Annotated in this window: 48 protein-coding genes and 1 tRNA gene (1 of these 49 running past the window's edge); 25 read left to right on the top strand and 24 right to left on the bottom strand. The window is 34.5% G+C overall.

Going from position 1 to position 57671, the window contains the following annotated elements:
* A protein-coding gene (dinB, locus tag PK35_RS03485; protein WP_044625312.1) for a DNA polymerase IV crosses the window boundary here: on the bottom strand, positions 1–673 show its 5' portion. It extends 545 nt beyond the left edge of the window; 673 of the gene's 1218 nt are visible here — the first part of the coding sequence; its start codon is at positions 671–673; its stop codon lies off the left edge, out of view.
* A 14-nt stretch (positions 674–687) separates the two neighbouring features.
* Positions 688–3726: a DNA polymerase III subunit alpha gene (locus PK35_RS03480; protein ID WP_044625311.1), complete on the bottom strand. Its 3039-nt coding sequence runs from the start codon at positions 3724–3726 to the stop codon at positions 688–690.
* Between the two features lie 80 nt (positions 3727–3806).
* On the opposite strand from PK35_RS03480, the gene PK35_RS03475 reads away from it, so the two are divergent.
* Positions 3807–4574, top strand: a complete 768-nt coding sequence (locus tag PK35_RS03475; protein ID WP_044625310.1) for an XRE family transcriptional regulator — start codon at positions 3807–3809, stop codon at positions 4572–4574.
* A 19-nt stretch (positions 4575–4593) separates the two neighbouring features.
* Here PK35_RS03475 and PK35_RS03470 read toward each other — a convergent pair whose 3' ends face one another.
* The 3 genes from PK35_RS03470 to PK35_RS03460 form a co-directional block, all read right to left on the bottom strand.
* A complete protein-coding gene (locus PK35_RS03470; protein WP_044625309.1) occupies positions 4594–4941 on the bottom strand; it encodes a hypothetical protein in 348 nt (115 codons plus the stop codon).
* Positions 4942–5275: 334 nt separating this feature from the next.
* On the bottom strand, positions 5276–8659 hold the full coding sequence (locus tag PK35_RS03465) for a helicase-related protein (RefSeq protein WP_044625308.1): 3384 nt from the start codon (positions 8657–8659) through the stop codon (positions 5276–5278).
* Positions 8659–11865 carry an Eco57I restriction-modification methylase domain-containing protein gene (locus PK35_RS03460; RefSeq protein WP_082048515.1) on the bottom strand — a complete coding sequence of 1069 codons (3207 nt, stop codon included), beginning with the start codon at positions 11863–11865 and terminating at the stop codon, positions 8659–8661. Before PK35_RS03460 ends, PK35_RS03465 begins: the two co-directional genes overlap by 1 nt.
* A 435-nt stretch (positions 11866–12300) precedes the next feature.
* On the opposite strand from PK35_RS03460, the gene PK35_RS03455 reads away from it, so the two are divergent.
* Positions 12301–12633, top strand: a complete 333-nt coding sequence (locus PK35_RS03455) for a single-stranded DNA-binding protein (RefSeq protein WP_044625306.1) — start codon at positions 12301–12303, stop codon at positions 12631–12633.
* Between the two features lie 182 nt (positions 12634–12815).
* Here PK35_RS03455 and PK35_RS03450 read toward each other — a convergent pair whose 3' ends face one another.
* The 3 genes from PK35_RS03450 to PK35_RS03435 form a co-directional block, all read right to left on the bottom strand.
* Positions 12816–13796: a LuxE/PaaK family acyltransferase gene (locus tag PK35_RS03450; protein WP_044625305.1), complete on the bottom strand. Its 981-nt coding sequence runs from the start codon at positions 13794–13796 to the stop codon at positions 12816–12818.
* Between the two features lie 85 nt (positions 13797–13881).
* Positions 13882–15516 carry a T9SS type A sorting domain-containing protein gene (locus PK35_RS17090; protein WP_052825865.1) on the bottom strand — a complete coding sequence of 545 codons (1635 nt, stop codon included), beginning with the start codon at positions 15514–15516 and terminating at the stop codon, positions 13882–13884.
* A 104-nt stretch (positions 15517–15620) separates the two neighbouring features.
* Positions 15621–15965 (bottom strand): T9SS type A sorting domain-containing protein, encoded by a 345-nt coding sequence (locus PK35_RS03435; protein ID WP_044625304.1) that lies wholly within the window; start codon positions 15963–15965, stop codon positions 15621–15623.
* Positions 15966–16161: 196 nt separating this feature from the next.
* Between PK35_RS03435 and PK35_RS03430 the strand changes: the two genes are divergently transcribed.
* Both PK35_RS03430 and PK35_RS03425 read left to right on the top strand, forming a co-directional pair.
* Positions 16162–16842 carry a response regulator transcription factor gene (locus PK35_RS03430; RefSeq protein WP_044625303.1) on the top strand — a complete coding sequence of 227 codons (681 nt, stop codon included), beginning with the start codon at positions 16162–16164 and terminating at the stop codon, positions 16840–16842.
* Positions 16842–17882, top strand: a complete 1041-nt coding sequence (locus PK35_RS03425) for a sensor histidine kinase (protein ID WP_044625302.1) — start codon at positions 16842–16844, stop codon at positions 17880–17882. Before PK35_RS03430 ends, PK35_RS03425 begins: the two co-directional genes overlap by 1 nt.
* On the opposite strand, the gene PK35_RS03420 is transcribed toward PK35_RS03425, so the two are convergent.
* Positions 17863–18915 carry a glycosyltransferase gene (locus PK35_RS03420; RefSeq protein ID WP_044625301.1) on the bottom strand — a complete coding sequence of 351 codons (1053 nt, stop codon included), beginning with the start codon at positions 18913–18915 and terminating at the stop codon, positions 17863–17865. The two genes, PK35_RS03425 and PK35_RS03420, sit on opposite strands and share 20 nt — an antisense overlap.
* A 208-nt stretch (positions 18916–19123) precedes the next feature.
* On the opposite strand from PK35_RS03420, the gene trmB reads away from it, so the two are divergent.
* Genes trmB through PK35_RS03405 form a run of 3 tightly spaced genes read left to right on the top strand, consistent with a single transcriptional unit; the run spans position 19124 to position 20762 of the window.
* Positions 19124–19798, top strand: a complete 675-nt coding sequence (trmB, locus tag PK35_RS03415; protein ID WP_044625300.1) for a tRNA (guanosine(46)-N7)-methyltransferase TrmB — start codon at positions 19124–19126, stop codon at positions 19796–19798.
* 3 nt (positions 19799–19801) lie between these two features.
* Positions 19802–20431 carry a LysE family translocator gene (locus PK35_RS03410; protein ID WP_044625299.1) on the top strand — a complete coding sequence of 210 codons (630 nt, stop codon included), beginning with the start codon at positions 19802–19804 and terminating at the stop codon, positions 20429–20431.
* A gap of 1 nt (position 20432) precedes the next feature.
* Positions 20433–20762 carry an MGMT family protein gene (locus PK35_RS03405; RefSeq protein ID WP_044625298.1) on the top strand — a complete coding sequence of 110 codons (330 nt, stop codon included), beginning with the start codon at positions 20433–20435 and terminating at the stop codon, positions 20760–20762.
* Between the two features lie 72 nt (positions 20763–20834).
* Here PK35_RS03405 and PK35_RS03400 read toward each other — a convergent pair whose 3' ends face one another.
* On the bottom strand, positions 20835–21668 hold the full coding sequence (locus PK35_RS03400; protein WP_044625297.1) for a hypothetical protein: 834 nt from the start codon (positions 21666–21668) through the stop codon (positions 20835–20837).
* 156 nt (positions 21669–21824) lie between these two features.
* Here PK35_RS03400 and PK35_RS03395 point away from each other — a divergent pair, with 156 nt between their 5' ends.
* The 5 genes from PK35_RS03395 to PK35_RS03375 all read left to right on the top strand — a co-directional run bounded on the left by PK35_RS03395 (position 21825) and on the right by PK35_RS03375 (position 24676).
* Positions 21825–22961 (top strand): Mrp/NBP35 family ATP-binding protein, encoded by a 1137-nt coding sequence (locus PK35_RS03395; protein WP_044625296.1) that lies wholly within the window; start codon positions 21825–21827, stop codon positions 22959–22961.
* 3 nt (positions 22962–22964) lie between these two features.
* Positions 22965–23207, top strand: coding sequence for a NifU family protein (locus tag PK35_RS03390; RefSeq protein WP_044625295.1), 243 nt, complete (start codon positions 22965–22967; stop codon positions 23205–23207).
* Positions 23208–23406: 199 nt separating this feature from the next.
* Entirely contained in the window at positions 23407–23736 is a 330-nt protein-coding gene (locus PK35_RS03385; RefSeq protein WP_044625294.1) for a 2Fe-2S iron-sulfur cluster-binding family protein, read from the top strand.
* Positions 23737–23780: 44 nt separating this feature from the next.
* On the top strand, positions 23781–24077 hold the full coding sequence (locus tag PK35_RS03380) for a hypothetical protein (RefSeq protein WP_052825863.1): 297 nt from the start codon (positions 23781–23783) through the stop codon (positions 24075–24077).
* A gap of 92 nt (positions 24078–24169) precedes the next feature.
* Positions 24170–24676 carry a ferritin gene (locus PK35_RS03375; protein ID WP_044625292.1) on the top strand — a complete coding sequence of 169 codons (507 nt, stop codon included), beginning with the start codon at positions 24170–24172 and terminating at the stop codon, positions 24674–24676.
* A gap of 54 nt (positions 24677–24730) precedes the next feature.
* Here PK35_RS03375 and PK35_RS03370 read toward each other — a convergent pair whose 3' ends face one another.
* The 6 genes from PK35_RS03370 to PK35_RS03345 form a co-directional block, all read right to left on the bottom strand.
* Positions 24731–25528 carry a DUF1853 family protein gene (locus PK35_RS03370; RefSeq protein WP_044625291.1) on the bottom strand — a complete coding sequence of 266 codons (798 nt, stop codon included), beginning with the start codon at positions 25526–25528 and terminating at the stop codon, positions 24731–24733.
* A gap of 28 nt (positions 25529–25556) precedes the next feature.
* Positions 25557–26456 (bottom strand): metallophosphoesterase family protein, encoded by a 900-nt coding sequence (locus tag PK35_RS03365; protein ID WP_044625290.1) that lies wholly within the window; start codon positions 26454–26456, stop codon positions 25557–25559.
* An 84-nt stretch (positions 26457–26540) separates the two neighbouring features.
* Complete coding sequence (locus PK35_RS03360; RefSeq protein ID WP_044625289.1) at positions 26541–29990, bottom strand: PPi-type phosphoenolpyruvate carboxykinase family protein; 3450 nt, start codon at positions 29988–29990, stop codon at positions 26541–26543.
* 149 nt (positions 29991–30139) lie between these two features.
* Positions 30140–30859 carry an SGNH/GDSL hydrolase family protein gene (locus PK35_RS03355; protein ID WP_316930161.1) on the bottom strand — a complete coding sequence of 240 codons (720 nt, stop codon included), beginning with the start codon at positions 30857–30859 and terminating at the stop codon, positions 30140–30142.
* A gap of 52 nt (positions 30860–30911) precedes the next feature.
* The gene (locus tag PK35_RS03350) at positions 30912–32090 is read right to left on the bottom strand and encodes an acyl-CoA dehydrogenase family protein (RefSeq protein WP_044625287.1); all 1179 of its coding nucleotides are present in this window, start codon (positions 32088–32090) and stop codon (positions 30912–30914) included.
* 198 nt (positions 32091–32288) lie between these two features.
* Positions 32289–33005: a tRNA1(Val) (adenine(37)-N6)-methyltransferase gene (locus PK35_RS03345; RefSeq protein WP_044625286.1), complete on the bottom strand. Its 717-nt coding sequence runs from the start codon at positions 33003–33005 to the stop codon at positions 32289–32291.
* A 126-nt stretch (positions 33006–33131) separates the two neighbouring features.
* Between PK35_RS03345 and PK35_RS03340 the strand changes: the two genes are divergently transcribed.
* From PK35_RS03340 to PK35_RS03330, 3 genes are all read left to right on the top strand, one after another.
* Complete coding sequence (locus PK35_RS03340) at positions 33132–33581, top strand: DUF2383 domain-containing protein (protein ID WP_044625285.1); 450 nt, start codon at positions 33132–33134, stop codon at positions 33579–33581.
* Between the two features lie 262 nt (positions 33582–33843).
* Positions 33844–34311 (top strand): DUF2383 domain-containing protein, encoded by a 468-nt coding sequence (locus PK35_RS03335; RefSeq protein ID WP_044625284.1) that lies wholly within the window; start codon positions 33844–33846, stop codon positions 34309–34311.
* Between the two features lie 168 nt (positions 34312–34479).
* On the top strand, positions 34480–34953 hold the full coding sequence (locus PK35_RS03330) for a DUF2383 domain-containing protein (protein WP_044625283.1): 474 nt from the start codon (positions 34480–34482) through the stop codon (positions 34951–34953).
* A 7-nt stretch (positions 34954–34960) separates the two neighbouring features.
* Here PK35_RS03330 and rimM read toward each other — a convergent pair whose 3' ends face one another.
* The 3 genes from rimM to PK35_RS03315 all read right to left on the bottom strand — a co-directional run bounded on the left by rimM (position 34961) and on the right by PK35_RS03315 (position 37297).
* Positions 34961–35485, bottom strand: a complete 525-nt coding sequence (gene rimM / locus PK35_RS03325; protein WP_044625282.1) for a ribosome maturation factor RimM — start codon at positions 35483–35485, stop codon at positions 34961–34963.
* Positions 35486–35630: 145 nt separating this feature from the next.
* The gene (locus tag PK35_RS03320; protein ID WP_044625281.1) at positions 35631–36143 is read right to left on the bottom strand and encodes a 30S ribosomal protein S16; all 513 of its coding nucleotides are present in this window, start codon (positions 36141–36143) and stop codon (positions 35631–35633) included.
* 86 nt (positions 36144–36229) lie between these two features.
* Complete coding sequence (locus PK35_RS03315) at positions 36230–37297, bottom strand: lactonase family protein (RefSeq protein WP_044625280.1); 1068 nt, start codon at positions 37295–37297, stop codon at positions 36230–36232.
* A 262-nt stretch (positions 37298–37559) separates the two neighbouring features.
* Here PK35_RS03315 and PK35_RS03310 point away from each other — a divergent pair, with 262 nt between their 5' ends.
* The 3 genes from PK35_RS03310 (at position 37560) to PK35_RS03300 (ending at position 43930) form a co-directional block, all read left to right on the top strand.
* Positions 37560–38009 carry a ferritin-like domain-containing protein gene (locus PK35_RS03310; protein ID WP_044625650.1) on the top strand — a complete coding sequence of 150 codons (450 nt, stop codon included), beginning with the start codon at positions 37560–37562 and terminating at the stop codon, positions 38007–38009.
* A gap of 176 nt (positions 38010–38185) precedes the next feature.
* On the top strand, positions 38186–42565 hold the full coding sequence (gene dnaE, locus PK35_RS03305) for a DNA polymerase III subunit alpha (protein WP_044625279.1): 4380 nt from the start codon (positions 38186–38188) through the stop codon (positions 42563–42565).
* 228 nt (positions 42566–42793) lie between these two features.
* Positions 42794–43930, top strand: a complete 1137-nt coding sequence (locus tag PK35_RS03300) for an acyltransferase family protein (protein ID WP_044625278.1) — start codon at positions 42794–42796, stop codon at positions 43928–43930.
* Positions 43931–44028: 98 nt separating this feature from the next.
* On the opposite strand, the gene PK35_RS03295 is transcribed toward PK35_RS03300, so the two are convergent.
* Positions 44029–44523, bottom strand: coding sequence for a hypothetical protein (locus PK35_RS03295; protein WP_044625277.1), 495 nt, complete (start codon positions 44521–44523; stop codon positions 44029–44031).
* A 134-nt stretch (positions 44524–44657) separates the two neighbouring features.
* Entirely contained in the window at positions 44658–45200 is a 543-nt protein-coding gene (locus tag PK35_RS03290) for a hypothetical protein (protein WP_044625276.1), read from the bottom strand.
* Positions 45201–45629: 429 nt separating this feature from the next.
* On the opposite strand from PK35_RS03290, the gene trxA reads away from it, so the two are divergent.
* The 4 genes from trxA (at position 45630) to PK35_RS03270 (ending at position 47667) form a co-directional block, all read left to right on the top strand.
* Complete coding sequence (gene trxA, locus PK35_RS03285; RefSeq protein ID WP_044625275.1) at positions 45630–45947, top strand: thioredoxin; 318 nt, start codon at positions 45630–45632, stop codon at positions 45945–45947.
* Between the two features lie 81 nt (positions 45948–46028).
* Complete coding sequence (locus PK35_RS03280; RefSeq protein WP_044625274.1) at positions 46029–46571, top strand: ClpP family protease; 543 nt, start codon at positions 46029–46031, stop codon at positions 46569–46571.
* A gap of 14 nt (positions 46572–46585) precedes the next feature.
* On the top strand, positions 46586–47515 hold the full coding sequence (locus PK35_RS03275; protein WP_044625273.1) for a DUF58 domain-containing protein: 930 nt from the start codon (positions 46586–46588) through the stop codon (positions 47513–47515).
* Between the two features lie 78 nt (positions 47516–47593).
* Positions 47594–47667: transfer RNA gene (locus PK35_RS03270), tRNA-Asp, on the top strand.
* A gap of 319 nt (positions 47668–47986) precedes the next feature.
* Here the strand turns inward: PK35_RS03270 and PK35_RS03265 are convergent.
* The 3 genes from PK35_RS03265 to PK35_RS03255 form a co-directional block, all read right to left on the bottom strand.
* Positions 47987–49186, bottom strand: coding sequence for an efflux RND transporter periplasmic adaptor subunit (locus tag PK35_RS03265; protein WP_044625272.1), 1200 nt, complete (start codon positions 49184–49186; stop codon positions 47987–47989).
* A gap of 2 nt (positions 49187–49188) precedes the next feature.
* A complete protein-coding gene (locus tag PK35_RS03260; RefSeq protein ID WP_044625271.1) occupies positions 49189–53526 on the bottom strand; it encodes a CusA/CzcA family heavy metal efflux RND transporter in 4338 nt (1445 codons plus the stop codon).
* Between the two features lie 101 nt (positions 53527–53627).
* Positions 53628–53939 (bottom strand): DUF6660 family protein, encoded by a 312-nt coding sequence (locus tag PK35_RS03255; protein WP_044625270.1) that lies wholly within the window; start codon positions 53937–53939, stop codon positions 53628–53630.
* A gap of 129 nt (positions 53940–54068) precedes the next feature.
* Between PK35_RS03255 and PK35_RS03250 the strand changes: the two genes are divergently transcribed.
* The 3 genes from PK35_RS03250 to PK35_RS03240 all read left to right on the top strand — a co-directional run.
* Entirely contained in the window at positions 54069–55223 is a 1155-nt protein-coding gene (locus PK35_RS03250; RefSeq protein ID WP_044625269.1) for a hypothetical protein, read from the top strand.
* A gap of 541 nt (positions 55224–55764) precedes the next feature.
* Entirely contained in the window at positions 55765–57168 is a 1404-nt protein-coding gene (gene uxaC / locus PK35_RS03245; protein WP_044625268.1) for a glucuronate isomerase, read from the top strand.
* Between the two features lie 24 nt (positions 57169–57192).
* Positions 57193–57671, top strand: a 479-nt coding sequence (locus PK35_RS03240) for a sugar kinase (protein ID WP_044625267.1), incomplete at its 3' end; no start/stop codon positions are given.

The following is a 57671-nucleotide window of genomic DNA, read 5'->3' as shown; positions in this document are numbered from 1 at the left end:
TCCAAATAACCAATCCGTTTTTACCAAGTACACGATGCATGAGTTCCATAGGCATATCTTGCACGGTTTTAATGCGTTTTACTCCCAAATCGCACAAGGCTTTATAGGTAACGTTGCCCACCATGGGTATTTTTTTTACCGAAAGTGGCGCTAAAAATGGTTTTTCGCTACCCGAAATAATACGGATTTCGTTGTTGGGTTTGGCTTCGCCTGTGGCTATTTTCGATACGGTTTTGTTAACAGACAAACCAAACGAAATAGGTAATCCGGTTTCTTTAATGATGCGTTGACGTAATTCTGAAGCCAATTTATGGCATCCAAAAAACTTATCCATTCCGGTTAAATCAATATAAAATTCATCAATTGATGTTTTTTCATATAGCGGTACGGTGTCTTTAATAACTTCGGTAACGTTTTGCGAAAATTTGGTGTAAATTCCCGAGTTGCCTCTTAAAATTATCGCTTCAGGGCACAATTGTTTTGCTAAGCGCATAGGCATTGCCGAATGGATGCCGAAGCGGCGCGCTTCGTAACTACACGATGCTACAACACCTCTATTGGAAGTGCCACCAATTAATACGGGTTTGTTATTTAAGCGACTGTCTAACAACCGCTCGCAGGACACAAAAAAGGTGTCTAAATCCATGTGAACTATAGAACGCTGAAAACTCATAAAGCACAAAAAATTTATATCGATTTAGGCGACATTGGCGATAATTGATGCGCCCGATGTGTTGCAAAACTTTTTTTATTCTGAAAGGTTTTATTTGCTGAGTTTACCGCATACCTTGGGTCTTCAATAATGGCCGAACGTTCCATAGCCGAAACTTCAATAGTTACACAATCAAACTCTACCATTATTTTTCCTGTAATGCTATAAATGCCTTTTCCTCGAAACGGGTATTTTGATGCTATTGGCGGAAAGTGAACCGTATCGATGAAATTACCATCGTAATCTAAAAACGTACCAAAATGCATGGTTTTACCATTGGCTGTTCGGGTGTTTTTTACAGTAACTAAATAGCCTTCAATGGTTATGGTTTTATTTTCAAGTTTTATTAAATGTGTAGCGCGCAAAGGGTTGTTTGTAGGGTATTGTAATAAATGAAACGGGTTGCATAATGGAAAACCAAGCAGTTCCATTTCATCAAAAGCATGCTCTAATCCCGAGCTTGATAATTGCGGTGTTTTATAGTTGATGCGTTGCGTTTTAAATAGCGTTATCACATGGTCTTGAATAACTGTTTTACTTATTTTTAAATGCGCTTCCCAAAGTAATTCGCGCTTGTTTATTCCTGTAAATCTAAAAGCATTAATTTTTATTAGAATGGTTATTTGCTCGATAGAAATAGGTATACGTTCAATAAAATGATCTAAACTTTCAAAAAGGCCGTTGTTTTGGCGGTCGTTAATAACTTTACTAATGGTTTTTTGCTCTAAAGCGTGTAAAAACATAAACCCTAAATAAATAGTGTTGCCTTTAATTATAGTTTCGTTAAGGCTTTGGTTTATGCAAGGCGCTTCAATAATACCTTGATGCATTCTGGCTTCGTGCACGTAAAGTTCGGTACTGTAAAATCCGCCAAAATTATTAATGGTTGCTACCATGTATTCCAACGGAAAATAGGCTTTTAAAAACAAACTTTGGTAACTTTCTACGGCATATGATGCCGAATGTCCTTTGGCAAAAGCATAACCCGCAAAACTTTCAATTTGTCGCCAAATATCTTGTGTGGTAGCTTCGGCTTCACCGTTGTGTTTACAATTATTAAAAAACAACTGTTTAACCTGTAAAAACTCTTCGCGCGACCTAAATTTACCCGACATACCTCGTCGTAATTTATCGGCTTCACCTAAGGTTAATCCGCCATAAATATGCGCCACTTTTATCACATCTTCTTGATATACCATAACGCCATAGGTTTCGGGCATTATTTTAAGCAAAACAGGATGTGCTTGTTTAATGCGTTCGGGATAGCGGTAACGCAAAATATACTCGCGCATCATGCCAGATTTTGCTACACCAGGACGAATGATAGAACTAGCAGCCACCAATCCCAAATAATTATCGACTTGTAGTTTTTTAAGTAGCATGCGCATAGCAGGAGACTCTACATAAAAACACCCAATAGCCTTAGCGTTTTTTAATAAGTATTTAATGCGTTCGTCTTGTTTAAAACGTTTAATATCACGGATGTCTATAGCTGCTTTTTCTGGTTGATTGTATGCCACTATTTGTACGGCATCTTTAATTTTTCCTAAACCACGCTGACTTAAAATATCGAATTTATACAAACCAATATCTTCGGCTACAACCATATCGAAATGCGTGGTGGCGTAGCCTTTTGGGGGCAAAAAGGTGGCGGTGTAATAGTGTATTGGTTTTTCCGAGATAATAATACCGCTAGCATGAATACCTAAATAGTTGGGAAAGCCTTGAATGTATTCACTATATTTTATAACCAATTGCGAGAGTTTATCTAGGTTTTGTAGTTGGTATTTGCCACGTGTAAGTTTATCTATTTCGGTTTTAGGTAAGCCAAAAACTTTACCTAATTCGCGTACGGCAGCTTTAAACTTAAAAGTGTTGTAAACGGTTAATAGCGCGGTATTTTTAAAGGTTTTAAATATAAAATTGGTAACATCGTCGCGATCGGTCCATGAGAAATCAATATCGAAATCGGGTGGATTTTTACGATATAAATTTATAAAACGCTCAAAATACAAATCGAGTTCTATGGGGTCTACATCGGTAATTTTAAGTAAATAAGCTACAATACTATTGGCACCACTACCACGACCAACGTGGTAATACCCTTTGCTACGAGCATATTCTAAAATGCGCCAGTTAATAAGAAAGTACGATACAAAACCTTTCTCTTTTATAATATTAAGCTCTTTTTTTATACGTTCATGAATAATGTTGTTAGGTGTTTTATAGCGATAAGGCAAACCGTTGTAAGTTAATTTTTTTAGTAACTCGTAATCGGATGCTTCGGTTTTGGTGTAAGTTTTTTGATTATTGGGTGTTTCTTGTGAAAAATCGAATGCAATTTGGCAGCCTTCTAAAACCGATTTGGTGTTGTTTATAAGTTGCGGAAATTCATTATAAGTATCACACAATTCATTATATGGCAACATGGTATCGTTGGGTTGGCCTTCCTCGGTTTTCGAGAGTTTGCTCAACAAGGTATTGTTGTCAATAGCACGTAATAAACGATGCGTGTTAAATCCTTTTTTATTTTGAAATGATACCGTTTTTAAAATAACCAGTTTGTGCTGTAATTTATTCCATTTCGAGAATTTAAGCGCATTGAGATCTTGAGGTTTTATGCCTAAAAATTCGTTAGTTTTTAAGTTGTAATCTACACCATTTTTATACGGGTAAATAACAAAAGTGTCGCTTAACTCTGGTGCGGTTTCAGGAATTTTTAAACTATCGTCATGTAAAAAGGTAGATAGATAATGGTTTATATTTTTAAAGCCATTGTTGTTTTTAGCTAATAGTACAAATTGTTGTTGTGCACCGTTTCTAAAATCGACACCAAGTACGGGTTTTATGTTGTATTTTTCCGAAAGACGAACAAAGTCTAAACTAGCCGAAGTATTATTAATATCGGTTAAAGCCAATGTGCTAATGCCATTGGCAGAAGCTATCGCCAACAATTGCTTGGGCGCAATGGTGCCGTAACGTAAGCTGTAATATGAATGACAATTTAAATACATAGGATTAACAAAATTAGCTACTATATGTAGTTTTTGTTGCTTATATTTGTAGCAAATAATGTTAAAATTTATTTTTTAAGATGACGCATATTCAGTTTAACATAAAGCATCTTCGTGGACTTAAAAAGTTTTCGCAAGAGCGTTTTGCCGAAGAATTAAAATGGACCCGATCGATGGTTGGGTCCTACGAAGAAGGGCGCTCGGAACCACCAATACATCGGTTAATAGAGCTTTCAAATTACTTTGATATTCCTATAGATATTTTAGTAAAAAACGATTTGCGTGCTGCTAAAGACACGTCGTTTATAGAAGTAGGTAATAAGCGTGTGCTGTTTCCTATTACCGTAAACGAAGCTAACGAAGATTTAATTGAAATTGTGCCAGCAAAAGCCTCAGCAGGCTATTTGCAAGGGTATGCCGATCCTGAATATATCGAGCAACTTCAAAAAATTAAATTACCTTTTTTACCCACAGGAACGCATCGCGCATTTCCTATTAGTGGCGACTCTATGCTACCTGTAAAAGACGGCTCGTTTGTTGTTGCTAAATTTTTAGATGATATAAATGATGTAAAAAACGGAAGAACCTATATTGTTTTAACTAAAAACGATGGTTTGGTGTACAAGCGAGTTTACAATACTATAAAAGAAAAACATAGTTTAGAATTACATTCCGATAACAAAGCCTACCAACCTTACGAAGTAAAAACTGAAGATGTTATAGAACTTTGGGAGTTTACCTGCTGTATAAACACACAAGAATACGATAAAGACGAGCTTAAGTTAAGCAGTATTATGAATATGTTTCAAGAATTACGAGTGGAATTGGAGTCGATTAAAAAGATATAGATGGTTTACAGGCTAATCACTACTCGCGCTTTACTAGCAAAAAATACTCGTTTTCCAGTTCTAAATAACCTTGATCGTAAACAAAATAGTAATTACTGCCTTCTTTAGTGGTGTAAATACTGGTAAAATAATTAAAATCGAAGCCTTCTTGAGTGAGCTTTTTTTTAGAAGTTTTTATTTTTCCTGTGGTGTTTATTGTTTCCAGAATACGCCAATTTTTGCGTAAGCGATTGTTAATATTACGAATTAAATTTTTACTGTCTTTGTTAATGTTATTGTTGTATGCATTGCGACAGTAATCGCTACAAAATTTTTTATCGCTTCGGCCAATGAGTTTTTCGTTACATTCTAAGCAAGTTTTTTGCATTGTAGTTTTAGTTTGTTGATTTTATAAAAAGAGATGGTTTAATTTTTAGATAACCTGTTTCAGGAAAGTTCTTTTTTTAAATTATGCTCAACGGTCTAGTATAAGAATAGTAGTGGATTTTATGCACTAACTTTTCGGATTATAACTGACCTTTAATTTATTCATTTTCTTTTGATTAAGCGATTAAACCGCTATTATTTTTATACAATGTTGTACACTGGATTTTTTCCATTCAGCTTGGTTTTTAGCGTTGGCAAAGACATACTCTTTTGCAATTTTGGCTTGAGCTTTGGCTGATGCGAATTGCAAATGTGTATGGCTTTAAGCGTTGGCATTATTTAGTCATTTTCTTATTTCCAACTGCGATTATCACGTCATTTTCAATATCATCTATTCGGTTTAAAATCACATTCAGATAATCATCTCCTAAACGTCTTCTTAAGTCCTTGATATTCGCTATTAGTTCATCAAAACTTTTGTCCTTTGTCGATAGCTTTAATTGTCTCAAGGTATATTTTGGAAGCGTTTTATATTTCTTAATGTCCTTTAAAAGTGTGTCAATGAACGAAACTAACTCTTGGTCTAAATCGTCTCTTTTTTCCTTTAGAAGTGTTTTCAAAGCAATATTCGCTTGATTTTCTAAAGCTAATTCACTTCTACCAGACTTGTATTTTGGTTTGAATGCTTTGATTTCCTCATACGAATTCCAAAACGCACTATTAAGCGGTTGCCTTTCTTCATCCGGATTACATTTCACAAATTCAATTAATTCCTCAAAGGTTCTTTCAGATGGCTTGTCGTTTGGTTTTTCATTTACGTATTGATGCACTATTGAAAACAAAGCCATTCCTTTTTTTCGCAAAACAACCACATTGTTTTCCTCAAAATGCTTTGCTGTTTTAACTCTGTTCGGTAAATCGCTAATTTTTTTTATTACTTCTGGATGAGATTCCACAATTTCATTGTAATCATTTCTAATGATTGTGCTTGTACTCAATTCATCATTTTCTTCTGGATTGATATTAGCTTTTGAGTATAATGCACTTGGTGTTGGTTCTTCATCTGCATCAAATATTTTAGAGTCTTCTCCTAATGCACTATGAATCAAAAACATTTTTTGTTGTGCAATTTCTCTACTTTTTACAATATCAGAACCTTGGTCAGTAGGGAAGAAGTTGTAAATGAATAATTCTTCGAAAATCTTTGCACTCATTCTGTTGATACGACCTACACGTTGAATTACACGAGTAGGATTCCAAGGAATATCGTAATTGATAATTAATCCTGCTCTGTTTAGGTTAAATCCTTCTGAAAGCTTGTCACTGGTAATCAGCACATCAAAATCATCAACTTGCTCATAATATTTTGCATTAAAATTGGCATCCAATTCTTTTGCAAATTTCTTGGTGATTCCACCATCACAAAACATTGCACGACCTAATAATTCCTTTTCAAAATACTTTTGTAAGTGTCTTACTGTATCTGTGTATTCGGTAAAAAGAATAACTTTTCGTTTTGTGTTAGACTCTTTATTTAAAACTTCTTTAATCGTTTCTAAAACAGCTTCACGCTTTGGGTCGTTTTTAATGATATTAAGTTCATTAATTTCTTGTTCAATGTGTTCAAAAAGTTTGATATCACTTTTTATATCATCAATAAATTCTTTTTTTAATTGAAACTTTTCAATTTCATAAATCTTGGTATGCTTGGGTTGGGTTTTGTTTTTAGCATTTCGCTCAAACTCTTCCAGAGCTTCTTTTATAGCTTCGTATGTAAAATCATCTGCGTCATCAGAATCGTCATAGATATTCTCAATCACTTTTCTGTCCATTACATATTTGCCAGATTTTTCAATGAATGATAATACCATTCTATTGGTACGTAAAAAGCGTTGAATACTCTTTTCAAATGCTCCAAAAGAACTTTCAAAACGCTTAACCAATAAGCGTCTCATAAAATCAAATAAGTTTCGTTGCTGTTGAAAAGCTCTGTTGTCATCTTCTGAAAGTTTATCTTCATCTTCTTTTAAACTTTCATATTCATTTGGTTTGTAAATCGCTCCTTTAAAACGACCTGTTTCTGAAAAGTAATCACGAATAATTCTATTATAAAAATCGGATTGTTCAGTGGTCAATTCATAGAATTGCTCTTCTGGGTCTTTAACTTCTGAAAGGTTATTGATTTCTTTTTTGTATTCAAAATCGGTTTTTAAATCGAGCCTGTTTCTTCTTATAACAACTGGCGTAATGATGTTTTTAATATCATTTGCCATTGCGTTAACGTTGCCTCTTACAATTGCTAAATCAATTGGTGGCGTTAAACCGAACATTTTTTCATAATCACGTTCTGCTTTTCTTCGCTTTTCAGGATTGTTAGAATTGTGATTTTTAAGAATATTAGACAATCGTTTAAATCGATAATTGTAGGCGTTAAAACGGCCTTCTAAATCTGCTTCAATAGTAATTCCAGATGCTCCTGGTACTATAAACAGTTTTAACAATGAAAATACATCAGCTGGCGAATTATTAAATGGTGTTGCACTCAACAAAATGACTTGCTTGCCTCGGCAAATGTCCATTAATGCTTCATAAGCTGAAGTGTCTTGATTTCTAAATTTATGGGCTTCGTCAACGATAATGACTTGGTATTCCAAATTATTTTTTGAAATACTTTCGGCAACTGCCTCCAGATTACCAGAGCTTTCAATATCCCAATTGTAGAGTTTAAAGCGGTTCCAATATTCCCACCAACCTGAATTTTCTTTTTTGCTTCCTATTAAACCAGGTGGACACAATATCAAACCTCTTTTACCTAATTGATTAGCAATTAATGAAGCGATAACAGATTTACCTAAGCCAACTACATCAGCAATTATAACCCCATTATAGGTTTCTATTACGTTTAAGGCTTGGTTTACCGCATCAAGTTGGTATTGGTATTTCTCAAAGCCATTTTCATCTAACAATCTCGTAATGGTATCGTTTATCTTTTTGGCTTCTTGTAGTTCTATGTAGGTTTTTAAAATAAGAGCATAAGCTTCAAAAGGTGTGATTAAAGATGCCTGACTTTTATTTTTTAGAAAATCAATGATGATTTTGGTGCCATTTTCCGCTTCAGTAATAGGAACTGCAGTTTCCCAAAGTTCATCAAAGTAAGCTTCGGCAGTTTCAAAACCATAGTCTTTGATTTCTACATTAAATTCTTCTTGGCTTCGCAAACCTGCTTTTGTCAAATTACTACTACCTGTTATAAATTGTCCTTTACTGTCTAAAGTGTCTGACAAAGTATTATTATAACTAAACAAATAGACTTTGGCGTGATTTGGGTTTAAGGTTTTACGAATAATCAATTTGCCTTCATCTAACAATTGAATAAAGAATTCTATTTGGTTGTAGAAGGCTTCATTATCCATTTCTGCATTGTTAATGGCAAAACCCATTGATTTGATAAACTGTGTAAAATGCTCCTCTTGACTTAGGCTATCGTCTTGTAAACCAACTTCTACAATGGTGCTTAAGTATTTATCTACTTGTAAACCAACCAATATTTTTAGGGTTACCTCTGGATTGTCTTGTAGTTTTTTATAGATTTCTTGCCAACCCGAAAAGTAGAAAAAGCCAACCAAGAATTTTAATTCTTGACTCGCTAGTATTAGTTTTTCTAAACGCTTTTTTAGCGTTGCATTGTCTGCACTATTGGTTATAAAATTATTGCTCATTAATTTATTTGATAATTCTCGTATTGGTCTTTTGTTAGGTTAAATTCTGGGTCGATGATTTTTACTTCTTGATGTGTTAATCCATAGATTTTAAAAACTAGAGTATTTAGTTTGGCATAATTATTATGGAAACTTGGTGTGCCATAGGTATCTTCCATTTTATTGTGTAACTCATTAATTAATTCTAACATAGAATCATCCGCTATCTTTATTGGAAGTGTTTCTAAAAACGTTTTCGAAATATTTACTGTGAGATTGGAATTATTTGAAAAGTTATTGGCATAGTACCAGTTGAGAAGCTTTGAATTTAACAGGCAGGTGAAGTACTCATAAAATTCTTTATAATCATTTTTTAAAACTATACTATTTGTTGAAGCAAAAGCTTTTCTTTTAGCGACATCTAATCCAGCAACTAATGGCATTGTTCCTCCGCTAATTCTTTGCATTACTATTTTTTTAGGTTCGTTCCATAAATAATCAGGCCTTGTCCTATGTATTTCTGCTGGATTCCAAATTATAAAGTTTGAGCAATCTCTTATTGAAAACCTTTTAACATCCTTTCCTTCAATTAAATCAAAACAGTTATCTTCTTTGTTCTCTAGTATTAAATGTTTATGGGCAACAATACCCTCAATAATATCAATACAAAACAGACCAAGTTCTTGTTTGTTTTTCTTGATTTTTTGTGATAGTTCTAGCTCTATATCATTTAGCATTATATTAAAGGTATAGCTTGTGTTTTCTAGAAAAACGTCTTGATTAATTTGCTTGTGCTGATAATTTTTTTCCGCTAAAGAAACTACATCTGTTATAACATCAATTTTCTCGGTCGTCTCTGTTCTATTACCAATTTGAAGTAAAATGGTTGAAGCGGTTACTTTACTAAATACACCTTCTCCTAAATCTACAATTGATTGTATTTCATTTCTGGCTAAAAGTTCATACCTGATAACATCGTATACTGTTCCTCTTAAAATATTATTAGGGATGATATAGATTAAACTACCTTTATTGGATATTAATCTTTTACCCTTTAATAGAAATACCGCAAAAAGATTAATTTTTCCTGCTTGTCTAGCTCTAGACCTGTCTGGTAATGAAATAGACGAAAAATATTCATTTGTAACATAATCTTTGAAATCAACTCCAAAATCCACATCTCTGGTAAAGACATAAGGTGGATTTCCAATTACAATATCAAACTTTTCAACGCCATACATCCAATAAGGGTCAAACCAAGTATTACTTTCATTACTAAACGGTTTCCAAGATGCTAATTGTAAGGCTCGTTTGTTTTGTCCGCCACCAGCAATTTCTTGTTTTAGAATTTTAGTTTGTATGTCGTCAAAGTCTTTTTTCAATTTGTTTTTTTCTTCGCCATAAGCTTGTAAATATTGGTTTCGTATGGTTTTGAGTTGGTCTTGCAGTTCATCTGTTTGTCCAAAATCAAAAGCACCTTGGGCTTGTTGCTTTTCTTCTAAACCAATTAAAGTATTTGCAGTTACAAACTTAAATTCCAAGTTAGGCAAAGCTTGTATGCCTCGGTTATCTGCATCATCTATAATGGTTTCATCAATAACTAAACTTAAAAAACTACGCAGTTTTGAGATTTCAGAAGCAATGGGTTGTATATCTACGCCATAAATAGAGTTTTGTATCACGCCCAATTTTCGCACATAGTCTGCACTTTCGCCATCTAGTTTTTCTTTAAGCATTTGTTTTGCCAAAGCATTAGGTACGTTTTCTATTTGCTTTTGTTTCCACCAAGATGCATCTGGGTCAAGTTTTTGTAAAGCAATAATTATTTTATGTAATGCTCCCATTGGGAAAGCTCCAGAACCACAAGCTGGATCTAATATTTTTACATCGCTTAAAGCTTCTAAAATGGTTGCGGTTTGTTTCTTCTCAAATTTGTTTTCGCCACCTTCTTTAAAGAGTTCTAAAAGCTGTTCTTCGTTTTCAATATCGACTTTGGTTTTTAAATACTGTACCAAAGATTGCTCTACCATATAATCTACAATCTCTCTTGGTGTATAAAAACTACCTGTGGCTTTTCTTGCACTTTTTTCAGTATCTGGGTCAATTTCAGCCAATAGATTTTCAAAGATAGTTCCGAGCATTTCTGGGTCGATACTTACTTCTGCATCGTAAATGCTGTTTTCGTCAATGGTAAAATTGTATTGTTCTAAAACTTCAAAAAGTTCAATAAACCATTGGTTTGGAATTTTTAAGTCAAATGAAACTTGATGTATGCCTTTGCCATTCGTAGGGAAGAAGTCATCAGTTTGTGCTTCAAAAAGGCCACCATTTAAAAATGGAATGAGTTGGTGGTCGTTTGGTAGGTCATAGTCTTTTCGGTCGTTTTGTTTTTTATTGAGTACCAAAAAGAACAATTTTTCTAAAACCGAATGGTAATAGTTATGCTGTTGGTTGTTGACTTCAACAACGGTTTTTGATGATAGCCAACTTTCGGGAACAAGCGGAACGCTGTTTTCAGATTTCTTACTTTTTAGAAACCAACAGAAAATAGTTCTACCAATTAATCTTACTGCAAATTCTTGGTACACTTTTCTATTAGTATCAACTGGTGTTGATGGAAGTTTTAATGAAGTGTCGAATTCTACATTTCTACTGCCAATTTTTACTTTTCCACCAATAAGACTGTAGAACGATTTTGCAATGTCTTGATAGAATTGTTTGTTAAGTGGTTCAACACTAAAGGCTTGAATTATCTCATCTAGTGAATTGAAATTACAACCGCCAACTTGTTTGATGAATGTTTTGTTGGTTTGACTTGGTGTTACAAAATATGTGTAACGTTTAAAGTCGGTAAAGTCTCTTTTAGTTCCGAGATAATTCGCTTTTACAAAACTGAATCTGAAATTTCCTTCGTCATCGTAAAATACGAATAGTGAAGCGTCTTTCACTTCGTGTTTTAAAATGGTTTTTGCGATTTCGTATTGATTCTTTTTTCCAGTTCGTTCGGTTAGTGGTTCAGTTGTTTTAGAAGCGATAACAATGATGTCATCTTTATCTATTTCCGCTTCTCCAACTTTGATAATCGATTCATATTTGTCATAAATATCTTCTGGGAATAAGTGGTCTAAATCTTCTTCATCAGGTTTGAAGGAAGGTATCGAGCCTCTCAAAAAAGCAATGAGATTATTGGTTGAAAAGTTATTTATAAGCGTATTTATCTTGCTCATATAGCGGTTAGTGGTTGTTCAGTTTTTAATTTTTATTCGAGCATCAATATAAATATTTTCAACTCATTTCATTCAATTTAATTAACGTTTTTTTTTCCTTTCAGCGTTGGCAAAAAACAGCTCTTTTGGTTTTTTGAGCGTTGGCTTTTGCGTTAGGAAAAACCAAATGTGCTGTTTGTGCGGTTGGCTTTTCAGAGCTTGTGTACAACTAGTTATACAAGTAAATATAAGAAAACTCTTTAAAAAATAAACGTTTATTGTGGCAAACAAATTAAATCAATAAAACGATGTAAACGACTACAAACGAACACAAATGTTTAAAAACCGTTTAAAGTTTTAGTGCTGTTGCATCTTTGCAGTGTCGTTAGTTTACAAACGCGATAGTATTAACTGTTTAACCGTTTGCTTATTAAGGCAAGCACTAAAATTAAAATTATGAACACGCTTAGAAACAAAGTACAGTTGATTGGTAACTTAGGAAACAATCCAGAAATTATTAATCTAGAATCTGGTAAAACATTGGCTAAATTTAATATGGCCACAAACGATAGCTACACCAATAATAAAGGTGAAAAAATTACCGATACCCAATGGCATTCGGTTGTAGCTTGGGGTAAAACGGCACAAATAGTAGAAAAATATTTAAGCAAAGGCAACGAGGTTGCTATTGAGGGCAAATTAACTTCAAGAAGTTACGAAGATAAACAGGGAAACAAGCGCTACGTTACAGAAGTTGTTTGTAGCGAACTACTTATGTTAGGCAAATAGTAAGCTCCTAAAATTATTCAAGCCTGATTTTAAATCAGGCTTGAATTCACTAATTAACCAAAAATCAATAATCTTTCTTTTTCTTAGCATAAAGTTGGTCGGGTTTAGTTTTTAAACCTTACAAGAAGTTATTTTTTTTGAAAAAATTTGCGCTATGTGTTGTAACTTAACAAAATTGAAGCTTATAAAACCATAAGGTTACAGCCACGAATATCAGAATTATCAAAACGTCCAATAATTTCTATATCGCCATTGGCTTTAACTTTGCCTAAATCTTGGGTAGCAATAAAGGCGCAAGAATTTATATTGGCGAGGTCAATAACATTAATGCCTCCTGTTTTTCCTGTAACTTGTATGCTTAAAGCATCTTCGGTATCGCGAGTTAAAATTTGCATCCATGGCGGACAATTAAAAATACCATTACCTTGGGAATAGGCCTGACTTAACAGTTCGGTCATGCCATACTCGCTATGTATAGCGGTAACGCCAAAACCTTGTTTTAGTAAATTGTGCAGTTCTGCTCTAATGAGTTCTTTTCGGCGCCCTTTCATGCCACCAGTTTCCATAATAATGGTGTTTTTTAGATTAAATTGATGGCTTTCAATTAAGTCTAAAAGGGCGAATGAAACGCCAATAAGTAGTACTTTTTTACCTTCGACATCTAGTTTTATTAAGGTGTTTTTTAATTCTGAAAGGTTGTTTAAATAAAAACCACTTTCGGGATATTTTGAGGTTTTTATCATGTGGTTTACCATGTATATTAACGACGAGCCTTCACGTTCTAAATACGATGGGAGCAATCCTAAAATGACATAGTCTTGCAAATTGCCGTAAAAATGCTGAAATCCTCTGGTAAAACTTTTTTCGTAAATATTTAAGTTAGTAACTAAATGTTTACTGGTTTGGCTTCCTGTGGTTCCCGAACTGGTAAACGTGGTCTCAATTGGAGCCTTACTACTTAAAATACGGTGCGATTTAAAAAATTGAATGGGTAAAAACGGAATGTCTTGTATTGTTTTTACACTACTTGGGTGTTTGTATAATAAATCGCAAAACGACCGATAAACCTTATTATTTTCAAATTGAAATTTGAAGACTTGTAATGCTGCTTTTTCAAAAGCCGCTTGCGAGTTTATGTTAAAAATGTCTTCGGGATTTATCATTAGGTTGTTTTTCACCAATGCAAAAGTATATAAAATAAAAAAGCGCCACCAATGGTAGCGCTTTAAAATAGTATATGTAGTAAAATTATTTTATTACTAATTTTTTAGTCGAAACGGCATCGTTTTGCCTTACTTTCATAACATAAATGCCACTTTTTAAGCTAGAAATATCAAGTGTATTATTTTTTACAGTGTTGTTTAAAACTTGTTTTCCTAGTAAATCAAAAACTGAAACAGTCATAGCATCATTACTAGCGCTTAAAATATTTACATAACCTAAATTGGTTGGGTTAGGATACATCTCGAAACCTTCAATTTGGTTTTTGCTAAGTGATAATGGCGTACAGCTAGATGTTGGTCTTGTTCCTAAAGTAGGGCAATTTCCGTTAGCTTCTATGGCTACATTTGATAAGCTCCATGAGGAATAGCCATCAGCTCCATCATCTAAATATTGAATTCCAATAAATACCTCAGTTCCTGAAATTCCAGATAGGTCGATGTCATAAAACCCACTATCAGTAATAGTTTGCGTAGTAGTCCATGTTGATGCCGACGGACAATCAGCATATGTTGAAGTATAAGCTACAATTAAATCTGTGGCACCGTATTGTTCGGTAGCATTAAGTGCAAGATTTAAATCGGTTACACCTGTCATATCTAACGGACCAAATATTAGCCATGTTTCAATATTTTCTGCGCAACCAGAACCACAATAACCGTTCATAACATATGTTCCAGCAGTTTCTGTCCACTCGTCGCCGTCAGTGTTTGCAGTAACAGTAACTAACTCAAACAATTCGCTACCTTCACTTAAATCAAAACATGCTGGGTCGCAAATATCAGAACCAATAGTTCCGCTAATTGTGGTGCTATCGCAATCTCCACCGTTTAAAGTAATATCCCAAGCATCACCTTCAGATAACCCTGTAATTGTAATGGTGCCATCGGTAGCAGAAGCAGGATTGTCTCCTCCAATAGTTCCACCAGAAGTAGTTGAAACCGATGTGATTCCAGAATCATCTCCTGTATATGGAATATTTACTGTAACCGTATCATTATCATCTCCAAGTGTGTTTGTTGTGCAAACAAAAGTAGCTGTTCCTAAGGTAACACCACATGATGATGATGCTCCAATCCAACTTTTAGGATCGAATCCAGCAGGTGCATCCTGTGCTCCCGAACCAAAGCCTTGGTCGTTATCGCTAATCCATTCGCTTGCAGTCCATGTAGCGTTTGGAGCAGTTACTGTAGCTGCTCGTTCTGCTCTTCCGTCTTCAAAATTTTCGGCAGTATTTGCATTGTTAGCATCATTACCTGGTATTCCAAAAATATCAATTGTGGCATCCGATGCATCAAAAATAGCAATTTTGTCATCACCATTACTGTCGGCGGCACCTCCAGTTGAAGTACTTATGTCTGGTGCAAAACCATAAACTGCTTCAAATTCTGAAGCATTTGGCGAAATTATTGCAAATTGCCCAACATTTAATGTACCTATTGAAGATAAATCTACACCACTGGTTTGTGGGTCTGTATTCGAATTTGTCCAACGTCGAAGCTCCCAACCATTCAGATTTACCGAGCTTGGTCCAACACAATAAATTTCAACAAATCTAGCTCCAGCATTATTGTTTGGGTCTGCAAGTTCTGTTATAATAACTTGCCCAAAAGAAGCAAATGATATTAAAGTTGTTAATAATAAAAAGTAAATTTTTTTCATAAAAAAAGGATTAAATAATTTAAGCTAAAACTACTATTTACTTAAGTACAAGCCAAAAAAAAACAGCCATTCGGCTGTTTTTTAACTATATGATAATATTAGAACTATTTTATTACTAATTTTCGAGTTTCGCTCACATCACCCTCGGTTATTTTAAGAATATAAACACCACGATTTAAATTTGAAATGTTTAATTCTTTACCAGTTAATACAACCGAGTACACACGTTTACCTAAAACATTGTAAAATTCTACACGTTTTTTAAAATTGTATTTGGTAGAAATATTTATATAAGCTTTTCCGCTACTTACAGGATTTGGGTATATAGCAAGTCCCTCAATATTTTGCGAAGTAGTCGATGCTAATTTGGCATCACTCTGCGCAACACTATATTGAGTTGTAAAAAACGCCAGAACAAATAATAAAATGTAAATGTAGTTTTTTTTCATAGGTGCTTTTAGATTGAGTAAAATTAATAAAATCTTACAAATTTGATGCCAAAAAACTGTTAAAGATTTGATTCATACGTCGAAAGACACAGTTTTCTTAAGTAAATTGTTACCTTAATGTTATTAAATCTGTACCTTTAATGAAATTGTGTTATTAGTTTTATATTTGTTCACACAAAAATAGCAATACGTTATAATGAAAAAAAAGGACATAAAAATTTTGCTTGTTGATGATGAACCAGACATTTTAGAAATTGTAGGTTACAATTTATCTAGTGAAGGTTATCAAGTTATTACAGCCGAAAACGGCAGTGAAGGTGTAAAAAAAGCAAAAAAAGAACTCCCTCAATTAATTATTTTAGATGTGATGATGCCCGAAATGGATGGTATTGAAGCTTGTGAAATGATTAGAAAAATCCCCGATTTAAAAAATTCTATCATAACTTTTTTAACTGCTAGAGGCGAAGATTATTCGCAAGTAGCCGGTTTTGAGGCTGGCGCCGACGATTATATTACCAAACCTATTAAACCTAAAGTTTTGGTGAGTAAGGTAAAAGCGTTATTGCGTCGTTATAAGGAAGAAGACGTTACTAATACCGTTAAAGTGGGTAGCTTAGTAATAAACCGCGATGAGTATAAAATAACTTCAAAAGGAAAAGAAATAGTTTTACCAAGAAAAGAATTTGAATTACTATCTTTACTGGCATCAAAACCTGGAAAAGTATTTAAAAGAGACGAAATTTTAGATACCGTTTGGGGTAACGAAGTCGTTGTTGGTGGCAGAACTATTGATGTTCATATTAGAAAATTAAGAGAAAAATTAGGCGATAAAAGCTTTAAAACCATAAAAGGTGTAGGCTACAAGTTTGTAGATTAATGCGAACAAAATTTAAAAAATCATACCGGTTTGCTTTATATACCTCGTTATATATAACCTTATTAACAACACTCTTAGCGAGTGTTTTTTTATGGTTGTTTTACGAGTTAAAATGGTATTTTTCTATAGGTTTTGCTGTTACGGTTTATGTTTTTTGTTTTGTTATTATTCAGTTTCGGGTAGAACGGTTTATTTACAAGCGCGTAAAAAAAATATACGACGATTTAACATTGCTCGAATCTACTAATCTTCGAAAAGGTTCTATAACTACCGATATGAGAACCCTAACCCAAGAGATTGATAAGTTTGCAAAAGATAAAAAGATAGAAATTGAAACCTTAAAGGTTCGTGAAGAATACCGAAAAGAATTTTTAGGTAATGTGTCGCACGAATTAAAAACACCACTTTTTACGGTTCAAGGCTATATTTTAACATTACTTGATGGCGCCATGGACGATAGTGTTATCCGTAAAAAATATCTAGAACGAGCCAGTAAAGGCATTGAGCGCTTAGGTTATATTGTTAAAGATTTAGATATGATAACCAAACTTGAGGTTGGTGACTTAAGTTTAAATACCGAAACCTTTGATATTATTGAGCTCGCTAAAAGCGTTTTTGAAATGCTTGAAATGAAGGCGGCCAAGAAAAAAATTACTCTAACATTCGATTTTGATTATAATCAACCTATTTTGGTAAAAGCCGATAAAGAGCGAATTCAGCAAGTGCTGGTTAATTTGGTGGTAAACTCAATTAAATACGGTAGCGAAAAAGGAACTACTGAGATTAGCGTAGAAAACCTAATTAAAAACAAAGTTATTGTTAGGGTGACTGATAATGGCGAAGGTATTTCATCTGAAAATATACCAAGACTTTTTGAACGCTTTTTTAGAGTAGACAAAAGTGGTTCTCGAAAAGAGGGAGGTTCTGGCTTAGGTTTATCTATTGTGAAGCATATAATTGAAGCCCACGACGAAAAAATTTATGTAGAAAGCGAGTTTAACGTTGGTAGTGAATTTTCGTTTACTTTAGAAAAGGCTTAAATAAATCGGCAAAATCAATTTCAAAATAAAAAGCTGTTAATCCTTTGTAAAGTGGCATTTGGCCTAATTTTTTTAATGTAAAATCTTCTTGTTTACAACTTGGTACTAAACCTAATTGCGTTAAACGTTTGGCTAAATATTCTTGTTCAAATTGCCCTGGTGTTGGTATAAAAAAGGCTTTTTTGCTTAGTTTAGCCAAATCCATTACCGTAGTATAACCCGATCGAGAAATTACCAAATCGCTCTCGTTTATAGTTTTTTCAAGTAAACTGGAGGTCATAAAATTGTAAATCGTTATGTTGCCAATAGTTTCTACTATTTGTTCAGCTTCCATTTTACCTTTTACAAAAACAACCTTTCCGTTATAATCTTTTAATTCATCAAATAGTTTTTCTTCAAGTAAAGTGCGTTGTGGTTCGGGACCCGATATTAAAACCATAACATCGTTTTTTACGGGGGCCTCGGTTTTAGTAAAACGGCTTAATGGACCAATGTATTTGGTTTCTATTTCAAACGACTTTACATGACCAAGTTTGCCGCTTAAATTAACACTACCATTAGTGTCTGGTACCCAGCAAACATCAAATTTTTTAATTATTTTCTGATGAATTTTTGTGCTAATCCAAGTTGTGCTTCCGCTTAAAACATTCAATTGATGCGTAATAAAAATAGAAGGTACTTTTTTACTTCTAACTCCCAATCGGTTATCCGAAATTATGCCATCAATCTTATAATCTTCAATAATAGATTTAATAACTTTTTTTTCAGCATTAATTGCTTTTAAAAGCTTTGGAGAATTTTTTAAAATTTTCAGTTTAAAATATTTGCCTTTTTTGGCATAAGTTACTTTATACGAAGGCAAGGTTAAGGTTTGTAACTCTGGAAATTCTTTTTGTAATAACGAAAGTGCGACACCATCACTGGCAATTATAGGCTCAAAACCAAAATTTAGTAAGGCATTAATAATTGGGATGCAGCGTGTGGCATGCCCCAATCCCCAATTTAAAGGAGTAATTAAAATTCTTTTCTTCATAAATAATCTAATTCACCTTAAATCAATTAATTACTAAGTTAAGATGAATTTTAATCTTAACAAAACTAAGTTTATTTTAAACGTTATATATTTCCAAAGTTTTATCAAATTCGTTTTAATACTAATTAATTGTTAAGCAAATTTTTAAAATAGACTTGCTGTACCGTACTTTTGCAAAATAATTATTACCGTATAAAAATTTAATAAGGTGGGCAGTAAAAATAAATTGAAGCGCTTTAGGGAAAACGAAACATTTAATAATGTTGTTCAACCAACACGCGACGAATTGGTAAATACGCAATTTAGTTTAAAAGGAAATTGGAGCAAAAACCATTTTAAAAACAATAATCCTATTGTGTTGGAGTTGGGTTGTGGTAAAGGTGAATATTCGGTAGCCTTAGCAAAAAAATATCCTAACAAAAATTTTATTGGTATCGATATTAAAGGTGCTCGTTTTTGGAGAGGCGCTAAAACAGCAGTTGAAGACGGCATAAATAATGTTGCTTTTTTACGCACTCAAATAGAACTTATTGAGTACGCTTTCGCGGAAAATGAAGTTGACGAAATTTGGATTACCTTCCCCGATCCGCAAATTAAATACAAGCGCACCAAGCATCGCATGACGAATGCTGCCTTTTTACAACGTTACAAACAAGTTTTAAAACCAGATGGCGTTGTAAACCTTAAAACCGATAGTGAATTTATGCATGGTTACACGCTTGGATTATTACACGGAGCGGGACACGAAGTGCTTTATGCAAACCACAATGTTTATAAGCAAGAAGGTAGCCCCGAAGATGTTACTGCTATACAAACCTTTTACGAGTCGCAGTATTTGCAGGTGCAAAAGCCTATAACCTACATCGCATTTAAAATTAAATAGGTTTTGAGTATTACTTTTATTTTTTTGTTGGGCTTGGTAGCGTCAATTTTGGCTGTTTTACCTCCTGGTTTGTTAAACATTACAGCCGCTAAAATAAGTTTAAAAGAAGGGCATACCCGTGGTATTATGTTTTCTATTGGCGCTTCGTTGGTTGTACTATTACAAACTTATATTGCGGCCATTTGTGCTAGGTATTTAAAAATGCATCCCGAAGTAATTAGTATTTTACAAAAAGTGGCTTGTGTTATTTTTATTTTAATATCCATTTACTTTTTGCTCATTGCTAAGTCACAACCTAAAAAACAGGTAAAAGCTAAAACTAAAAGTAAACATAGTCGGTTTTTTCAAGGGGTGTTTTTATCGGCTTTAAATGTGTTTCCTATTCCGTTTCAGGCATACATGACTATTACTTTGGCTTCTTTTGGTTGGTTAGATTTTAGTACAACAAGCATTTTTGCTTATATGGCAGGAACATCAACAGGAACATTTGTTGTGCTTTACTTTTACATGTTTTTCTTCGATAAAATAAGCGAAAAGAAATTTACATCGCAAAAAAACATGAACTATATAATTGGAGGTATTACTGCTGTAATTGCTATTTTTACTATAATTAACATTATAAATAAAATGTAGTATGAAACCTGAAACGCTCACTTTTTTCGATAAGGTTTATGAGGTAGCAAAACAAATTCCTTTCGGAAGAGTAACAAGTTACGGCGCCATTGCAAAATATTTAGGAGCAGCAAGAAGTGCAAGAATGGTGGGTTATGCTATGAACGGGTCATCTGGAAAAGATGTACCCGCACACAGAGTAGTTAACCGAAACGGATTACTCACTGGAAAGCAACATTTTGATGGTACGAATTTAATGCAGCAATTATTAGAAAGTGAAGGCGTTGCTGTTAAGAACAATCAAATTCAAAATTTTAAAACTGTTTTTTGGGATCCTTCAGAAGCGTTATAAGTTTATGTAATTAAGTCCTAATTTTTCAAAAATTTATAAATAATTACAAAAGCTACTAGAAATTAATTTGAATTAAAACGAAAAGCCAGCACCTAAACTCACCGTAGAAAAGTTTTGATTTCCAATTTTTAAATATTCATAACCGCCATGTATTTTATATTGGTTGATGTAATAATTTATTAGCGCATTAAATTTATTTACCGTGCTTTGATTCACTAGGGTCTGATTAAAACTGCTCTCTAGACTAATAGGTTTTCCTAAAAATATTTCAGCGCCTAGTCCATAAGTAAATCCAAAGCTATTTACGTCGCCATCTACATACGATGCACCTAAACCCCACCAGCCATCAAACGCTTTTGTTCTTACACGATGGTATTTACCCAATGCCGTATAAATAGCAAGCGCATCATGACCAAAATTGGTGTTATTTTCCCAAAGTTGTAGGTAGTTTACCTCTAAGGCTAATCGGTTAAAAAAACGCATATCAACATTTAAATGATTGCCTTGAAGTTTTGGGTTTTCAAAAATATATTTAGTAGAAATAGTGGTGCGACCTATAGCAGAATTATCATTCCACTCATACGTGTAATGCCCTGTATTTGTTGTGTTATACACGCGTTTTGTTAAAATAGCGTTGTGACTTTTACTGTTATATTCAAACGGACTTTCAACTAACACACCATAAGCAGTGTATGCGAATAGGCCAATAAAAAGTTCGGCAACCATTTCGCCAAAATAGGAGTTGCTATTACTGCTAGAGCTATCGTAATTGTTAGTTTCGGTATAATAACCATTAGTTTGATCTTGTTTTTTTAAACTTTCTTCAGCTTTTTCAATTTTACTTTGTGCTGGAGCGAAATAAAAGGATAAAATAGCGAGTATAATTAGTGTTAGTTTTTTTGGCATAATTGATTGATTTTTTAGTCAATTTTTTCGGGCATAAATCGTGCCATTTTGTATAAATATTTTACATAGTTACATCAATAAATCTTCTTATTTCCATTTCAGCCTTCAGTCTTAAATGCGTATATTTGCCTCTTAGAATGATTCTTAATAAAACGAATGAAACTTAATAAAAAAGATATACTTAAAGCTTTAGAAACCATAACTGTACCTGGTGAAGGTCAAAATATGGTGGAAAGTGGTGCGGTAACAAATGTAGTCACTTTTGGTGATGAGGTTGTGGTAGATATCACCATAAAAAATCCGAGTTTACAGGCTAAAAAACGTACAGAAGTCGATATATTAAAAACCATACACGATAAAGTTTACGAAAAAGCAAAAATAAAAGTCAATATAAAGGTTAATGCTCCAGCAAAACCACAAGCCAATGTTATAAAAGGCAATCCTATTCCAGGAATTCAAAATATTGTGGCAGTAGCATCGGGTAAAGGTGGGGTTGGTAAATCTACAGTTACCGCAAATTTAGCGGTGAGTTTAGCTAAAATGGGCTTTAAAGTTGGTGTTTTAGATGCCGATATTTATGGGCCATCGATACCAATTATGTTCGATGTAGAAGCCGAAAAACCTCTAGCGGTTAATGTTGAAGGAAAATCGAAGATGAAGCCTGTTGAAAATTACGATGTAAAAGTACTATCTATTGGCTTTTTTACCCAACCTAATCAGGCGGTAGTATGGCGCGGACCAATGGCTGCAAAAGCATTAAACCAAATGATTTTTGATGCCGCTTGGGGCGAAATCGATTTTCTATTAATTGATTTACCTCCAGGAACAGGCGATATTCACTTAAGCATCATGCAGTCGTTACCAATTACTGGCGCGGTTGTTGTAAGTACACCACAAAACGTGGCACTTGCCGATGCTAAAAAAGGTGTGGCTATGTTTCAACAAGACAGTATTCAAGTACCAGTTTTAGGAATTATAGAAAATATGGCGTACTTTACTCCCGCAGAATTACCAGATAATAAATACTATATTTTTGGTAAAGAAGGCGCTAAAAACCTTGCGGAAGATTTACAAGTACCATTTTTAGGGCAATTGCCTTTGGTGCAAAGTATACGAGAAGCCGGCGATGTTGGGCGTCCGGCAGCATTACAAACGGCAACACCTTTAGAACAAGCTTTTGAAAAGTTAACCCAAAATGTGGTGCAAGAAGTAGTAAAACGTAACGATAATTTACCACCAACTGAAGCTATTAAAATAACAACCATGGCAGGTTGTTCGGCAGTTAAAAAATAAGATATGACAGCAGAAGAGTTAAAATTAAATGTAGAAAAAGCCTTAGAAGAAATTCGTCCGTTTTTACAAAGCGATGGCGGCGATATTTCATTACTTTCTATTGAAGATGAAAAGCTTGTAAAAGTACAGCTTAAAGGCGCATGCGTTGGGTGTAGTGTAAACCAAATGACACTAAAATCTGGCGTAGAAATGACTATTAAAAAATACGCACCTCAAATAGAGGAGGTTGTAAATATTGAAGTTTAAACAGATAATGCTAATTTTTTAGCAAAAACCAATATTAAATAAAAAAGAGAATTCTTAAAAGTTACATTTTTAAGGATTCTTTATTTTTTTGGTATAACCGTTACAAATGCAGGCTAAATAGTTTAAAAATAGCTTTTCAAGCCTTAAATTTGTGGCATAAAGTATGATGTGTTTTTTATAAAACATTAACAAAGAATAAATGAGCGATATAAACATTAAAATAACAGATAGAGACGGTGTAACTCACGATATTGTTGCGCCAACTGATATGGCAATGAATTTAATGGAAGTGGTGAGGTCTTACGAATTAGCCCCAGAAGGCACCATTGGTGTTTGCGGTGGTATGGCCATGTGTGCGTCTTGCCAATGTTATGTTTTAAGCGACACCGAATTACCAGAAATGGGCGATGACGAAGAGGCAATGCTTTCTGAAGCCTTTGATGTAAAGGATAATAGCCGTTTAGGATGCCAAATACAAATGACTCCAGAAATGGAAGGTTTGGAGGTAGAATTAGCACCAGAAAGTTAATTTTAATTTATTCTAAATAAATTAACTATATTTGCATCCGAGTTATGAAAAATGAAACCGCAAATAGTTACGAAATTAAGCATCTTACCTTTTGTAAGTATGAGTTAATTACGCCAAATAAGACCATTACCTTAAGCTTTCCGCAAATGCTTGAGTTAAGACGTAACATAAACGAACTAACCACGTTTGCTTCGTTAACGCGCATCGTAAACAACGAAAATTTCGTTTTACTTTTTGTAGCCGATAAACAACATCTTATTTATTTAGAAATTCCGCAATTACTCCATTTAAAAGAGGAAATAGAGCTGTTCTTTCATGCGCCAGCTTCTATCTTAGTTTAAATTAAATTTATATTTATTTAGACTTCCTATAAATTTTATTTATAATCATTCTGTGCCTGCTTTTGTTGTAAATTTGTGTAAAATCAAACGGTATGAACACAATAGTAAGAAAACAAATGTCTATTCACCCAGACGTGATGGACATGTTAAATAATCAAATAGGAATGGAAATGAAAGCATCGGCAGCTTATTTAGCAATGGCTTCTTGGTGCGACCAACGTGAACTTTTAAACAGCAAAGCATTTTTTTACAAGCAAGCTGAAGAAGAAAGAGAGCACGCCATGAAAATCTTCAAATTTGTTAACGATAACGGTGGTGCCGCAATTTCACCAAACGTGACTAATGTTAACAACGAATTTGAAAGTTTAAAATCGATTTACGAAACAGGTTTAGAGCATGAAATTAGTGTAACAGAATCTATTTTCAAGATTTTTAAAGCTGCTAGAGAGAAAAACGATTTTATTACCGAAGTATTTATGCAGTGGTTTGTTTCGGAACAATCTGAAGAGGAAGATAGCTTTAGAAGCATTCTTGATATTTTCGATTTAATGGAAGGTATGCCATTAAAAATGATTGACGAAAGAATTCCTACTGAATAATTTACAGGAATTTAATAATATTTAGCTGAAGCTGTTTCAGCGTTTAAAATGTTCTTAGTTTGTCCACCAAACTAAGAACATTTTTTTTATCTCGCCGTTTGGTGCTTTCATCCAGAATAAAGCTGAAAATTTATCGCTAATATAACTTTCCGCAATAGTTTTAAAAGTCTCGAAATTGTTCCAATCGACATGCGTGTGCGGGACAATTAACCAATCTTTCTTGGTTGGTATATAAAATTTGAAATCTGCTAATTGTTTTAAGTCTCTTTTAGTAACATAATGGCCGTAAACACAGGCATTATTTAGAGTTTTTAAATGAATGTTTTTACCAAATGGTAAAAATAATTGCGCCTTAAAATATACCTGTTGCTTTATGGTTTTGGCGTTTAAATACAATGCTTCTAAGTACGGTTTACAAACCTTGTTATAAAGTAAAGGCAGTTGTTTGTTTTTTAGTTTTGTAAGTTTTTCTAGGAGTGAATCTTTTCTATTTGGACCAATAAAGTGATCAATTTCGGTAGCGCCAACAGTATCATCATACACGTAGAACTTATAAATTATTTCTAAATGTATAGATTGATTATCTTTTAAAATTAACGCATCTAATTCGCCTAAGGTAAGTTTGTTATCTTGTATTTGAATATTTTCAGCAAGAACGATTACATTTTCATGTTGCTGTATTTGAAACGATACCAAACGCTCTACATATTTTCCTAGTCGTAAGTTATCATCAATAGTAGCGTCGATTTTTGAAGGAAACGTATCAATTTCGAATTGCTGTAGCTGGAACACGGCATTGCCTTCCCAAAGATTTGGTGTTTTTAAAAAGCCTTCGTAGCGTTTTTGTAGCATCTGTATTTATTTCCGCGAAAGCGAAACCTTAATTGGTTTTATAGTCTTGCAACTTTCTTGGGCCTTCTAGCAAAACTCTAACAATTTGCAATGTACCATCGTCTTTGGTTGCTATTTGCCATTTTATAAGCGATATTTCGCCGTTTTCAATTTCTATACCAGTTATACTTCGTGGATGTACACAGCTACCGTCATTAAAAAAGGCAATATCTCCTGGTTCGGGAAATCGCGGTCTGTGTGTATGACCAACAATGGTTAGTAAATTGTTGTTTTCGGCAATCCAACTTTTGGTGCGTTTTTCAACTTTTATTAATTCGGTATAGTTTTTTGCCGGACTTGTTGGGTCTGCAATTCCCATAACGTTTAGCGGTTTCCAAAGAATACGGACTAAAAAACGACTCCATTTCCAGAACAAAAAGTTCCACCAATCGGCTTGATGGCCATGGGTTAAAAAAAGTTCTTGGTCTGTTCTGCAGTGTTTTAAAACAATGGCTTCGTTATAAGTTATATCTCCAAAAAGTTTAACGTCTTCGCCGACTTTAGGATCGAAATAGGTAGATAGATGTTTCTTTACATAGTTTTTGTTTCGGTAAACCATGTCGTGGTTACCCCAAATCATGTGTAATCGGTTTTCTTCATGAAATTGTTTCATGAGCATATACACATTTTTGTGCGCGTTTAAAATAGACTCGAAAGTTAGATTTTCCCATAGCTCATCGCCATCGCCTAATTCGCAATATTGAAAACCTTCGGCGTAATAATGCTTTAAGGCGTGAAAATAGATATTACGATTGTTGGCAAAATCGTCGGCAAAACTATTGTCGCCACGGTGGCAATCGCTAAATAGTATAAATTTGCTATCATCGTCAAATTCTACGATTTTAGCATTTTTGTAAGCATTATCAAGTCTTTTTCTCGAAGAAACCATAAAGTAAAAGTAAACAAAAAAGCGTTTCCACATCGATAAGTATCGAGAGAAACGCTTTTTTTAGAAACTATAAACTAATCGGATTTACTTTTTATACAATGGGTCTGCGCCAATGGTGCCTATTAAACTATCTAAATAAGCTTCTGTTTGCGCATTTTTGTAAAGTGCTTTTGTTTTATTTAAACGCTCGTTAATATTCATATCTTCAACTAAATGTGCATTATTTGTATCTGCAATAAAGTTTTCTAGATAGGCGATTTGCGATTTATAAAAACGAATGTCTTTTTCTTGTTTTAAATTCAATCGGGTTTTGTACCAATCGCTGTTAACAACATAATCTCGTTCAAAATACTTGCGTAATTCGGGATGGCTAATGGCTTTACCTTCATAATGCCCGTAAGCCATAATGTGTAACAAGATTTTTAAAGGTGGAATAGCGGCTTCTACGCTACCATCTTCAAAGTAATTTAAGGCTACTTTTTGTTGCGCTTCAACAATGTTGTTAATGCCATCAACGTAATCTTCTAAACCTTGTAATTCTGGTTTTAGCATACGCTCGTTAAACACTGCAGTTGGTTCATCAAATAATCGGTTTAAGCATAGTAAGGCAAACTTTTTAGTAATTCTGTAACCTAGTCGGCTAGCCAAAACAGGTTTGCCTTCGTGCTCAAAATCCTCTAATTTTTCCAAAGAACCATTTGCGATAAGATTCTTAGCATCGCGATCTTTTGGAGTCATTCTCGCCCAAATTTCTGGAATTAAAAGACTCACATCATGATCTATTTTATTTTCTGCCCCCACATAACCAGCAGCTGTACTAAAGCCGTTAGATTCGGTTAAAATATGAGATAATAGCGCATTATTTAGGTCTGTAGTTGGTGTAAGCATGTTAAAGGGTGCTTTGGTAAGCGCTCCTTCTGTACCAGCTCCGGTTGTAGAAGGAGACTTACCTGTTAAACTACAAATGAAATCCATGAACAATTCTGGCGTTTCTTGATAATGAATTGGGTTATATACCGCAAGAGGTCTTATGCCTGCTTCTTTATCAACGGGATTATTTCTTCTACCAGGTAATACAGCATTTACAACGTGAATTACTGGATCTTCTGGTTTTATTTTTCGGTGTAAACGTACGCCAATATCAGATATGTAAGACGCCTCGGTTTCTTTGTAAAACTTGTTAGGTTCTAAATAACGTGGGTTTTTTGTTGGACCATCTTCCACAAGTCGTGGGTGCGATGGTAATACAAATTGAACATCGTCGCTCTCGTTATTTACAATATCAAGAATAAAATCTTGAACAGGTTTTGTGTATTTATCAAAATTGATGGTGTCTTCGTAAATTTCAATAGCATCTTTTTTGGTTAACATTTCGTAGTTTGTTAAAAATCTACCATTAGAAATTATATCTAACTCAGCACCTTTATCGTAACCTCTTACAATAGCTTCGTCTGGTCGTTGAAACAGATGCGCCTCACAATTGGTTACCACTTTTACACTTTTATTAGTGTATTCTGGGTTTAAATTTTTAAACTGATTTTTAGGTAAGGTTATAGATGCCGAAATATCGTCTTCGGTTTGTATTTTTTCGCTTGCTGAAAAGTCCGAACGTAATTTATTTAGCATCCAGTTTCCTTGCTGATTAAAGCCAATACGCACATAACTACCCACTACAGGATTGTTGTTGTACATGAGTGCTGTACCTTTTACGCCGTTAATAATTTCTACAGACATCATGTCTTTCCAGTTTAGGTTGGCGCCATGAGCTTGTCTGAACAAACGTTTAACAAAAAGGACTAGTGAGCGCACATGCACAGGGATATTTTTTAACCATTCGTTGAATTCATCTGAGTTTTCATCAGAAGGCGTTAGTAACTTCACTACAGATCCTAAGGTTCTTTTTTCACTTAATAATGATCTAGAAAGTGGACGGTTGGGGTCTTTAATTTTCCAGCGTGTAGAGTAGTTGTACTCAATAATCTCGTCGGCTTTTTTGAAATCTTCTTCAATATTTTGCAAATTGAATCGGCTGTAAGTGATGGCGTTTTGCATAGATTTTGAGATTTCAGATTTTCCGCCACCAGAAACTGTACAAGGTTTGTGGCAAAATATGCCTTCTGGGAAAGTTTCTATGATGCGCCACAATTTAATCGATTTGTGCTTTTCTAACTTTAATTTATTTCCCGTTGGGTGAATATATGTTTTGTATGGCGATAGTTTTAAATTTTGTTCTTCGCCATTGTGTTGCCAAGTTATGCTATTGGTATTCGTGTTAAAATATGCCGTTTCTGGTATGTAAACAATATTAGGGTAGTTTTTATCTATGGCATAGTTTTCTGGTTTTATGTCAATTCTATCGGCTAACAGATGTTTAACATCTTCGAAATTATGATCCAAGCCGTAGGTTCTAAAATACTCCAAGCCGTTAACGGTATCGCCCATTATACGTCTAGCATAAGCAATGGCGCCGCCTGCATGTTCCTCTTCAAGTAACCCGTAAAGGTTTGCAGAGTAGCTAATTTGCGTTTTTATTTCCTTTTTAGAATAACCGTAATAATTATCGGCAATTAGCGTTACTACCACACCGCGTTCATCTCTACAGGTAATTTTAAAGGCACCACCATCGTTGTAAAGTTCGTTGTCGTCTAAATAACACATGCCTTCTTTACGTTGTCTTTCGGTCGCGTCGTTGTAATGAGGCAGTCCAACATCTTTCTTTTTAAGTTTTAAAAGTTGCGGAGCTAGAACAATACAACCCGTATGCCCTGTCCAATGTTCGGTATCTAGAGCCGCGTCATTTTTAGCTAGGTTAGGATTTCCGGCGTTGCCAAAAATATTTTCAACAAAATCAAGATTACTTACCAAGTTGCCAGGAGCGAAAAAGCGAACTTCTAACGATTTTTGTGTCGCAATACCTTTTACTTCTGGACAAACAACAGGTCTTAGTAACATCGATACCATGACTTTGGCTTTTTTCTCTTGATTGGCTGTAAATGGTAGCACTTTTAACTCTTCGGGTGCATTAAATGCAGCATTTAAAAAATGAGCAAATACCACTTTAGGAATTTCTTTTTTATCTAACGGAACAGGTAAAGTACCGGCAACGATATGAAAAGTACCTTTTGTAGTACGTTTATCGTGTAACGGATTGTTCAATATACCTTGTTTTAAACGTTTAGAGGTTACTAAATCGCTTTTAAAAGAGTTTCCATCTGGTGGTAAGCTGGCTTCTCGCGCTTGACCTTTTTTGGTTAACAATAAAGTGTTGTTTGGTAAGTTGTAAGGCTTATTTATACTGACATCTTTTAAATAGTCGTTTATGAAATTTTGAATTCTTGAATCTACTGGAGCATAGTGGTTAGATAAAAGTCTTGATTTTGCTTTTAAACTAGTTATTAAACCACGCGTTAATTTTTCGAATTTTGGATCACAAAATTTTTCAGAACTATCGTCTTTATCTTTAAAAGTAGGTTGACCAAGTGCAGCTAGTTTTAAGTTGATACGCTGTACGATATCTTTTCTAGTTTCTTCCATAATTTTGTTTCTTTAATGGTTATAACTTCCATTTAACTGGAAATCTTGAAACAAATTTAGATTTAGGAAGAGTAAAAAAAGATGACAAAAATCAGTATCAACCTATTTTTTTTAAGAAAACGTTTTCGTAAATCAATAGGGGTAATGTCTTAATTTTTAAGCTTTTCTGAAGCCAAAGGGAGGATGCGATTTATAAATTTACTATACGCCAAAGCGGAAGGATGCAAGCCATCGTTAGCTACTAAACTTGGATTATCTAATCCCATTCTGGTAATGTCTGTAATATTAACAAAGGTAATGCCGTTGTTGTTGCAATACGCTTTTGCAAAGTTGTTGTAAGTATCGATTTCTTTTGAAATATTGTTGTTGCCATTTCCAAAAGGCGTAAAAGCATAATCAGGTATTGAAACCACGATAACATTCGATTTGTCTCCTTTTGCATGTTTAATAGCAGTGTTAATTAACTGCGGAAATTCGTTTTCGTAAATTGAAAAGGGCTTGCCTTGATACTGATTATTTACACCAATAAGCAAGGTGGTTAAATCATAATCTTCTGAAGGTTTTTCGGTTGCTATGGCGTTAATTAAATTGGTGGTTGTCCAACCTGTTCTTGCAATTACTTTTAAATCGATTTGGTGATTTGTGTCAAAAACAGTTTTCAGACTATCTTTTAATTGCTCTGGAAATCTGCAAGCATTGCAAACACTTTCACCTATGGTATAGCTATCGCCTAAAGCGAGTATTTTATAGTTTTTTTGAGTGGTTGTGGTATCGCTAGGTGTTTCAATAAAATTGTCGTCGCTTAGAGCGGAATCGTTATCACTACACCCTACAATGAAAAACGATACTAGCATTAAAAGATATGTCATTGTTTTCATGTTTAGCTTTTTAAAAACATACGAGTAAAAAGCTGGTTAGGTTTTATTTAAAGGCGTTAAAGCCTGTAACATCAAGACCTGTAATTAGTAAATGGATATCGTGGGTACCTTCGTAAGTGATTACACTTTCTAAATTCATCATGTGTCGCATAATACTATATTCGCCTGTAATTCCCATGCCGCCTAACATTTGGCGCGCTTCTCGAGCAATATTTATAGCCATATTTACATTATTGCGTTTGGCCATCGATATTTGCGCCGAAGTGGCTTTATTTTCGTTACGTAAAACGCCTAAGCGCCATGTTAAAAGTTGTGCTTTGGTAATTTCGGTAATCATTTCGGCAAGTTTTTTTTGTTGCAACTGAAATTGTCCAATAGGCTTACCAAATTGTATCCGTTCTTTACTATAACGCAATGCCGTATCATAACAATCCATAGCAGCACCAATGGCACCCCAAGCAATACCATAACGTGCAGAATCTAAGCATCCAAGAGGTGCGCCCAAGCCAGATTTATTTGGGAGTAAATTTTCTTTTGGGACTTTCACATTATCAAAAATAAGCTCGCCAGTAGCGCTTGCTCGAAGCGACCATTTATTATGTGTTTCTGGTGTTGAAAAACCTGCCATACCGCGCTCTACTATTAAACCATGAATACGGCCTTCTTCGTTCTTAGCCCAAACCACTGCAATTTGCGCAAAAGGCGCATTGCTTATCCACATTTTGGCACCGTTAAGTAAATAGTGATCACCCATATCTTTAAAATTGGTAACCATACCACCAGGGTTACTACCATGATCGGGTTCGGTTAAACCAAAGCATCCCATCCATTCGCCACTAGCTAATTTTGGGAGATACTTTTGGCGTTGCGCTTCGTTTCCATATTTGTAAATAGGATACATTACCAACGACGATTGTACAGAGGCCGTACTACGAACACCAGAATCGCCACGTTCAATCTCTTGCATAATTAATCCGTAGCTAATTTGATCTAAACCAGCACCGCCATATTTTAAAGGGATATATGGACCAAATGCACCTATTTCGGCTAACCCAGAAATTATTTGTACAGGAAATTGTGCTTTCTGTGCATAATCTTCAATTATTGGAGAAACATCACGTTTTACCCAGTCGCGAGCCGCTTGCCTTACAAGTTTATGCTCGTCGCTAAGTAATTCGTCTATATTGTAATAATCGGGAGCTTCAAATAAATCTGGTTTCATGTTTTTTTGAAATTATTCAGGTTTCAAACAAATTTATTTAAAATATTTAATAGAATACAGGTTGTTTTGTGAAATGTTTAATTCTTTCAGTTATATATCCGTTTGTTGCTGTCATGCTGAGCGCAGTCGAAGCATCTTTATTGTATCCTCAATTTTTTTGTGGAGCTTATGGTAATGCTATCATAAGATTTTAAATTCTTACATCTTAAGATAAAAATCTTTAGTTAATTCGATGTATTCTGGCGTGTATTTATGGCGCTCGGTTTCAATGGTTAAAGTTTCTATTTCTGTTTCGGTTTCTTCAAACGAAAATGATATCAAACTTCTTTTAATTTCGGCATCAGGATTGCCTTTTACGTGACAAATTTTGATTGGTGAAAGTAGATAGTCTTCAGCTAATTCAATAAAATATTGTTCTTCCTTATAGGGTATAACTACCGAAAATATGCCATTTTCAGAAAGTAAAATAGCAACGCTTTGTAAGAGATGTTCAAATGGCATTGCATCATGAAAACGTGCTAAATCGCGAGAGGCGTTTTGGGTTTTATAATCTTCGGTATAAAAGGGCGGATTGCAAATAATTAAATCGTATTCGTCTTCAATTTCTTCGGCAAATTCTTCTAATGAAGCATGGTAACAAAACAAACGATCTCCCCAAGGTGATTGCTCGAAATTCTCCACGCATTGTTCGTAGGCTTGGTCATCAATTTCTAGAGCATCAATAACTTCGGCATGACATCGTTGTGCTAACATTAAAGCAATAATACCTGTGCCCGCACCAATATCTAAAACTGAAAAAGGGTTGTTGTCTATGCTAGACCAAGCACCTAATAAAACACCATCTGTACCTATTTTCATGGCGCATTGGTCTTGGTTTACTGTGAATTGTTTAAATGCAAAAGGAGTGTTTGCCATTATTTTTTTCGATAAAATTAAGTTAAAAAAGTAAAAAAATGTTAAAAAATGTAATTGCGTAATCCAAAAAGAGTTATATAGAAGTATATGAGAATAAAAATATAACAATCTATAAATTTATAAGCTATGAGATACGTAAAAAAGATATTAGGACAACTTAATGATTTATTGTTAGTTAATTTTGAAGTAGAGAAAATTTATAGTGATGTTATTGATGAAGTAACCGATGACAGCTTACGATTATTTTTTAAAGAACGTGCTCTTGAGAGAAACGAATTTAGCAAACGCATTAATATAGAAATTGAAGCTTTAGGCGAAACACCAGAACGTATAGGTGCCTTGAGTAAAAACTTTTATAAAATTAAAACTAAGTTTAAAAATTTAGCTTTTGTAAAAAATGAAAGCGATTTATTAGACGAAGTTTTTAACTTAAAACAAGATAGTATTAATAAATACAATGAAGTTTTAATGCAACCGCATTTACCTTTAAAGCTATGTAAAATATTGGTAAAGCAACGCGATAGTATACAAGCAACGTTGCGTGTTTTAAAACGAGAATATGCTGTAGTAGCATAATAATAATTACAGGTAAAGCTAGTTTACTTGTAATTTTAAAATATTTAATAGTGTAGTTTTTTGTTTAAGCTTTGCAGTTTTTAATTTAAAATGGCTTTTTGGTTAAAAAATTAGTTAACTGTATCGTATAAACAAAGGCATAAATTAATAATTAGCAATTCTTTTATGTCACTTTTAGTTTAGGGTGTTTTTTCTTAATTTAGAATTCTCCTTTTTTAATTAATAACCAAAATGTTTAGGCATTTTAAAACTCAACTAAACCATGAGAAATACAGAACAGATTAATAAGCAATTAAACCGTTTACTCTCGGTTAATTTTAAAGCAGAAAAAGCTTTTTTAGATGTTATAGATAATGTAGAAAGTACAGTAATTAAAAACTTTTTACGCGTTTCGGGTTACGAGCGTAAACAATTTATTAAAGCCTTAGATTTGGCTATTAGACAAAAAGGAGGTACCCCAACATATCCAGATAGTATTGTTCCAACTCCAAATAAAAAGAGTTCCAAATTACGACATATTATAGCTAAAAATAATAAGCTTAAAATTTTAACCGAAATAGGTAAAATGCAAGTTACCGATATTGAAAAATATCAAAAAGTGCTAAATAATGTTGAGTTTCCTGAACAATTAGAATCTGCACTTAAAAAGCAAAAAGATACCATTGTAAATTCGCTTTATGGTATCGAGGTTCATAAAGATTTATTTGCGCGACGATTGGCTATTTCGTAGTTGATTTTTATAAAAACATGCATTTTATCGATGTTTTTGGTTTTTTAAGGATGTATTTCGTCGAATTTATGTTTTTAATGAAGCGTTCCATTTTAGTTATTAGCTACTTTAGCAGGTACCAAACCTAAATTGTAAACATTTTTAACCTCAAACTTAAATCTGCTTAATATGAAAAATTCTCCAGAAATTACAGCACACCTAAACAAGTTACTAACTTTAAACTTTAATACGGAAAGGGCGTTTATTAATACGGCCGAAGCTATTGAAAGCGACTCGGTTGCTAAATTTTTAAGGTTAATAAGCCACGATAGAAGTCAGTTTATTAAAGCTTTAGACAGTGCTATTAGAGATCAAGGTAGTGTTCCTGAATATCCTGAAGTAACTGTACCATTAACAATTGGATATGGTTTAAACGAAATTCTTAAAAATATAAAGGCTTCGAATAATGAAGAATTTATTTTCACAGAAATAGGTAAAATTCAAATGATGGATATTGAAAGATACCAAGCTGTTATAAATAAGTTTGATTTCTCTGAAAAATTAGAGTCGACTTTAAAAAAGCAAAAAGAGAATTTAGTAATGACGCTTTATGCAATAAATGTTTATAAAGATTCTTGCTCAAGAAACAAAATTGCAGTTTAAACTGTAATTACAAATATAAATCTATTAAGCCATCGGGAGTATTTACCTCGATGGTTTTTTTGTTTTTGTCAACTTTAATAATAAACGCGTCGTTCATTGGAATTAAAATTTCTTTTCCGTTTCTGTCAATTTCAAAAAGTGCCTGAGCGGTTGTGTCGTTTATAGCTTTAATAATACCTACTTCACCAAAATTTTTATCGGTTACCATAAAGCCAATAATTTCATGGAAATAGAATTTATCGTCGTCAAGCTTTGGTAATAAATCTAGCGGCAAATACAGGTCGCATTTTAAAATAGATTCGGCATCTGCCTCGGTATCTACATCTTCAAATTTTAGACGTAGTAGCTCGGTTTTGTGTAATTGAGCTTGTTCTACAAAAAAAGGAATTAAATTGTTTTTAAGCTCTAAAAATACAGCATCCATGTTTTGATAAATATCAGGTTCGTCGGTGTCTAGTTTAGCTAAAACCTCACCTTTAAAACTGTATTTTTTAACTATTTTTCCTAAGTAGAAACAATCTTCTTTTTTCATAGAAAAGGTCTTCTTTTTCTATTTCCGCGTATGCGGAAATCTTTTTTTGAGAAATTTATTATTGATTTAGATTCCCACTTTCGTGGGAATAAAAAAACTCCGACACATCGTATCGGAGTTTAAAAGTATAAAAAATAAATGTTTTTTATTCTTCTTCGTTGCTAGCTTCAGCTTCAACGTCTGCACTTTCTTCAGCAGCTTCTTCAACAACAGGAGCGGCAGCAGCTATTCTAGCTTCGTTTACAGCTTTTTCAGCAGCAAGAGCTTCAGCTTTAGCTTTAGCTTGTGCTTCACTTAAACCTTCAGATTTAGCTTGAACTTTAGCTTCTTTTTCTTGTAACCAAGCGTTGAATTTTTCTTCAGCTTGCTCTTCGGTTAAAGCACCTTTTGCAACACCACCAGCTAAATGCTTTTTAAGTAAAGCGCCTTTATAAGATAAAATAGCTTTAGCAGTATCTGTTGGTTGTGCACCATTTTGTAACCACTTTACAGCACCATCAACATCTAACTCTACAGTTGCAGGGTTTGTGTTAGGGTTGTAAGCACCTAATTTTTCTAGGTATTTACCATCTCTTTTGGCGCGTGCATCGGCAGCAACAATCCAGTAATAAGGTTTTCCTTTTTTACCGTGTCTTTGTAATCTAATTTTTACAGGCATAATAATTAATTAATTGAGGTTCGCGACCTCGGGTTATTAATGAGGGCGCAAATATACTCTAATATTTTTAATTTTCAAGCATTTAACTAAAATAAAAGACAAACTGGAGTTGGTATATTTATATCATGCAAAAAACTAAGTGTGCCGTCGTTGTCGTTTATTTTAAAAACGGAAATGTTATCGCTCTTTTGGTTGGCTACCAATAAAAATTTTCCATCTGGCGATAGTGTAAAGTTTCTAGGCCAATTACCATGCACCGACGCATTTTGTATTTTAGTAATGTTGCCATTTATGAGGTCTCTTCTAAAAACAGCTATGGTGTTTTCACCACGATTGGAACCGTATAAAAATTCCTCGTTGTTAGAAAGATGTATATCGGCGCAGTCATTTCGGTCGGTAAAACCATCAGCAAGTGTAGAGGTATTACTAATAACCTCATAAGTGTTGCCGGTTTTCTTTGCTGCTGTAATGGTGCTTGCATATTCATTAATAACATAAATAAAATCGGCATTTTTTGTAAACGTAAAGTGTCTTGGGCCAGCGTTAGGCGTCATTTTTATAAATGATGAATCTTTTAGTGTATAAGCATCGGTGTCATTTTTTATGTATTTGTACATGGCATTGCGGCCTAAATCGGCAACAAAAAGCACGTCTTTAAAAAACTGTGCCGAATGCGCATGCGACTTTTCGTTTGGTAAATTATGATCAAATACTTGAGATGCTTCGGTTAGGCTACCATCTTCATTTATATCATATAGCGCAATATTACCACCGCTGTAGTTTGATGCTGCGAGTTTGGTGCCAGAATCGTTTACAGAAATATGACAAGGTGCGCCTCCAAAACTTTTTACCGTATTTATTAAGGTTAAATGTCCTGTTTCGGTAATTCTAAAGGATGATACTGTGCCGTGGTCGGCTTCGTTTACAGCATACATATATTTTTGGTTTGGGCTGTAAGCTATAAACGATGGATTGCCAATCGTAGCTGCCAATGTTAAATTTGTTAGCATACCCGTTTCGGTATTAAAATTTAGTTTATAAATACCTTCACTATCTCCAGAGGTATACGTGCCAATGTATAATGGAACGGTGTTTTGGTTTTCGTTGCAGCTGTAAAGCGTCATAACTAAAGCGAGTACTAATAATGGTTTCATTTATATGTGTATTATCCTGTAAAAGTAACATAATTTATAATGTTAACGCTCTCTTAATGCTATTATAAACCTTGTTAAAGTGCTTGACAGCGCCTCTCTTTTTGGGTATCTTTACTTTGGATTTAAAAACAAGATAGAGATAAGTTTTAAAATCTTCGTTCATTGCTTATTTATTTGTGTTCAATAGGAAATGGACATACTCAGATTAAATTCTGAAAAAAATCAAAAAATAGAACATGAGAAATTTAAAATGATTATGATTATGAAGTATACAGAAGAAATTTCGAACAAGTTAAATGAACTATTAATTAAAAATTATGATGCCGAAAAAGGTTATTTAAATGCGGCTGATAATGTTGATAGTACAGATTTAAAAATATTTTTTAGACGAAGAGCCACGGAGCGTAGCGAGTTTGCAAAACAAATTCGAACAGAAATTTTACGTTATGGCGAAACCCCTAAAGATTCCGGAAGCTTTAAAGGAACGATGCACAGAAACTGGATGAGTTTAAAATCGTTATTCTCATCAAATGATGAAGAAGCCATTTTAGAAGAAGCTATTAGAGGAGAGGAGGCAAGTTTAAAAGAATATAATGATGTTTTAAAAGACAGAACTTTGCCACCAAGTATTGATGCAATGCTGTTTAATCAGAAAAACGCGATACAGGAGGCAATTAATAGTGAAAAGTTAAAAGAACATTTAGTTTCATAAACTATTTGGTTGGTTAGTTAGTTTGAAAAAACGCAGCTCGATTAATTTCGGGTTGCGTTTTTTTATTGTTTAAAACTCATAACAAGTTCCTGTAAAAAAAGCCGAAATTCTATGTATTTTTATAAACTCGTTTTTTCAAACATCAGCGTTACAAAACAACTCATAAATTTTAAGGAATGTACTTAATTTTCGATACAGAAACTACCGGATTACCAAAGCGTTGGGATGCACCCATTACCGATGTCGATAATTGGCCAAGGTGTATACAAATTGCATGGCAATTGCACGATGCTATGGGTAACTGTATAGAAAGTCAAGATTATTTGGTGCAACCAGATGGGTTCAATATTCCTTACGACGCCGAAAAAATTCACGGTATTTCTACCGAATTGGCAGCAGAACAAGGCGTGCCACTTGCCGAAGTTTTAGAAAAGTTTAATATCGCTTTAAGTAAAACCAAATTTGTAGTTGGGCAAAATGTAAAGTTCGATTTAAATATTATGGGTGCCGAATTTGTACGAGAAGCTGTGGAAAACCCATTGCAAGAATTGCCAGTACTCGATACCTGTACAGAACATACAGCCGAACTTTGTAAAATACCAGGTGGTCGTGGTGGTAAATTTAAATTACCAACATTAACCGAGTTACATGAGTTTTTATTTAATGTTCCGTTTGCCGAAGCGCATAATGCAACTGCCGATGTTGAAGCTACAACACGTTGTTTTTTAGAGCTTATTCGTCTTGAAGAATACACCAAAGAGCAACTTGATGTAGAAACCGATTATTTTAAAAGTTTCAAGGAAGCAAATCCTGAACCTATTGATTTAATTGGGTTAAAGCATATCAACCTCAAACAAGAAAGCGATAAAATTCGTAAGCGTTTAGAGAAGTTAGAGCCCAAAACTCCAATTGATGATATTGCCATAGATGTTGATGTTACCGAAGTCGATTTTGTACATCTGCATAACCATTCGCAATTCTCGGTACTGCAATCTACCATGAGTATCCCCGATTTGGTTTCGGCTGCCGCATCTCATAACATGCCCGCCGTAGCGCTAACAGATCATGGTAACATGATGGGGGCATTCCATTTTATAAACGCTGTAAATAATCAAAATAAAGGTATTGAAGCGGCCATAAAAGCAGCAGAAGAAAGTGGCCAACCTACCAACAAGAAACTTATAAAACCCATTGTTGGGTGTGAGTTTTTTGTTTGTGAAAATCATGCAGATAAAACCAGAAAGGACAACGGTTATCAAATTGTTTTAATAGCTAAAAATAAAAATGGCTATCACAATTTAGCAAAATTATCGTCTTGTGCCTTTGTCGATGGGTTTTATTATGTGCCTCGTATCGATAAAAAACTGATTGAACAATACAAAGAAGACATCATTGTTTTAACCGGTAACCTTTACGGAGAAGTGCCTAGTAAAGTGTTGAATATTGGTGAAAATCAAGCAGAAGAAGCCTTAATTTGGTGGAAAGAACAGTTTGGTGACGATTTATATGTCGAAATCATGCGCCATAATCAAGAGGATGAAAACCGTGTTAACGACACTTTAGTAAAGTTAGCTAGAAAACACGATGTTAAGCTTGTTGCAACCAACAATACCTATTATCAAAAACAAACCGATGCCAATGCGCACGATATTTTATTGTGTGTAAAAGATGGCGAAAAACAAGCCACACCTATTGGTCGTGGTCGCGGGTATCGTTATGGTTTGCCAAATCAGGAGTATTATTTTAAGTCTTCAGATGAAATGAAGGAAATCTTCAAAGATTTACCTGATGCCATTGCGAATACCGAAGATATTGTCAATAAAATTGAAGCATTCCAGTTAGCACGTGATGTATTATTGCCTGCTTTCGACATTCCAGAGCAATTTAGGCATGAAGATGATTTAAAAGACGGTGGAAAACGTGGCGAAAACGCTTACTTACGTCATTTGGTTTACGAAGGCGCAAAAAAACGTTACGGTGAACCTTTAAATGAAGAAGTTACAGAGCGCCTAGATTTTGAGCTCGATGTAATTGAAAATACTGGGTATCCTGGGTATTTCCTTATTGTAGAAGATTTTATTCGCGAAGCCCGAAATATGGATGTTTCGGTAGGGCCAGGGCGTGGTTCTGCAGCGGGTTCAGTGGCGGCTTATTGTTTATGGATTACCAACATCGACCCCATGAAGTACGATCTGCTTTTTGAGCGTTTCTTAAATCCAGATCGTGTAAGTATGCCCGATATCGATATCGATTTTGATGATGAAGGTCGCGGGCGTGTTATGGAATACGTTATCAATAAATACGGTGCCAATCAAGTAGCGCAAATTATTACCTACGGTACTATGGCAGCAAAATCGAGTATTCGAGATACCGCTCGTGTACTGGATTTGCCGTTATTTGATGCCGATAGAATTGCGAAATTAATTCCGAATATGTCTAAGCTAAATAAGATTTTTGGTTTAGATGAAAAAGCTCTGGCAGGTAAATTTAGAGCTGAAGAACTTGAAAAAGTAAACGAACTTTTAAATATATCTGAAGGTGCCGATCTTGAAGCTAAAACGGTAAATACCGCGAGAATGCTTGAAGGTTCGGTGCGAAATACCGGTATTCATGCCTGTGGCGTTATCATCACACCCGACGATATTACCAAATTCGTTCCAGTTTCGGTAGCGAAGGATTCTGATTTATATGTCACTCAGTTTGATAACTCCGTAGTAGAATCAGCAGGATTACTAAAAATGGATTTCTTAGGGTTAAAAACGTTAACCTTAATTAAAGATACTGTTAAGATTGTAAAAGCACGACATGATGTTCAGCTAGATCCAGAGAGTTTTCCGTTAGACGATGAAAAAACGTATGCGCTTTTCCAACGTGGTGAAACGGTCGGGGTATTCCAATACGAATCTCCTGGTATGCAGAAGCACCTTCGCGATTTAAAGCCTACAGTGTTTGAAGATTTAATTGCCATGAACGCCTTGTATCGTCCGGGACCAATGGAATACATACCGAGTTTCGTTCGAAGAAAACATGGCGACGAAGAAATTGAGTACGATTTACCAGCCATGGAAGAATATCTTAAGGAAACTTACGGTATTACGGTGTATCAAGAGCAGGTAATGTTGTTATCGCAAAAACTGGCAGGATTTACTAAAGGTGAAGCCGATGTACTTCGTAAGGCTATGGGTAAAAAGCAAATTGCAGTACTTGATAAAATGAAGCCTAAGTTTATCGAGCAAGCTAGTGCTAATGGTCATGATGCCAAAATTCTTGAAAAAGTTTGGAAAGACTGGGAGGCTTTTGCGAGTTACGCCTTTAATAAATCGCACTCTACATGTTATGCTTGGATAGCCTACCAAACGGCTTATTTAAAGGCGCATTACCCTGCGGAATACATGGCTGCGGTACTATCTAACAACATGAACGATATTAAAACCATAACCTTCTTTATGGAGGAATGTAAACGTATGAAGTTGGATGTTCTTGGGCCAAGTGTAAACGAGAGTTACTACAAGTTTTCAGTAAATAATGATGGCGCGGTTCGTTTTGGTATGGGAGCAATAAAAGGTGTAGGTCATGGTGCGGTGATGACGATTGTTGATAACAGAAAAGAAGATGGCGAATATAGATCTATTTTCGATTTGGCAAAACGTATCGATTTACGTGCTGCGAATAAAAAAGCGTTTGAAAATCTGGCTTATGCTGGTGGTTTCGATTGTTTTTCCGATACACATCGCGCGCAATACTTCCATAAGGAAACCGATTTAACCTTTTTGGAAATGGTTATAAAATACGCTCAAAAACACAAGGAAAACGAAAATTCGGCGCAAGTAAGTTTGTTTGGTGAAGCGAGTGATGTGCAAATTGCAGAACCTACAATTCCGCCATGTGAAGATTGGGGAACGATGGAAAAACTATCTAAAGAGCGCGAAGTGGTTGGTATTTATATTTCAGGGCATCCGTTGGATGATTTTAAAACCGAAATGAAAACCTTCTGTAATGCTACCGTTGGTATGTTCAATAATTTAGAACCTTATGTGAATCGTGAATTGGTGTTTGGAGGTGTAGTCACTGATGTTCAGCATCGTGTAAGCAAGCAAGGTAAAGGTTGGGGTATGTTTACTATTGAAGATTATACCGATAGTTATGAGTTTAGAATTTTTGGTGAGGATTATTTAAAGTTCAGACATTTCTTAATGATTAATAACTTCGTATTTGTAAAATCGTTTGTTCGCGAAGGTTGGACGAATAAGGATACAGGTAAAAAGAGTGATCCACGTATTCAATTTAACAGTTTTCAGTTGCTGCAAGATGTTATGGAGCAGTATGCAAAAAAACTTTCATTACAATTGGATATAAACGATTTAAAAGAGCAAAAAATCACGGCGCTAAGAGAGTTGTTTCACTTGCATCCAGGAAATCAAGCATTGACTTTTTTAGTGTATGATACTAAAGAAAAAATAAAACTCACTATGCCAAGTAGAAGGCAAAAAGTAAAAGTAAGCCAAGAACTATTGGACGAGCTGCAAACTTTGGATGTGCGGTTTAAGTTGAATTAAGGTAGTTGTATTTAGAGGTTGCATACGGTTTATACTTTGTTTAAAACAACTTAATATCTTCATATTTATTTTAAAATCAATATAATAGAATTTGTTTTTGTAGGTTTTAAATTTGATAATTTTATAAAAATTAGTTTAAGTTTTTAGGATTATTTCATTTCTTTCAGTTTTACATAAAGTTTTAGTTTAGGTTTCATTCCATTTGTTATTTTTAGTCAAAATTTGTTTATGCAAGAGGTAAAACCGCGAATTAAAATATTCGATATTGCAAAGGGTATTAGTATTATACTAATGACGATAAGTCATTACCCATTTTTAATGGACTATAAGGGTTTGTTAAGCTTTAATATGGTGGCGTTAGTTATTAAAATGCCGTTATTTATTTTTATTTCGGGCTATTTGCTTAGTAATCGGTTAAATTTTAGAGATTTTTTTCATAATAAATTCGACGGACTAATAAAACCTCTATTAGCATTTTTAATAAGTTTAACGCTGTTAAATATTATTTTTTATTCTATTACTACTACTAATTTCTCAACAAATGGTGTTCTTGAGTTTGTAAATGCGTTTTTTAATGTATTTTATTTTTTTGATTTAGAATATGTTAATTATACATTTTGGTTTATTATAGCATTGTTTGTTGGGCAAATAGTTGTAAAAGGAGCTTTGGAAATGTTAAAAATTAAAAAGCCTAACAATTATATATTGTTGGGTGTTTTAGTAATATTACTTGCATTGTTATCTACACTTAATAGTGAGTTTTATTATTTGGGTTATGTTCCCATTTTTGTTGCTTATTTAGTTGCTGGATATGTTTGTAATATAATTTTGAAGAAGTATTTTCAAGGTTCTCAAGTTTTCTACAACAAGAAAATGATTGTTTTTTTAATACTTTTTATACTAGGGTTGCTAGTTGTTTTTAAAGACGGCATAAGTGTTAAAGTAGATATCTATTACTTTATCTATAATTTTCATTATAAATTAGTGCTTTCAGTAATTGGAGTTTTCGCGATAATTTATTTGTGTACTTTTATTGAAAAAATTCCATTTATTAATAAGGCTCTAATTTATTGCTCTAGAGCCAGTTTTTTTATTCTTGCTTACCATTTGTTTTTTATAAAGGTATTCGATTTTCTTTTTGATTTAAAAACGTACAATCCTTGGTTTCATACTGTGTTGTTTTTTGCCAATATTGCTTTATGTTGTTTTATTTATGAAGGTCTTAAAAAGGTAAAAGTAGTGCGTTTGTTTTTTTATCCAATAAAGACAATTGAATTTAGTAATATTGAATATAGGCTGTTTCAAATTAAATTTTTTCATATATTATTTCCTAAAGATGTTGTTTTGCAAAAGGTGAAAAAATAATTTTAAATCAAAAATTTATTCATTCATTTTAGTTTTGCCTTTTTGTTTGAAGCTTATAGCATGTTAAAATTCTAAATACGGTTTAACTAATAAAAAACCTAAAACCACTCCACTTTTAAATCTTTAATTAAAGTGGCGCCGCTGCCAACCGTTCCTGTATGCTGAAAACTAAATCCGCCAAATATGTTTGGAGTGATTTGAGCTTGCAAATCAACAACTTTTACAACATCAGCATTATTGTGTTTTGTGTCATATACCGAAGCATTTTCAGCATGAACAATGAGTTGATTACCTTTTGTTTCAATTGTGATTTTACAATTCGCTCTGTAGGATGATGCCGAAACAGGTTCGCTTATAGCTGTTGCAACACCATTTGTGTATTGCATTAAAATAAAATCAATGGCGTCACTGTATTTTGTGGTTCTTATCAATTGGAGTGCGTAGCCATTCATGTTTTTAACATCCATTTTAATGCCAATATCCATGTATTGCGCTCTTGCACTACTAAAACCTTGTCCTGCAGTTTTAGCTGGAAAGGCTGTAAAACTCAACGTCATATCCTCGAAAGCATTTCCAACGGGTTGGTAACGCATTCTAGCGTCTTTTATGTTTTGTACAAACCCTTTTACACCAGCAGCGCCGTTAATGCCGTTGCCAAAATACCACGGGTTTACATTGTTGTTGGCTTCCCAGTTATACGCTTTTGTGTCCTCTGGCGTGTAGCTATCTAAAGTCCAAATCTGGGAATAACTTGCGACTGATTTTTAGCTGAAAGGGTTTCAAAATCTGGTTCTAAGATATTAGGATTTGATTTGATGTCTTTTGATGTTATTTTTTTACTGAAAATTACCGTTTTTGGTTCGCTGGCATGACAACGTTTGTGTTTTGGAGAAATTTTCGCCATGATGAAATAGTCAATATCACCCTGAGAAAGTTTATAGGTCTTTAACGGTTTGTTTAATCGCGACACTGAAATTTCAATTGGGTTGCTGCCGTATTTATCGGTGCAACGGTACCAACTAATTAACGATTGGTCTTCAAATTCTATGTCTAAACTATAATCTAAATGCAGCGATCCGTTTTTGTTTTTAATGATTTTAGGTTGTTTCGAAAATGTTGGCGGATTTAAAAACGAAGGATTAATAGTTAAAACACTAGCCGCTTGTAAACCTAATTGCGTGGTTGCGTTTATTACTACTTTTTTGGCGTCATTTTCTGTGTTGGTTGGAATAATTGAGCAGCTTCCGCTGGGTTGTGGTTTTAAAATCACATAAGGTTGATACACTTCACCTATACTCCAAATAATTTCGGGGTTTTGGGCTACAAAATTACCAGAGCGTTTAGTGGTAGCGGTAAGTTTAATACTGTCTTTTCCTGTCTCTAAAGTTTGTTGAGTAGGTTGAATAATGAGTTGTGTAGGAATGGAGGATAAGTTTGTGCTAGATGCTTTTTCGGCAGCAGGAACAGTTGGTTTAATGTTTAAAGGTAACTAAAAATTTGCGCAAAGGATTGCAGCGGCATCCTTTTTTGAGGTACGAGAAAAAGATATAGCGGAAAGCCTGTTTTATGCGCCCAAAAAATAAAAATAGGTACTGACAATTAAGTTATAAGCAAAAGAAATTGTGAGTTTGTAAGGTTTAGTGTTTTTTTTGACTAATTTTGTGAAATCAATTAGAATATAAGAATAAAAAAAAGAATTATGGCACTAGAAATAACAGACGCAACTTTTGAAGATACAGTTTTAAAAAGTGATAAGCCAGTATTAGTAGACTTTTGGGCTGCTTGGTGTGGACCATGTAGAATGGTTGGGCCAATTATTGAAGAAATAAGTGGTGAATACGAAGGTAAAGCCGTTGTTGGAAAGGTTGACGTTGATGCAAACCAAGAATTTGCTGCAAAATACGGTGTGCGTAACATACCTACAGTTTTAGTTTTTCAAAACGGTGAGGTTGTTGGCAGACAAGTAGGTGTAGCTCCTAAAAATGCTTACACTGAAGCGATTGATTCGCTATTATAATATAATAACGAAAAAGAAAATTGAAAAAGGTTTACTGTTATGGTAAACCTTTTTTATTTTAGTAAAAATTAAAAAAATAAGATGAGTAAACCAATAAAAGTACAAGATGCTATAGATAGCAAATTGTTAGAAGACCGTAAAGTGTTTTTATGGGGTCAAGTGGATGATAAATCGGCAAAACATGTGATTGATAGATTGTTGTATTTAGATGCGCTTGAAACTAAAGATATTCAGTTATATATTAACAGTCCTGGTGGTTATGTAACGTCGGGTTTTGCTATGTACGATTGCATTAAGTCGTTAAATAGCGATGTGTCGACTATTTGTACAGGGTTGGCAGCGTCTATGGGTTCTATTTTACTATCTGTAGGAACTAAAGGAAAACGTTTTATACAACCACATGCGCGTGTTATGATTCATCAACCAAGTGGTGGCGCACGCGGGCAAGCCAGTGATATTGAAATTACAGCACAAGAAATTATTAAAACCAAAGAATTAAGTGCTAAAATTTTGGCTGATAACTGCGGACAAGATTTCGATAAAGTGATGAAGGATTTTAATCGTGACCATTGGATGGGAGCCGAAGAATCTGTGTCTTACGGTATAGTTGATGGCGTAATTTAAAGTATATTTTTCACTTGAATTTACAGAACGAACTTAATAAAGCAGAAGGTTTTAAAAACTTGGAGCTACTTGCCAAACAAGTGGTTGAAGGGTTTATTGCTGGAATGCATAAAAGTCCGTTTCATGGTTTTTCGGCGGAATTTGCAGAACATAAAATTTATAATCAAGGGGAAAGCACACGCCACATTGATTGGAAGCTATTTGCAAAAACCGATAAATTGTATACCAAACGTTATGACGATGAAACCAATTTACGCTGCCATATTATTTTAGATAATAGTAGCTCTATGCATTACCCAAGTGTTGAGGTTCAGCAATTAGATACGCTTAATAAAGTAGGTTTTTCGGTTTTATCTGCGGCGGCATTAATGCAGATTTTAAAGAAACAACGCGATGCAGTTGGGTTGAGTATTTACAGTGATAATTACGATTACTATGCGCCTGAAAAGGGTAGTGAGCGTCATCATCAAATGTTATTGAATCATTTAAGTGAAGCTGTTGTAAACAAATCGGTTAGTAAAACTACCGAAACCTATAAATACCTGCATGAAATTGCCGAAAAAATACATCGTCGCTCGCTTATTTTCTTATTTACCGATATGTTTCAAACAAGTGAAGATGAAGCGAAACTTTTTGAAGCTTTGAGGCATTTAAAATACAATAAGCATGAAGTAGTGTTATTTCATGTTTTTGATGGTGAAAAGGAATTGACGTTCGATTTTGATAATAAGCCTAAGCGATTTATTGATGTTGAAACAGGTGAGCATGTAAATTTATATGTCGATAACATTCGCGAAAGTTACCATACTGCGGTTGAAAATTATTTTACAGCATTAAAATTGAAGTGTGCACAGTACAAGATAAAATACGTTGAAGCCGATATAAACAAAGGGTTTAATGCGGTTTTGACAACCTATATGATAGAGCGACAAAAGTTCGCTTGAAAATTTTTTTAAAAAAAGTTTAAAAAACATTTGAGAAATTAAAAAAGCCGTGTATATTTGCATCCGCAATAACGCAACGGTCTGGTAGTTCAGTTGGTTAGAATGTCGCCCTGTCACGGCGAAGGTCGCGGGTTCGAGTCCCGTCCAGACCGCAAATATTGCTCAAAAGCCTTAACACTTCTTAAGGCTTTTTTTGGCAATAAAAAGAAGTTGTGTTGTTCAGTAAGCCTTGTGTTTACTGAAGGTAGAGGTGCCCAATCAAGTTGAGCACTAAACCAATGGAAAGCTTTCCTTTTCCGAAGTTTCGGAATTGGGATGCTTTTTTGTTTTAGGGATAGATTTACTAAATGTTTACTAAACCAAATGAAAAAGTACCGAGAAGCATTACTAACTTCTCGATACAATTTCTTCAGCCTGTAAAACTCGTATTGATAATTCTCTAACTTAAAAATTATTCAGCATTTGCCGTAATTAATGCGAATGTTCTGCTTCGCCTTTTTTCATTTCAGCAATTAAATAATAGGCATTGTTATAGGCGAAATAGGTGTTTTTTGGTGGTGTTTCTTTAAAGGTAACAGCTATCCAATTATTGTCTTTTTCTCCAGTAATAACCTCAATGGGTTTAAAAGCCCAATTATCACCTTCTTTTTCATTAATAAATACATAAAAGCGATCTCCATTTTTTACAATAGCACTTTCGGGTAGTGCTTCTTTTAAAGCATTATTTGTTTGTATTTTACCCTGAATATACATTCCAGGAATCAGGTTTCCTGATTTGTTTTCAATTTCAGCATGTACGTGAACTGCTTTGGGATTATCTTCAAAGGTTTTGCTTACCGAATAAATCTCGGCAGTCAGTTCGGTATCAGGAATAGATTGTACATTAAATGTTACTTTTTGGCCTTCCTTGATTTTATATACGTCTTTTTCAAATACCATTAGGTCGGCATGTACGTGATGCGTGTTTACCACTTCAAACAATTCGGTTGGTGGCTCTACATATTGTCCCGTTTTTACCTCTACTTTTTGTACATAACCTTCAATAGGCGTACGTAAAGGAATTTGTTGTGCGATGACACCATTTTTTACCGAATTGATGCTGATATTTAACATTTTTAATTGTTCGGCTAAACCATTTACCAAAGCTGTCGAGGCTTTGTAACTCGCTTCTGCTTTTTGAAAATTAGAGCCAGAACCCACGCCAGCATCATACAACTTTTTTTGGCGCTCAAAATTTTTATTGGCCAGTTCACTATCGCTAAACGCCTTTAAATAATCGGTTTGTATAGAAATGATATTTGGGTGAGATAAGTAGGCTACCACCTGGCCTTTTTCAACTTTATCACCTTCAATAACTTTAATAATGCTCACGTTGGCACCAATTACGGTTGTTATAGCTGCTTCGTTTTGTGGTGGCACTTCTAATGTTCCATTCGCTTCTACATAGCCGCTCATATTTCGTGTAGCAATTGTGTCAACTTTCATTTTTAAAGCGTCAAACTGTTGCTGATTTAAGATGATTTTGTCTTCTTTATGATGACTGTCGTTTTCTTTAGTTTTGGAAGTTTCATAGTGAGAATGTCCATCATTCTCTGAGTGACTGTCTTTATTTTTACAAGATATCATAATAAGTGTTGCTAATAAAACGGGTATATATAGATGTATTTTCATAATTAATTTTGATTAAAATATTGTAATTGAAACGCGCTTTCCAAATAATTGATCAATGCGGTTTGTGCGTCTAACTGCGATTGTACCGCTTCTTTGACCATTTGAGTAAATGTGGCATAATCTATTTCGCCTTCCTTGTAGGCAAAAAGCGCTCCGGTTCTTTGGTCTCTGGTGAGTGGTAAAACGTCGTTTTTATAGAATTCCCAAGCGGTTTTCCATTTAATAAATTGTGCTTTAGCTTGATTAAATTGTGATTGTATTTCCTGTTTTTTATACTGAAAGACACTCTCGGAAATCTCGCTATTTATTTTAGCCGATTTAATTTTAGCTTTGTTAGTTCCCGACAAAAACGGAACGGAAATTCCCGCCTGATAGCTGTAAAATCCTGAATTTCCATTTACTTTTTGCAATCCGCCTTGTAGGTTAAACTTTGGTAAATTAGCTGCTTTTGCAGTTTTAATTTCGGCTTGGGCAACCTCCATTTGATTTTTAGATATAGAAAGGTTTGGATGAGTGTTTAATATTGAGGTTTCTGTTTCTAATATTATTTCAGTATCTAACGCATCACTAACCGTAAACAATGCTTCGTCAAAAAGCCAAAGATTTAATTGTTGAATGGCAATACGGTAATCTTGATACGCTTGTGTTGTTTTGTTTTTAATTTGAAACACTTGATTTTTAGCGGCAGCATATTCTAATTTAGAAATTGCTTCAACCTCATAGTTTAAAGTTACAGCTTGCTCAAAATTGCTGTAAATGGAATCCAACTCTTTATAAAGCTGATAGTTTTGTTTGGCTTTATAGCAGTTTGCCCACGCTTTTTTAACCTCCAATTCTATTTCTATAGTGCTTAATTGTAATGCTTTTTGAGCTAATTTTATGCGTTGTGATTGCAATTGTCGTTTAGCACCAATACTAAATACATCAATGTTAGATTGTCCTAAACCCAATAGGGTGTAAACACCATTTTCGCTGTTAATTTCTTCACCACCCGTAAAAATCTGGGTAGTTCCAAAGTTATATGCAGCCGCTTTTAGACTTTCTTGTTTGTCAATTTCTAGTTGTTTTTGTTTCAATAATGGATAATTGGTTTTAGACATAGAAACGGCTTCGCTAAGTGTAACTTCTTTTAGATTATCTAACTCTTGCTGCGCATGGCTTTTATTGGAAAACACAGCAAACACCAATAAAACAATGGACGTACTCGCTATTCTTTTATTCGGTTTTAACTTTAAAGATTTGCTTTCAACCCAATGATATAAAATGGGTAAAACGAATAGCGTAAGTAATGTTGAAGTCAGCAATCCGCCAATAACAACGGTAGCTAACGGACGCTGCACCTCGGCGCCAGCAGATGTTGAAATTGCCATGGGTAAAAAACCTAATACATCGGTAAATGCAGTTAGTATAATAGGTCTAATGCGGCGCTTTGTACCTTTAAAAATGCGGTCTTTTAGATGGGTTACGCCTTCATCTTTCAGTTCGTTTAAACCGCTAATCATTACCAAACCATTAAGCACAGCTACGCCAAATAATACAATAAAACCAACACCTGCCGAAATACTAAATGGCATATCGCGTAGCCATAATGCAATAACACCTCCAATGGTCGCCATAGGAATAGCAATGTAAATCATTAAAGTTTGGGGTAAGGACTTTAAAGCAAAATAAATAAGAATAAAAATGAATAACAGCGCAATTGGGACAACAGTTTTAAGTCGGTTACTGGCGCGTTCGAGGTTTTCAAAAGCACCTCCGTAGCGAATAAAATAACCCGATGGTAGCTCTAATTTTGCGTCTAACTTGGTTTTTATGTCTTCAACCAACGATTTTACATCACGTCCTCTCACATTAATGCCTACATACGTTCTGCGGTTGGTATTGTCGCGACTTATTTGCATCGGGCCTGCTTTGTAGCTAATGTCGGCGATTTCGCGAAGCGGAATTTGTGCACCATTTGGCAAACTGACAAACAGATTTTGCACATCGCTAATATCCTGTCGGTTTTGAGCTTGTAAACGAACGACCAAGTCAAAACGCTTTTCACCTTCAAAAATCACACCGGCTTTTCCGCCTGCAAATGCCGATTGTATAAGGTTGTTTATGGTGTTAATTTGAAGTCCGTACTGTGCTAATTTGTTTCGGTTGTATTTTACGGTAATTTGCGGTAAACCCTTGGTAGCTTCGGCTTTCATATCACCAATGCCTTCTGTTCCTGCAATGATTTTGGTGATATCTTCGGCTTTTTGCGATAACACTTCAATGTCTTCACCATATAATTTTATGGCAATATCTTCGCGAACGCCTTCTAATAATTCATTAAAACGCATCTCGATAGGTTGCGTAAATTCGTAATTAACACCAGGAATAATTTCAACCGCTTCCTTCATGTTTTCAATAAGTTCGTCTTTTGATGTAACGGTAGTCCATTCCGACTTAGGTTTCAGAATTACAAAAACATCGGCAATATCCATTGGCATTGGGTCGGTTGGTATTTCGGCAACGCCAATACGACTTACAATTTTTTCAACTTCAGGAAATTTGGCTTTAACAATTTGCTCTATTTTGGTGGTGGTTTCTACGGTTTCGGTTAGCGAACTTCCTGGTTTTAAAATGGCGTGAAAAGCGATGTCGCCCTCATCGAGTTGCGGAATAAATTCACCACCCATGCTGCCAAATAACCAAACCGTTAAGGCAAACAAACCAACAGAGAAACCAACGACCCATTTACCTTTTGATAGGGCATTTTTAAGTAAAGGTTGGTATTTAGCTTCAATCCAATGCACAAATTTGTCGCCATACGATAGTTTGTTGTTTTTTGATGGACGTAACACCAAAGCTGACATCATTGGGACGTAGGTTAAGCACAATACCATAGCACCAATCATGGCGAAAATAAAGGTGAGTGCCATAGGTTTAAACATTTTGCCTTCAACACCTTGGAGTGCCAAAATGGGAAGGAATACAATTAAAATAATGAGTTGCCCAAAAAAGGCGGCATTCATCATTTTTTTTGATGCTGTGGCGGCCACTTCGTCACGTTCTTTTTGAGATATGCTTTTCTTTTTAAGCATTTGAGAGGCTATAAGGAATACGGTAGATTCTACAATAATGACAGCGCCATCTACAATAATTCCGAAGTCAATAGCACCTAAACTCATAAGGTTTGCCCAAACGTTAAATACATTCATTAATATGAATGCAAAAAGTAGCGATAACGGAATGGTTGAAGCTACGATTAATCCGCCACGCCAGTTTCCTAATAAAAAAATAAGCACAAAAATCACGATAAGTGCCCCTTCAACAAGGTTGGTGGCTACTGTTGATGTGGTTTTGTTAATTAATTTACTGCGGTCTAAAAGAGGTTCGATGATGACGCCTTCTGGTAAAGATTTTTGAATTTGTTGCATACGTTCCTTTACATTGGTAATAACATCGTTGGAGTTAGCGCCTTTTAGCATCATTACCAAACCGCCAACTACTTCGCCTTCACCATTTTGGGTTAACGCTCCGTAACGGGTTGATGCTCCAAACTGAACCGTAGCAATATCACCAATGGTTATGGGAATATTGTTTACCGTTTTTATCGGTATTTTTTTAATATCGTTTAAATTGCGAGCCAATCCTTCTCCTCTAATAAAATTGGCTTGGTGGTTTTTTTCAATGTACGCGCCACCTGTGTTTTGGTTGTTGGCTTGGAGAGCTTCAAAAACCTCTGAAATGCTTAAACCAATAGCTTTAAGCTCGTTTGGATTTATAGCAACTTCGTATTGTTTAATTTTTCCGCCAACAGCGTTAACTTCTACAACACCAGGTACCATCGCCATTTGGCGTTGTACAATCCAATCTTGCACACTGCGTAAATCGGTAATAGAGTATGTGTCGCGAAATTCAGGAGTTACTTTTAAGGTGTATTGATAAATTTCGCCCAAACCTGTTGAAATAGGTCCCATAGTTGGCGTGCCAAATCCGCTAGGGATATCTTCTTTAACTTCAATAAGTTTTTCGGCAACGAGTTGTCGTGGTAAATATGTTCCCATATCGTCGTTAAATACAATGGTAACAACCGATAAACCAAAGCGCGAAATAGAGCGAATTTCTTCGACTTCGGGTAGATTACTCATTGCAATTTCGATGGGGTAGGTTATAATCTGCTCAATATCCTCAGTGCCTAAATTGGGCGATTGAGTAATAACTTGAACTTGATTGTTTGTAATGTCGGGAACGGCATCTAAAGGCACTTTGGTCATGCTCCAAATACCAGCTCCAATAATGGTAAGCGTAAGCAAACCAATAATGAATTTGTTATTGATTGAAAAATCAATGATTTTATTAATCATGGAAATATGTATTAATTCAGTGAAATGTTTTCGATTTACTTTGCAGTCTATCGATTGAAATAAGTCTAATTAGGATGTAGTTATCCTCTTAAAATACTGAATTAAGCCCGAGGTGGTTGTAAAATAGAAGCGTTGAAGTTTTTTACTAAACCTTCAAAATGATGACCTACTTGAGTAGAAATTATGGGTTTCACCAAATTGTATTCGGTAGCTTGACATTGAGTTACATGAATGTGGCAGCAATGGCACTGGCAAAAGGGCGAACAAAGGTCGTTGTCTTGGTGGTTGTGGTCGCTATCGTGCTTTTGCGAAATTTCAGTTTTAACCTCATTATCTGCAACAACGCTATCTTCACAAGGCATCAAATTGAGTGTGAAGATGTAAATAGATAATATAAATGCAAGAAATTTCATTAAGGCAAAGATATAAATTTTTTAATGTGATCGAGGTTCAAAGTAGGCTTATGTATTGTTTTTGAATTTTTTTGATGACATTTTGGTTGTTTAACGATATCATAGTGTAAACCCATAAATAAGTGTCTTATGAAATCAAAATCTTCAGTCTTAATATTACTTTTTATTGTTTGTTTGGCGAGTTGCAAACGAAATGATGGTAACGACAATGCTTATCTTCAAAATGAATCGTCTCAAAAAAAATCACTATTTGGTTTTTTAGGGAATAAGAAAAAAACACATGCATTTCGCGATGCTCGAACGGGTTTGGTGGTAAATAGCACCGAATATCCTTCGGATTGGCAAGTTATATCGAAGCCAATTTATACGATCGATCAGAAATTGCCGGTATTTTTAACCGAAATTCAAGGTCCTAATAATTTAAAATCTTTTAATACTCCCATCAAGTTGTTTTTGCATTACCCAAATTATCAAACCGAACAAATGATGCGACAATACGGCAGAAATGCGAACATGATTCGCCGTATATCAAGCAACGAGCAATTAATGCAAGAAGAAGTTAATAGTAGAATGATGCATAGTGGTTTTCAAATGATAGGGCAAAAAAGAATTCCGAGAGCCGAACAATTTTTAAGAAATATGCTTAATAAATCGGGTATGCAACAAGCGCAGTTCGAGCATTATGCCACAGAATGGACCAATAATAAAGGTCAAAAAGCTTTAGTTTCTTTGGTTAAAATGGCAATGCAGCAGCCTATTTTAAATAACGATGTTATGGTTATGTGGTTTTATAGTTTAGATTATTTATTTGTGGATGAGTCGGAATTTGAAGCTGCTATAAACAACATGCTAGAAGCTGCCGAAAACACTAAAGACAACCCGCAATGGCAGCAATATACCGCACAATTGAATGCTGCTAGAATGCAACAGGCACAACGCGATCATCAAATACATATGCAAAATCGTCAAGCAGCTTTTAACGCGCATCAGCAAAAAATGAAGGGTATTTGGGCGGCTCAAGATGCTAATCATGCCTCATTTATGAATAGAAATTTTGGAAGCGGTAGTAGTACTGCTCAAAGACAATTTGTAAACATGATTAACGAACAAGAAACCGTTTATAACCCAAACACTGGAAAAAATTACCAATTGCAGGCTGGATCGACCGAATATTGGATGGATAGCGATGGTAATTATATTCAAAACAACGATTTGTTTTATAATCCAAACGGAGATATAAATTTAAATAATAGGGAGTGGACTAAGGTTAGTAGTTCGTATTAGTTTTTTATTGGTTGCCGACTAAAGTTTGAGTCGGAATTTAGTTGAAAATCTCTGTATATTTTATGCAGAGATTTTTTCGTTATAGGATTTAAAATTACGTTGAAAATTCATCCAAAAAAAGGACGGTAAATTTTAAATTTAAGCGTTATTAAAGCTGTTGAAATTGTTGGTTTGGTATAATGAAAATATCACAATAAAATATTAGAATCTAACAAAAGCATTCATATTATTATTTGTATATTTAGCGGATGTAAAAAAAAGAAAGTTTAAAATTATCAATTATGTAAAATGATGCTTTTTATTGTTTTTGTGTTATAAGATGATTTTTAGATACAGAACGTGCATAGTAAAAATTGTTTATAAATCAATTTTAAAATTGGTTTTTAAATAAAAAATATTACATTTGCGTAATCGATTACATTAATTAATTTTTTTGTAAAAAAAGCACTAAGTAATTAAGAAAATGCAAGCGCATCTTTTTTTCTAACCTGAAGCTTTTTTTAAATGAAACACTAACCAATTAAACTAGCTAAACTGAATTATGAGCAAACAGTTTATCCATGATAATTTTCTGCTTGAAAATGAGTATGCCGAGGAGTTATATCATAATTACTCAAAAAACCAACCTATAATTGATTATCACAATCACTTACCACCTAAAGATATTCTTGAAGATAAAGTTTTTGGAAACTTAACAAAGGTTTGGATTAATGGCGACCACTACAAATGGCGCGCAATGCGTACGCTGGGTGTAAACGAAAAATTTATTACAGGTGATGCTGCCGATAAAGATAAGTTTATGCAATGGGCAAAAACAGTGCCTTACACGATGCGTAATCCGTTGTATCACTGGACCCACTTAGAGTTAGCGCGTTATTTTGATGTATATGATTTGTTAAACGAAAAATCAGCATCAAGAATTTACGACGAAACAGCTGAAAAATTAAGTAGTAAAGATTACAGTTGTCGTAACTTACTTCGTAAGGTTAACGCAGAATTGGTATGTACTACCGAAGATCCTATCGATACTTTAGAGCATCATCAAGCACTTCGTAAAACCGATTTAGAAATTAAAGTAAGTACAGCGTTTAGACCAGATAAAGCCATTTTAATTGGTAATGAGGGTTATGTGGCTTATGTGGAAAGCTTAGGTAAAGCGGCCGATATTAATATTGGTTCATACCAAGATCTAAAAGATGCTTTACGTAGCCGAATTTCATACTTCAACGATAATGGTTGTAAACTTTGTGATCATGGTTTAAATCAAATTTCATTTGTGCCATTTACCGATAGCGAAGTAGAAACCATTTTTGCTAAAAAGCTAAAAGGAGATGCATTATCAAACCAAGAAGTGTTACAGTTTGAAACAGCTATATTGTTGTTTTTATGTGAAACGTACCATGAGTTTGGTTGGGTGCAACAATTCCACTTAGGTGCTTTAAGAAATAATAACAAGCGCATGCACTCTATTTTAGGTCCTGATACTGGTTGGGATTCTATTGGCGATTTTCCACAAGCCGAAAAACTATCAGCATTCTTAAATAGGTTAGATAGCAAAGATAAATTAACCAAAACCATTATTTACAATTTAAATCCTGCCGATAACGAAGTTATGGCTACCATGATTGGTAACTTTAACGATGGTAGTGTAAAAGGTAAAGTGCAATTTGGTTCTGGTTGGTGGTTCTTAGATCAAAAAGACGGAATGACTAAACAAATGAATGCCTTGTCTAACATGGGCTTAATTAGTTGTTTTATTGGTATGTTAACCGATTCTAGAAGCTTCCTTTCTTTTCCTAGACACGAATATTTCAGACGTTTACTTTGTAATCTTTTAGGTGATGAAATTAAACGTGGCGAATTACCAAAAGAAGAAATGGAATGGATAGGTAAAATAGTTGCAGATATTAGTTACTTCAACGCAAAAGAATATTTCAATTTTTAAAAACACACAAACAAATCTAAATAAATGAGTAAAGTAGTAACATTTGGGGAAATAATGCTAAGATTAGCACCTCAAGGATTTTTAAGATTTTCGCAAGCTAACAATTTCGATGTTGTATATGGTGGTGGCGAATCAAACGTAGCGGTATCGCTAGCAAATTATGGTGTTGATGTTGATTTTGTAACCCGTTTACCAAAAAATGATATTGGTGAATGTGCTATGATGGAAATGCGTAAGCGTGGTGTAGGCGTAGATAAAATAGTTTGGGGTGGCGACCGTTTAGGAATTTATTTCTTAGAAACAGGTGCTGTAAGTAGAGGTAGTAAAGTAGTTTATGATAGAGCGCATTCTGCTATTGCAGAAATCGAGTCTGGTATGATTGATTGGGATGCTGTTTTTGATGGTGTTGAGTGGTTCCACTGGACAGGTATTACACCAGCTATTTCACAAGGTGCTGCAGATGTTTGTTTAGAAGCTGTAAAAGCAGCAAGCGAAAAAGGTAT

Origin of the sequence: Neotamlana nanhaiensis (assembly GCF_000943555.1) — a bacterium.
Lineage (GTDB): Bacteria > Bacteroidota > Bacteroidia > Flavobacteriales > Flavobacteriaceae > Neotamlana > Neotamlana nanhaiensis.
This window is presented reverse-complemented; position numbering and strand designations above follow the sequence as displayed.

Bases quoted from the DNA above. Each gene is read 5' to 3' on its own strand.
- PK35_RS03480 (WP_044625311.1), bottom strand. From the start codon at position 3,726: ATGTATTTAAATTGTCATTCATATTACAGCTTACGTTACGGCACCATT.
- PK35_RS03475 (WP_044625310.1), top strand. From the start codon at position 3,807: ATGACGCATATTCAGTTTAACATAAAGCATCTTCGTGGACTTAAAAAG.
- PK35_RS03470 (WP_044625309.1), bottom strand. From the start codon at position 4,941: ATGCAAAAAACTTGCTTAGAATGTAACGAAAAACTCATTGGCCGAAGC.
- PK35_RS03465 (WP_044625308.1), bottom strand. From the start codon at position 8,659: ATGAGCAATAATTTTATAACCAATAGTGCAGACAATGCAACGCTAAAA.
- PK35_RS03460 (WP_082048515.1), bottom strand. From the start codon at position 11,865: ATGAGCAAGATAAATACGCTTATAAATAACTTTTCAACCAATAATCTC.
- PK35_RS03455 (WP_044625306.1), top strand. From the start codon at position 12,301: ATGAACACGCTTAGAAACAAAGTACAGTTGATTGGTAACTTAGGAAAC.
- PK35_RS03450 (WP_044625305.1), bottom strand. From the start codon at position 13,796: ATGATAAATCCCGAAGACATTTTTAACATAAACTCGCAAGCGGCTTTT.
- PK35_RS17090 (WP_052825865.1), bottom strand. From the start codon at position 15,516: ATGAAAAAAATTTACTTTTTATTATTAACAACTTTAATATCATTTGCT.
- PK35_RS03435 (WP_044625304.1), bottom strand. From the start codon at position 15,965: ATGAAAAAAAACTACATTTACATTTTATTATTTGTTCTGGCGTTTTTT.
- PK35_RS03430 (WP_044625303.1), top strand. From the start codon at position 16,162: ATGAAAAAAAAGGACATAAAAATTTTGCTTGTTGATGATGAACCAGAC.
- PK35_RS03425 (WP_044625302.1), top strand. From the start codon at position 16,842: ATGCGAACAAAATTTAAAAAATCATACCGGTTTGCTTTATATACCTCG.
- PK35_RS03420 (WP_044625301.1), bottom strand. From the start codon at position 18,915: ATGAAGAAAAGAATTTTAATTACTCCTTTAAATTGGGGATTGGGGCAT.
- PK35_RS03405 (WP_044625298.1), top strand. From the start codon at position 20,433: ATGAAACCTGAAACGCTCACTTTTTTCGATAAGGTTTATGAGGTAGCA.
- PK35_RS03400 (WP_044625297.1), bottom strand. From the start codon at position 21,668: ATGCCAAAAAAACTAACACTAATTATACTCGCTATTTTATCCTTTTAT.
- PK35_RS03395 (WP_044625296.1), top strand. From the start codon at position 21,825: ATGAAACTTAATAAAAAAGATATACTTAAAGCTTTAGAAACCATAACT.
- PK35_RS03390 (WP_044625295.1), top strand. From the start codon at position 22,965: ATGACAGCAGAAGAGTTAAAATTAAATGTAGAAAAAGCCTTAGAAGAA.
- PK35_RS03385 (WP_044625294.1), top strand. From the start codon at position 23,407: ATGAGCGATATAAACATTAAAATAACAGATAGAGACGGTGTAACTCAC.
- PK35_RS03380 (WP_052825863.1), top strand. From the start codon at position 23,781: ATGAAAAATGAAACCGCAAATAGTTACGAAATTAAGCATCTTACCTTT.
- PK35_RS03375 (WP_044625292.1), top strand. From the start codon at position 24,170: ATGAACACAATAGTAAGAAAACAAATGTCTATTCACCCAGACGTGATG.
- PK35_RS03370 (WP_044625291.1), bottom strand. From the start codon at position 25,528: ATGCTACAAAAACGCTACGAAGGCTTTTTAAAAACACCAAATCTTTGG.
- PK35_RS03365 (WP_044625290.1), bottom strand. From the start codon at position 26,456: ATGGTTTCTTCGAGAAAAAGACTTGATAATGCTTACAAAAATGCTAAA.
- PK35_RS03360 (WP_044625289.1), bottom strand. From the start codon at position 29,990: ATGGAAGAAACTAGAAAAGATATCGTACAGCGTATCAACTTAAAACTA.
- PK35_RS03355 (WP_316930161.1), bottom strand. From the start codon at position 30,859: ATGACATATCTTTTAATGCTAGTATCGTTTTTCATTGTAGGGTGTAGT.
- PK35_RS03350 (WP_044625287.1), bottom strand. From the start codon at position 32,090: ATGAAACCAGATTTATTTGAAGCTCCCGATTATTACAATATAGACGAA.
- PK35_RS03345 (WP_044625286.1), bottom strand. From the start codon at position 33,005: ATGGCAAACACTCCTTTTGCATTTAAACAATTCACAGTAAACCAAGAC.
- PK35_RS03340 (WP_044625285.1), top strand. From the start codon at position 33,132: ATGAGATACGTAAAAAAGATATTAGGACAACTTAATGATTTATTGTTA.
- PK35_RS03335 (WP_044625284.1), top strand. From the start codon at position 33,844: ATGAGAAATACAGAACAGATTAATAAGCAATTAAACCGTTTACTCTCG.
- PK35_RS03330 (WP_044625283.1), top strand. From the start codon at position 34,480: ATGAAAAATTCTCCAGAAATTACAGCACACCTAAACAAGTTACTAACT.
- rimM (WP_044625282.1), bottom strand. From the start codon at position 35,485: ATGAAAAAAGAAGATTGTTTCTACTTAGGAAAAATAGTTAAAAAATAC.
- PK35_RS03320 (WP_044625281.1), bottom strand. From the start codon at position 36,143: ATGCCTGTAAAAATTAGATTACAAAGACACGGTAAAAAAGGAAAACCT.
- PK35_RS03315 (WP_044625280.1), bottom strand. From the start codon at position 37,297: ATGAAACCATTATTAGTACTCGCTTTAGTTATGACGCTTTACAGCTGC.
- PK35_RS03310 (WP_044625650.1), top strand. From the start codon at position 37,560: ATGAAGTATACAGAAGAAATTTCGAACAAGTTAAATGAACTATTAATT.
- dnaE (WP_044625279.1), top strand. From the start codon at position 38,186: ATGTACTTAATTTTCGATACAGAAACTACCGGATTACCAAAGCGTTGG.
- PK35_RS03300 (WP_044625278.1), top strand. From the start codon at position 42,794: ATGCAAGAGGTAAAACCGCGAATTAAAATATTCGATATTGCAAAGGGT.
- PK35_RS03295 (WP_044625277.1), bottom strand. From the start codon at position 44,523: ATGCGTTACCAACCCGTTGGAAATGCTTTCGAGGATATGACGTTGAGT.
- trxA (WP_044625275.1), top strand. From the start codon at position 45,630: ATGGCACTAGAAATAACAGACGCAACTTTTGAAGATACAGTTTTAAAA.
- PK35_RS03280 (WP_044625274.1), top strand. From the start codon at position 46,029: ATGAGTAAACCAATAAAAGTACAAGATGCTATAGATAGCAAATTGTTA.
- PK35_RS03265 (WP_044625272.1), bottom strand. From the start codon at position 49,186: ATGAAAATACATCTATATATACCCGTTTTATTAGCAACACTTATTATG.
- PK35_RS03260 (WP_044625271.1), bottom strand. From the start codon at position 53,526: ATGATTAATAAAATCATTGATTTTTCAATCAATAACAAATTCATTATT.
- PK35_RS03255 (WP_044625270.1), bottom strand. From the start codon at position 53,939: ATGAAATTTCTTGCATTTATATTATCTATTTACATCTTCACACTCAAT.
- PK35_RS03250 (WP_044625269.1), top strand. From the start codon at position 54,069: ATGAAATCAAAATCTTCAGTCTTAATATTACTTTTTATTGTTTGTTTG.
- uxaC (WP_044625268.1), top strand. From the start codon at position 55,765: ATGAGCAAACAGTTTATCCATGATAATTTTCTGCTTGAAAATGAGTAT.